Origin of the sequence: Streptomyces sp. NPDC047061, assembly GCF_040643955.1 — a bacterium.
Classification (GTDB): Bacteria; Actinomycetota; Actinomycetes; order Streptomycetales; family Streptomycetaceae; genus Streptomyces.
On sequence record NZ_JBEYVI010000018.1, the window covers coordinates 1 to 57,671 of the forward strand.

Annotated in this window: 51 protein-coding genes and 1 rRNA gene (1 of these 52 running past the window's edge); 38 read left to right on the plus strand and 14 right to left on the minus strand. The window is 72.3% G+C overall.

Features of this window, described 5'->3' with window-relative positions; translation table 11 throughout:
* Both rrf and ABZ887_RS24820 read left to right on the plus strand, forming a co-directional pair.
* Positions 1–93 (plus strand): 5S ribosomal RNA (gene rrf / locus ABZ887_RS24815); the annotation flags it as partial.
* Positions 94–1,547: 1,454 nt separating this feature from the next.
* Positions 1,548–2,396 (plus strand): tetratricopeptide repeat protein, encoded by an 849-nt coding sequence (locus ABZ887_RS24820; RefSeq protein ID WP_361293293.1) that lies wholly within the window; start codon positions 1,548–1,550, stop codon positions 2,394–2,396.
* A 67-nt stretch (positions 2,397–2,463) separates the two neighbouring features.
* Here the strand turns inward: ABZ887_RS24820 and ABZ887_RS24825 are convergent, their stop codons facing one another.
* The gene (locus ABZ887_RS24825; protein WP_361292992.1) at positions 2,464–3,747 is read right to left on the minus strand and encodes a DUF1015 domain-containing protein; all 1,284 of its coding nucleotides are present in this window, start codon (positions 3,745–3,747) and stop codon (positions 2,464–2,466) included.
* An 84-nt stretch (positions 3,748–3,831) separates the two neighbouring features.
* On the opposite strand from ABZ887_RS24825, the gene ABZ887_RS24830 reads away from it, so the two are divergent.
* From ABZ887_RS24830 to ABZ887_RS24845, 4 genes are all read left to right on the plus strand, one after another.
* Positions 3,832–4,860: an HAD hydrolase-like protein gene (locus ABZ887_RS24830; RefSeq protein WP_361292994.1), complete on the plus strand. Its 1,029-nt coding sequence runs from the start codon at positions 3,832–3,834 to the stop codon at positions 4,858–4,860.
* Positions 4,861–4,923: 63 nt separating this feature from the next.
* The gene (locus tag ABZ887_RS24835) at positions 4,924–5,967 is read left to right on the plus strand and encodes an iron chelate uptake ABC transporter family permease subunit (RefSeq protein WP_361292996.1); all 1,044 of its coding nucleotides are present in this window, start codon (positions 4,924–4,926) and stop codon (positions 5,965–5,967) included.
* 68 nt (positions 5,968–6,035) lie between these two features.
* Positions 6,036–7,073, plus strand: a complete 1,038-nt coding sequence (locus tag ABZ887_RS24840; RefSeq protein ID WP_361292998.1) for an iron chelate uptake ABC transporter family permease subunit — start codon at positions 6,036–6,038, stop codon at positions 7,071–7,073.
* Positions 7,070–7,918 (plus strand): ABC transporter ATP-binding protein, encoded by an 849-nt coding sequence (locus tag ABZ887_RS24845; protein ID WP_361293000.1) that lies wholly within the window; start codon positions 7,070–7,072, stop codon positions 7,916–7,918. The genes ABZ887_RS24840 and ABZ887_RS24845 overlap by 4 nt, the downstream gene beginning before the upstream one ends.
* On the opposite strand, the gene ABZ887_RS24850 is transcribed toward ABZ887_RS24845, so the two are convergent.
* Positions 7,902–8,249 (minus strand): sterol-binding protein, encoded by a 348-nt coding sequence (locus ABZ887_RS24850; protein ID WP_361293002.1) that lies wholly within the window; start codon positions 8,247–8,249, stop codon positions 7,902–7,904. The two genes, ABZ887_RS24845 and ABZ887_RS24850, sit on opposite strands and share 17 nt — an antisense overlap.
* Positions 8,250–8,291: 42 nt before the next feature.
* Between ABZ887_RS24850 and ABZ887_RS24855 the strand changes: the two genes are divergently transcribed.
* The 5 genes from ABZ887_RS24855 (at position 8,292) to ABZ887_RS24875 (ending at position 13,862) form a co-directional block, all read left to right on the plus strand.
* On the plus strand, positions 8,292–8,642 hold the full coding sequence (locus ABZ887_RS24855) for a hypothetical protein (RefSeq protein ID WP_361293004.1): 351 nt from the start codon (positions 8,292–8,294) through the stop codon (positions 8,640–8,642).
* Positions 8,643–8,649: 7 nt separating this feature from the next.
* Positions 8,650–9,465, plus strand: coding sequence for a TlyA family RNA methyltransferase (locus tag ABZ887_RS24860; protein ID WP_361293006.1), 816 nt, complete (start codon positions 8,650–8,652; stop codon positions 9,463–9,465).
* Complete coding sequence (locus ABZ887_RS24865) at positions 9,462–10,367, plus strand: NAD kinase (RefSeq protein ID WP_189269084.1); 906 nt, start codon at positions 9,462–9,464, stop codon at positions 10,365–10,367. The genes ABZ887_RS24860 and ABZ887_RS24865 overlap by 4 nt, the downstream gene beginning before the upstream one ends.
* 191 nt (positions 10,368–10,558) lie before the next feature.
* Positions 10,559–12,286 carry a DNA repair protein RecN gene (gene recN, locus ABZ887_RS24870; protein ID WP_361293295.1) on the plus strand — a complete coding sequence of 576 codons (1,728 nt, stop codon included), beginning with the start codon at positions 10,559–10,561 and terminating at the stop codon, positions 12,284–12,286.
* Between the two features lie 439 nt (positions 12,287–12,725).
* Positions 12,726–13,862 carry a glycosyltransferase family 4 protein gene (locus ABZ887_RS24875; RefSeq protein ID WP_361293008.1) on the plus strand — a complete coding sequence of 379 codons (1,137 nt, stop codon included), beginning with the start codon at positions 12,726–12,728 and terminating at the stop codon, positions 13,860–13,862.
* Positions 13,863–13,906: 44 nt separating this feature from the next.
* Here the strand turns inward: ABZ887_RS24875 and ABZ887_RS24880 are convergent, their stop codons facing one another.
* From ABZ887_RS24880 to ABZ887_RS24890, 3 genes are all read right to left on the minus strand, one after another.
* The gene (locus tag ABZ887_RS24880) at positions 13,907–15,559 is read right to left on the minus strand and encodes a PucR family transcriptional regulator (protein ID WP_361293010.1); all 1,653 of its coding nucleotides are present in this window, start codon (positions 15,557–15,559) and stop codon (positions 13,907–13,909) included.
* 181 nt (positions 15,560–15,740) lie between these two features.
* On the minus strand, positions 15,741–17,045 hold the full coding sequence (locus ABZ887_RS24885) for an FAD-binding oxidoreductase (protein ID WP_361293012.1): 1,305 nt from the start codon (positions 17,043–17,045) through the stop codon (positions 15,741–15,743).
* 89 nt (positions 17,046–17,134) lie between these two features.
* Positions 17,135–18,937, minus strand: coding sequence for a glycoside hydrolase family 15 protein (locus ABZ887_RS24890; protein ID WP_361293297.1), 1,803 nt, complete (start codon positions 18,935–18,937; stop codon positions 17,135–17,137).
* A 523-nt stretch (positions 18,938–19,460) separates the two neighbouring features.
* Between ABZ887_RS24890 and ABZ887_RS24895 the strand changes: the two genes are divergently transcribed.
* From ABZ887_RS24895 to ABZ887_RS24945, 11 genes are all read left to right on the plus strand, one after another.
* On the plus strand, positions 19,461–21,149 hold the full coding sequence (locus tag ABZ887_RS24895) for a CTP synthase (RefSeq protein ID WP_361293014.1): 1,689 nt from the start codon (positions 19,461–19,463) through the stop codon (positions 21,147–21,149).
* Between the two features lie 83 nt (positions 21,150–21,232).
* Entirely contained in the window at positions 21,233–21,859 is a 627-nt protein-coding gene (locus ABZ887_RS24900) for an NUDIX hydrolase (RefSeq protein WP_361293016.1), read from the plus strand.
* A 194-nt stretch (positions 21,860–22,053) separates the two neighbouring features.
* A complete protein-coding gene (locus ABZ887_RS24905; protein WP_361293018.1) occupies positions 22,054–24,129 on the plus strand; it encodes a tetratricopeptide repeat protein in 2,076 nt (691 codons plus the stop codon).
* A gap of 135 nt (positions 24,130–24,264) precedes the next feature.
* Positions 24,265–25,389, plus strand: coding sequence for an alanine dehydrogenase (gene ald, locus ABZ887_RS24910; protein WP_361293020.1), 1,125 nt, complete (start codon positions 24,265–24,267; stop codon positions 25,387–25,389).
* A 405-nt stretch (positions 25,390–25,794) separates the two neighbouring features.
* A complete protein-coding gene (locus ABZ887_RS24915; RefSeq protein WP_361293022.1) occupies positions 25,795–26,922 on the plus strand; it encodes a ParA family protein in 1,128 nt (375 codons plus the stop codon).
* Positions 26,907–27,521: a hypothetical protein gene (locus ABZ887_RS24920; protein WP_361293024.1), complete on the plus strand. Its 615-nt coding sequence runs from the start codon at positions 26,907–26,909 to the stop codon at positions 27,519–27,521. The genes ABZ887_RS24915 and ABZ887_RS24920 overlap by 16 nt, the downstream gene beginning before the upstream one ends.
* Positions 27,522–27,539: 18 nt before the next feature.
* Complete coding sequence (locus ABZ887_RS24925; protein ID WP_361293026.1) at positions 27,540–28,610, plus strand: segregation/condensation protein A; 1,071 nt, start codon at positions 27,540–27,542, stop codon at positions 28,608–28,610.
* Entirely contained in the window at positions 28,607–29,257 is a 651-nt protein-coding gene (gene scpB, locus ABZ887_RS24930) for an SMC-Scp complex subunit ScpB (protein ID WP_361293028.1), read from the plus strand. Before ABZ887_RS24925 ends, scpB begins: the two co-directional genes overlap by 4 nt.
* A gap of 11 nt (positions 29,258–29,268) precedes the next feature.
* On the plus strand, positions 29,269–30,393 hold the full coding sequence (locus ABZ887_RS24935; protein ID WP_361293030.1) for a pseudouridine synthase: 1,125 nt from the start codon (positions 29,269–29,271) through the stop codon (positions 30,391–30,393).
* Between the two features lie 186 nt (positions 30,394–30,579).
* Positions 30,580–31,299, plus strand: coding sequence for an NUDIX domain-containing protein (locus tag ABZ887_RS24940; RefSeq protein WP_361293032.1), 720 nt, complete (start codon positions 30,580–30,582; stop codon positions 31,297–31,299).
* Positions 31,296–32,318, plus strand: a complete 1,023-nt coding sequence (locus ABZ887_RS24945) for an ADP-ribosylglycohydrolase family protein (RefSeq protein ID WP_361293034.1) — start codon at positions 31,296–31,298, stop codon at positions 32,316–32,318. Before ABZ887_RS24940 ends, ABZ887_RS24945 begins: the two co-directional genes overlap by 4 nt.
* Before the next feature lie 35 nt (positions 32,319–32,353).
* On the opposite strand, the gene ABZ887_RS24950 is transcribed toward ABZ887_RS24945, so the two are convergent.
* The 4 genes from ABZ887_RS24950 to ABZ887_RS24965 are packed head-to-tail and all read right to left on the minus strand — an operon-like array spanning position 32,354 to position 34,833.
* Complete coding sequence (locus ABZ887_RS24950; protein ID WP_361293036.1) at positions 32,354–33,085, minus strand: nucleotidyltransferase domain-containing protein; 732 nt, start codon at positions 33,083–33,085, stop codon at positions 32,354–32,356.
* A 22-nt stretch (positions 33,086–33,107) separates the two neighbouring features.
* Positions 33,108–33,545, minus strand: a complete 438-nt coding sequence (locus ABZ887_RS24955; protein WP_361293038.1) for a Rieske (2Fe-2S) protein — start codon at positions 33,543–33,545, stop codon at positions 33,108–33,110.
* Positions 33,542–34,126: a DUF6529 family protein gene (locus ABZ887_RS24960; protein WP_361293040.1), complete on the minus strand. Its 585-nt coding sequence runs from the start codon at positions 34,124–34,126 to the stop codon at positions 33,542–33,544. The genes ABZ887_RS24955 and ABZ887_RS24960 overlap by 4 nt, the downstream gene beginning before the upstream one ends.
* A 35-nt stretch (positions 34,127–34,161) precedes the next feature.
* The gene (locus ABZ887_RS24965) at positions 34,162–34,833 is read right to left on the minus strand and encodes a hypothetical protein (protein WP_361293042.1); all 672 of its coding nucleotides are present in this window, start codon (positions 34,831–34,833) and stop codon (positions 34,162–34,164) included.
* A 234-nt stretch (positions 34,834–35,067) separates the two neighbouring features.
* Between ABZ887_RS24965 and aroH the strand changes: the two genes are divergently transcribed.
* The 5 genes from aroH to der all read left to right on the plus strand — a co-directional run bounded on the left by aroH (position 35,068) and on the right by der (position 39,499).
* Positions 35,068–35,430, plus strand: a complete 363-nt coding sequence (aroH, locus tag ABZ887_RS24970; RefSeq protein ID WP_361293044.1) for a chorismate mutase — start codon at positions 35,068–35,070, stop codon at positions 35,428–35,430.
* Entirely contained in the window at positions 35,427–36,512 is a 1,086-nt protein-coding gene (locus tag ABZ887_RS24975) for a prephenate dehydrogenase (protein WP_361293046.1), read from the plus strand. Before aroH ends, ABZ887_RS24975 begins: the two co-directional genes overlap by 4 nt.
* A gap of 96 nt (positions 36,513–36,608) precedes the next feature.
* Positions 36,609–37,295 (plus strand): (d)CMP kinase, encoded by a 687-nt coding sequence (cmk, locus tag ABZ887_RS24980; protein ID WP_361293048.1) that lies wholly within the window; start codon positions 36,609–36,611, stop codon positions 37,293–37,295.
* Positions 37,296–37,348: 53 nt separating this feature from the next.
* Entirely contained in the window at positions 37,349–37,936 is a 588-nt protein-coding gene (locus tag ABZ887_RS24985; RefSeq protein WP_361293299.1) for a lysophospholipid acyltransferase family protein, read from the plus strand.
* Positions 37,937–38,014: 78 nt separating this feature from the next.
* Positions 38,015–39,499 carry a ribosome biogenesis GTPase Der gene (der, locus tag ABZ887_RS24990; protein ID WP_361293050.1) on the plus strand — a complete coding sequence of 495 codons (1,485 nt, stop codon included), beginning with the start codon at positions 38,015–38,017 and terminating at the stop codon, positions 39,497–39,499.
* A gap of 53 nt (positions 39,500–39,552) precedes the next feature.
* Here the strand turns inward: der and ABZ887_RS24995 are convergent, their stop codons facing one another.
* Both ABZ887_RS24995 and ABZ887_RS25000 read right to left on the minus strand, forming a co-directional pair.
* On the minus strand, positions 39,553–39,960 hold the full coding sequence (locus ABZ887_RS24995) for a hypothetical protein (RefSeq protein WP_361293052.1): 408 nt from the start codon (positions 39,958–39,960) through the stop codon (positions 39,553–39,555).
* Positions 39,961–40,145: 185 nt separating this feature from the next.
* Positions 40,146–40,931: a hypothetical protein gene (locus tag ABZ887_RS25000; protein WP_361293054.1), complete on the minus strand. Its 786-nt coding sequence runs from the start codon at positions 40,929–40,931 to the stop codon at positions 40,146–40,148.
* A 540-nt stretch (positions 40,932–41,471) separates the two neighbouring features.
* Between ABZ887_RS25000 and ABZ887_RS25005 the strand changes: the two genes are divergently transcribed.
* Positions 41,472–42,185, plus strand: a complete 714-nt coding sequence (locus ABZ887_RS25005) for a transglycosylase family protein (RefSeq protein WP_361293056.1) — start codon at positions 41,472–41,474, stop codon at positions 42,183–42,185.
* Between the two features lie 488 nt (positions 42,186–42,673).
* Entirely contained in the window at positions 42,674–42,889 is a 216-nt protein-coding gene (locus ABZ887_RS25010; RefSeq protein WP_217555714.1) for an I78 family peptidase inhibitor, read from the plus strand.
* A 105-nt stretch (positions 42,890–42,994) separates the two neighbouring features.
* Here ABZ887_RS25010 and ABZ887_RS25015 read toward each other — a convergent pair whose 3' ends face one another.
* On the minus strand, positions 42,995–44,014 hold the full coding sequence (locus ABZ887_RS25015) for a phosphatase PAP2 family protein (RefSeq protein ID WP_361293058.1): 1,020 nt from the start codon (positions 44,012–44,014) through the stop codon (positions 42,995–42,997).
* 238 nt (positions 44,015–44,252) lie between these two features.
* Complete coding sequence (locus ABZ887_RS25020; RefSeq protein ID WP_361293060.1) at positions 44,253–45,554, minus strand: mannosyltransferase family protein; 1,302 nt, start codon at positions 45,552–45,554, stop codon at positions 44,253–44,255.
* Between the two features lie 271 nt (positions 45,555–45,825).
* On the opposite strand from ABZ887_RS25020, the gene ABZ887_RS25025 reads away from it, so the two are divergent.
* Together ABZ887_RS25025 and ABZ887_RS25030 are read left to right on the plus strand one after the other, a co-directional pair.
* Complete coding sequence (locus ABZ887_RS25025; protein ID WP_361293062.1) at positions 45,826–47,439, plus strand: MFS transporter; 1,614 nt, start codon at positions 45,826–45,828, stop codon at positions 47,437–47,439.
* A gap of 387 nt (positions 47,440–47,826) precedes the next feature.
* The gene (locus tag ABZ887_RS25030; RefSeq protein ID WP_361293064.1) at positions 47,827–49,020 is read left to right on the plus strand and encodes an acyl-CoA dehydrogenase family protein; all 1,194 of its coding nucleotides are present in this window, start codon (positions 47,827–47,829) and stop codon (positions 49,018–49,020) included.
* Positions 49,021–49,056: 36 nt separating this feature from the next.
* On the opposite strand, the gene ABZ887_RS25035 is transcribed toward ABZ887_RS25030, so the two are convergent.
* Positions 49,057–49,497: a cell division protein SepF gene (locus ABZ887_RS25035; protein WP_361293066.1), complete on the minus strand. Its 441-nt coding sequence runs from the start codon at positions 49,495–49,497 to the stop codon at positions 49,057–49,059.
* Positions 49,498–50,218: 721 nt separating this feature from the next.
* On the opposite strand from ABZ887_RS25035, the gene ABZ887_RS25040 reads away from it, so the two are divergent.
* The 7 genes from ABZ887_RS25040 to ABZ887_RS25070 form a co-directional block, all read left to right on the plus strand.
* Positions 50,219–52,531 carry a nitrate- and nitrite sensing domain-containing protein gene (locus tag ABZ887_RS25040; RefSeq protein WP_361293068.1) on the plus strand — a complete coding sequence of 771 codons (2,313 nt, stop codon included), beginning with the start codon at positions 50,219–50,221 and terminating at the stop codon, positions 52,529–52,531.
* Complete coding sequence (locus ABZ887_RS25045; protein WP_361293070.1) at positions 52,528–52,956, plus strand: roadblock/LC7 domain-containing protein; 429 nt, start codon at positions 52,528–52,530, stop codon at positions 52,954–52,956. The genes ABZ887_RS25040 and ABZ887_RS25045 overlap by 4 nt, the downstream gene beginning before the upstream one ends.
* A complete protein-coding gene (locus ABZ887_RS25050) occupies positions 52,953–53,312 on the plus strand; it encodes a DUF742 domain-containing protein (RefSeq protein WP_361293072.1) in 360 nt (119 codons plus the stop codon). Before ABZ887_RS25045 ends, ABZ887_RS25050 begins: the two co-directional genes overlap by 4 nt.
* Positions 53,296–53,892, plus strand: a complete 597-nt coding sequence (locus tag ABZ887_RS25055; RefSeq protein ID WP_361293074.1) for an ATP/GTP-binding protein — start codon at positions 53,296–53,298, stop codon at positions 53,890–53,892. Before ABZ887_RS25050 ends, ABZ887_RS25055 begins: the two co-directional genes overlap by 17 nt.
* Before the next feature lie 625 nt (positions 53,893–54,517).
* Complete coding sequence (locus tag ABZ887_RS25060) at positions 54,518–56,290, plus strand: FAD/NAD(P)-binding protein (RefSeq protein ID WP_361293076.1); 1,773 nt, start codon at positions 54,518–54,520, stop codon at positions 56,288–56,290.
* Positions 56,291–56,411: 121 nt separating this feature from the next.
* Positions 56,412–57,227 (plus strand): LLM class flavin-dependent oxidoreductase, encoded by an 816-nt coding sequence (locus ABZ887_RS25065; protein WP_361293078.1) that lies wholly within the window; start codon positions 56,412–56,414, stop codon positions 57,225–57,227.
* Positions 57,228–57,352: 125 nt separating this feature from the next.
* A protein-coding gene (locus tag ABZ887_RS25070; RefSeq protein ID WP_361293080.1) for a DUF1684 domain-containing protein crosses the window boundary here: on the plus strand, positions 57,353–57,671 show its 5' end (the start). The gene runs 461 nt beyond the window's last position; only the first 319 of its 780 coding nucleotides appear in the window; the start codon lies at positions 57,353–57,355; its stop codon lies beyond the right edge, outside the window.

Consider the following 57,671-nt stretch of genomic DNA (forward strand, 5'->3'; position numbering starts at 1 on the left):
ACGCCCGGTTACATTCCGAACCCGGAAGCTAAGCCTTACAGCGCCGATGGTACTGCAGGGGGGACCCTGTGGGAGAGTAGGACACCGCCGAACAATCTTTGGAGGACCCCTGGTCCCAGCGTTCAGCTGGGACCAGGGGTCCTTTTGTTTTTACAATGCTTGCGGTACCGAAGACAGGAGTCACCATGTCCACCAACTCTCCCGACGACCGACCGGAGCGCGACCAGCGGCAACGGGACAGCGGTGACCGCGGCGAGCGTGGCGGACACCGCGGCGACCGCAACGACCGTGGAGATCGCGGCGGTTACGGCCGCCGTGATGACAACCGTGGCGGTGGCGGCGGCGGTTACGGCCGTCGTGACGACAGCCGCGGTGGTGGCGGTGGCGGCGGCTATGGCCGTCGTGACGACCGCCGTGATGACAACCGTGGCGGTGGCGGCGGCGGTTACGGCCGTCGTGACGACAACCGCGGTGGTGGCGGTGGCGGCGGCTATGGCCGTCGTGACGACCGCCGTGATGACAACCGTGGCGGTGGCGGCGGTGGTTACGGCCGTCGTGACGACAACCGCGGTGGTGGCGGAGGTGGTGGCGGTGGCGGCTACGGTCGGCGTGATGACAGCCGTGGTTCTCGTCCGGGGTTCCAGCGTGACGATCGTGGCGGTGACCGCGGTGGCTACGGGCGTCGTGACGACCGCGACCGTGGTCCCCGTCGTGACGACCGTGGGGACCGCCCTGCCTTCCGCCGCGACGACCGCCGCGACGACCGCCGTGACGATCGTGGGGACCGTCCCGCGTTCCGGCGTGATGACCGCCGTGACGACCGTCGCGATGACCGCGGGGAGCGTCCCGCTTTCCGGCGTGACGATCGCGATGACCGTGGTGGTTTCCGCCGTGATGACAACCGTGGTGGTGGCGGTGGCGGCTACGGTCGGCGTGATGACAGCCGTGGTTCTCGTCCGGGGTTCCAGCGTGACGATCGTGGCGGTGACCGCGGTGGCTACGGGCGTCGTGACGACCGCGACCGTGGTCCCCGTCGTGACGACCGTGGGGACCGCCCTGCCTTCCGCCGCGACGACCGCCGCGACGACCGCCGCGACGACCGCCGCGACGACCGCCGTGACGATCGTGGGGACCGTCCCGCGTTCCGGCGTGACGACCGCCGCGACGACCGCCGCGACGACCGTCGCGATGACCGCGGCGATCGCCCGGCTTTCCGTCGCGACGACCGTGGGGACCGTCCCGCTTTCCGGCGTGACGATCGCGATGACCGTGGTGGTTTCCGTCGTGATGACAGCCGCGGTGGTGGCGGTGGCGGCTACGGCCGGCGCGACGACAGCCGGGGCGGCGGCTACCGGGGTCGCGACGACCGCCGTGACGACCGTGGTCCCCGGCGTGACGACAGCCGCGGAGGCGGCGGGTACGGTCGCCGGGACGACAACCGGGGCGGTGGATACCGTGGCCGCGACGACCGCCGTGACGACCGCCGTGGCGGCGACCGCTTCCGTGACGAGCGGGAGCGTGACCGGGACCGTGAGCCGATCAAGCGGCTGCCGATCCCGGAGGACGTCACCGGCGACGAGATCGACAAGGACGTACGGCAGGAGCTGCAGAGCCTGCCCAAGACGCTCGCGGAGGACGTCGCCAAGAACCTGGTGATGGTCGCCCGGCTCATCGACGAGGACCCCGAGGGCGCCTACGGCTACTCCAGGGTGGCCCTGCGGCTGGCGTCCCGTGTCGCCGCCGTCCGGGAGGCGGCCGGGTTCGCCGCGTACGCGAACCAGAAGTACTCCGAGGCCCTCGCCGAGTTCCGGGCCGCGCGGCGCATGACCGGCACCGTCGACCTGTGGCCGGTGATGGCCGACTGCGAGCGTGGGCTCGGGCGTCCGGAGAAGGCGCTGGACATGGCCGGCGCCCCCGAGGTGCACAAGCTCGACAAGGCCGGCCAGGTCGAGATGCGGCTCGTCGCCGCCGGCGCCCGGCGTGACATGGGGCAGCTGGACGCGGCGATCGTGACGCTGCAGAGCCCCGAGCTGGCCTCCAACTCTGTACAGCCGTGGACCGCGCGGCTGCGGTACGCCTACGCCGACGCCCTGCTCGCCGCCGAGCGTGTCGACGAGGCTCGGGAGTGGTTCGCCAAGGCCGTCGAGGCCGACCGGGACGGCAGCACGGACGCTTCCGACCGGCTGGCCGAGCTGGACGGGGTCGCGTTCGTCGACGCCCTGGACGAGGAGGAGTCCGACGAGACGCCTCGGGAGACCGAGGCCGCCGCCGAGACCGGTTCCAAGGCCGACGCCGAGTCTGTGACCGACGACGAGGCCGAGTCTGTGACCGAGGACGATGACAAGGCCGAGTCCGTGACCGAGGACGAGGACGACGACGAGGCCGAGCAGGACTGAGCTCGGTGACTGCGTGACCGCGTGACTGACAGAGGGCAGACCCCGGCCGGGGTCTGCCCTTTCGTCGTCAGACGTCGAGTGCCCGCAGCACCAGCCCGGACGCCGGCTTCGGGCCGAAGGACGTCGACTTGCGGGGCATGGTCACGCCCTGGCGGGCCAGGTCGCGGACGACCTCCTCGCGGACCGGGTGCATGAGGACGGCCGTACCGCCGCCGCGTTCGGCCTTGGCGACGGTCGCCGCCGTGTCGTGGATGTACGCGATGTGCGCGGGCGAGTCCTCGGGGATACGCCAGACGTGGTCGAGGAGCGTGGCGTGCAGGACGGTCGCGTCCAGGGTGCGCCAGGCGTCCGGGCGGTCGTCCGGGATCGTACGGGCCAGGAGGTCCGGGTCCGGGCGGTCGATGAGATGGAACGCACCGTCGCCGGCCAGCAGGAACGCGTTGCCGCCGCAGGCCGCGTCCGCCAGCGCCTCCTGGGCCGCGGGCAGCGGGACGTCGAGCCGTCGTACCCGGAACAGGCCCTTGATGTGCTCCAGGGCCTCCGCCACCGGCAGGCCGTGCAGCAGGCGGTGGATGGCGCGGACGCGCAGCGGGTAGCGGGCGGTGTCGACGAGGAGGACCAGGCCGTAGTCCCAGGGGCTGGGCGAAGGGTGCTCCGCGCGTAGACGCAAGTAGGTGGCCCAGCGGTGGTGTCCGTCGGCGATCAGGGCCTGGCGGTGGGCCAGGTCGGACTGGACGAGGGCCACCTCGGCAGGGTCGGTGATCGACCACAGCCGGTGGTGGAAGCCGTCCTCCGTGGTGGTGGCGAGGAGCGGGGGTCGGGCGGCGACGGTCTCGACGATCTCGGCGGCCGCGCCGTTGCCCCGGTAGGTGAGCAGGAGGGGCTCGAGGTTCGCGGAGGTGGCGCGCATCAGGGCCGCGCGGTCGGCGACGACCGGGGGCATGACCTCCTCGTGCGGCAGCACCACGCCCTCGGACGGCTCCGAGACCCGCAGGGCGCCGATGACTCCGCGCTGGAGCATGCCGTTGCCGTCGTGCTGCTCGTAGACGTACAGGCCCGGCTCGGGATCCGTGGCCAGGATGCCCTCGGTCTGCCAGCGGTGCAGGGTGTCGGCCGCCTGTTCGGTACCGGCGCTGGGGGAACCGGCCTGCGGAAGGATGAGGCGGACGATGTTGTGCGGGTCGGCGGACTGGAGGTGGTGTACGCCGTCGGGGCGTACGACGACGTCGTACGGCGGGGAAGTGACGGCGGCGAGGCTGCCGACCCGGTCGGGGTCGTAGCGAAGGCCTCGGAACGGGGTGAGTTCCAGGCCTCGGGGCTCCGTTGCTTCCGAGTGACCTGCAGTGTTCATCCCGGCATCGTACGTGTGTCAGTGGCGTGCGGGATGATCGACGGTGAAAGGCAGGTCAACGTGGAGTGGCGAGGAGCGATGGGGATGAGCCAGGGCGTCAGGACTGGTCCCGAGGGCAGCGGACAGGCCCTGAGCACGGCGTACGACACGGCGCTGCTCGATCTGGACGGGGTGGTGTACGCGGGCGGCAGCGCGATCGTGCACGCCGTGGAGTCGCTGGAGGTCGCCCGCGCGGGCGGCATGCGTCTGGCGTACGTCACCAACAACGCGCTGCGGACACCGGACGCGGTGGCCGGGCATCTCACCGAGTTGGGGATCCCGACGGGGGCCGACGACGTCATCACCTCGGCGCAGGCGGTCGCGCGGCTGATCAGCGAGCAGGTGCCGACGGGGGCGCGGGTGCTGGTGATCGGCGGGGAGGGGCTGCGGGTCGCGCTGCGGGAGCGGGGCCTCGAGCCGGTCGACTCCGCCGACGACGATCCGGCGGCCGTGGTGCAGGGATTCGGCGGTCCCGATCTGCCGTGGGGACGGTTCGCCGAGGCGTCGTACGCCGTCGCGCGCGGGGTGCCGTGGTTCGCGTCCAACACCGATCTGACGATCCCGAGCGGGCGCGGGATCGCCCCGGGCAACGGCGCGGCGGTGGAGGTGGTCCGGATCGCGACGGGCGCGGAGCCGCAGGTGGCGGGCAAGCCGCTGCCGCCGATGCACCGGGAGACGATCCTGCGGACCGGTGCGGAGCGGCCGTTGGTGGTCGGGGACCGGCTGGACACCGACATCGAGGGGGCGTTCAACGGCGGGGTGGACTCGCTGCTCGTGCTGACCGGTGTCACCGACGGGCGTCAGCTGCTCGCCGCGCCGCCGCAGCACCGGCCGACCTATGTCGACGCCGATCTGCGCGGACTGCTCACCGGGCAGCCGGAGGTCACGGCGGACGGCGACGGCTTCCGGTGCGGGGGCTGGACGGCGACGGCCGGCGCCGACCGGTTGGAGCTGGAGGGGGACGGCGAGGTGCTCGACGGGCTGCGGGCGCTGTGCGCGGCGGCCTGGACGGCTGCCGGGGCGGGCTCGTGCGAGCTGGACGGAGGCAAGGCACTGGCGCGGCTGGGGCTCTGAGAGCCCGCATCCGACGGGGGCACGGCATCGAGGTCATATGCGAGGGTAGGCTAACCTAACCTCGTGTTGGTCGACAGTCCTCCCGAACAGCGCGCGGAGACCGCCCCCGCGCCCCCGACCCGTCGGGCGATGCGGGCCCTCGGGCTCCTCGTCTCCCTCGTGATCCTGTTGCTCGTCGCCTTGGCGAGCATCGCGATCGGGGCGAAAGAGCTGCCGTTGGACCAGGTCTGGCACGGCCTGTTCCACGACAGGGGGACGTACGGCGACGTCGTCGTCGACGCACGGCTGTCGCGGACCGTCCTCGGCCTGCTGGCCGGCGCCGCCCTCGGCCTGTCCGGGGCGGTGCTCCAGGCGCTCACCCGTAACCCGCTCGCCGACCCCGGCCTGCTCGGCATCAACGCGGGCGCGTCGGCCGCGGTGGTCACCGCCATCACCTACTTCGGTGTCAGCACCCTGAACGGCTACGTGTGGTTCGCGTTCCTCGGGGCTGCCGCGGTGGGCGCGCTGGTGTGGTTCCTGGGCGGCAGCCGGGGCGCCACCCCGGTGCGGCTCGCGCTGGCCGGTACGGCGATCAGCGCCGCGCTCTACGGCTACGTCCAGGCCGTGATGATCACGGACGACGCGGCGCTCAACAAGTTGCGTTTCTGGACCGTGGGTTCGCTGGCCTCGGCCTCCGACTCGACGATCCTGCAGGTGCTGCCGTTCCTCGTGGCCGGCACCCTGCTCGCCCTGGGCCTCGCCCGGCCGCTGAACGCGGTGGCGATGGGCGACGACACCGCCCGCGCCCTCGGCGCGAACCTGGGCCGCACCCGGGCCCTGGCCATGCTCGCCGCCACCGTGCTGTGCGGCGCGGCCACCGCGGCCTGCGGCCCGATCGCCTTCGTCGGCCTGATGGTCCCGCACGTCGTGCGCTCGTTCACCGGCCCCGACCTGCGCTGGATCCTGCCGTACGCGACGGTCCTGTCGCCCGTGCTGCTGCTCGGCGCCGATGTCGTCGGCCGGGTCGTGGCCCGCCCCGCGGAGCTCCAGGTCGGCATCGTCACCGCGATCATCGGCGGGCCGGTCTTCATTCTTCTCGTACGACGGCGGAGGACGGCTCAGCTGTGAGGACCGTTGTGAAAACCGCTGCGAAGACCGCCGCAAAGAACCCCGCGAAGACCGCCGCAAAGACCCCTGTGAAGACCACGCGTACTCTCCGCGCCCCCGGCGGGATCTCCCTGCGGGCCGACGTGCGGGCGCTGGTGGTGGTCGGCGCGCTGCTGCTGGCCGCGGCCGCCGCGGGTGTCGTGCTGATCGGCACCGGGGACTTCCCGATCTCCTTCGGCGACGTGCTGAAGACCCTGGCCGGGAACGGTACCGCCGGGCAGGACTTCATCGTCAACGACCTGCGGCTGCCGCGGGTCCTGGTAGGCCTGCTGGTCGGCGCCTCCCTCGGGCTCGGCGGCGCGCTGTTCCAGTCGATCTCCCGCAACCCGCTGGGCAGCCCGGACGTCCTCGGCCTCTCCCAGGGCGCCACCTCCGGCGCGCTCGTCGTCATCGTGCTGCTGTCCGGGACCGCCGCCCAGGTCACCGTCGGCGCGCTGGTCGGCGGCCTGGTGACCGGCCTCGCCATCTACCTCCTCGCCTGGAAGCAGGGCGTGCACGGCTACCGGCTGGTCCTGGTCGGCATCGGTGTCTCCGCGGTCGTCACCGCGGTCAACGGCTATCTGCTCACCAAGGCCGACCTGGTCGACGCGACCCGCGCGGTCGTCTGGATGACCGGCTCCCTCGACGGCCGTGACTGGAGCCAGGTCTGGCCGCTGCTCGCGCTGTGCGCGGTCGTCGTCCCGCTGGTCCTCGCCAACGCGCGGGGCCTCAGGATGATGGAGATGGGCGACGACGTGTCGAACGCCCTGGGCGTGCGCGTGGAGCGGGTGCGGCTGCTGCTGATGGTGGCCGCCGTCCTGCTGACCGCGGCCGCCACCGCCGCCGCGGGCCCGGTCAGCTTCGTGGCCCTCACCGCCCCCCAGCTCGCCCGCCGCCTCACGCGCTCGCCCGGCCCCAACCTGGTGCCGTCCCTCTGCATGGGCGCCACCCTCCTGGTCACCGCCGACTGGGCCTCGCAGCGTGCCTTCGGCGCCGACCAGCTGCCCGTCGGCGTGGTCACCGGCGTCCTCGGCGGGGTCTACCTGCTGTGGCTGCTCGTCACCGAGCGGAAGGCGGGCCGGATATGAGCGTGATCCCCACCGGCGAGACGAACAACCCTAGGAGCACCGTGAACCGCCTGTCCGCCGAGAACGTCACCCTCGCCTATGACCAGCGCGTCATCGCCGAGCAGCTGTCGGTGGAGATCCCCGACAACTCCTTCACGGTGATCGTCGGCCCCAACGCGTGCGGCAAGTCGACGCTGCTGCGCGCGCTGTCCCGGATGCTCAGGCCCAGCCAGGGCCGGGTGCTGCTCGACGGCCAGGTCATCCAGTCGATGCCGGCGAAGAAGGTGGCCCGCACGCTGGGCCTGCTCCCGCAGTCGTCCATCGCGCCCGACGGCATCACCGTCGCCGACCTCGTCGGCCGCGGCCGCTACCCGCACCAGGGCATCCTGCGTCAGTGGTCCGCCGAGGACGAGCGGGTCGTCCAGGAGTCGATGGAGCAGACCGGCGTCGACGAACTCGCCGACCGGTACGTCGACGAACTCTCCGGCGGCCAGCGGCAGCGCGTCTGGATCGCCATGGCCCTCGCCCAGCAGACCCCGCTGCTGCTCCTCGACGAGCCGACCACCTACCTGGACATCCAGCACCAGATCGACGTCCTCGACCTGTGCGCCGAACTCCACGAGGAGCAGGGCCGCACCCTGGTCGCCGTGCTGCACGACCTCAACCACGCGGCCCGCTACGCCACCCACCTGATCGCGCTCAAGGGCGGCCGGGTCGTCGCCGAGGGCGCCCCGAACGACATCGTCACCGCCGAGCTGGTGGAAGAGGTCTTCGGGCTGCGCTGCCAGATCATCGACGACCCGGAGACGGGGACCCCGCTGGTGGTGCCGGCGGCCCGGAAGGCCAGGGTCACAACAGCTTCCTGAGCCGGAACAGGTCCAGCAGGTTCGCCTCCAGCCGCACCCGGCCCGACCCCCAGGCCCCGGCGAAGTTCAGCTCGCCCTCGACCAGGTCCACCAGGTCGTCGCCCGCCATGGCGAGTCCGATCTGCGCCTTCTCCCGCGGCGGCCCGGGGAACGTCTCCTCGACCTCGATCCGGCCGCCGGTGAGCCGGCCCGCGAAGGTGACGTCCAGGTCGGTGATGTGGCAGCTGACCGAGCGGTCCATGGCGGCGGCCGCCCGGACGTCGCCCTCGGCGCCACCCATGTTGTGCGAGAGCTTGTCGAGTGCGGCGCGGCACTCCTCGATCGTGGCCATCGCGATCGACGGTACCCCAGCGGTTCGAGGTAGCGTCGGGGCATGACCGACTCTGCGCCCGAAGGCCTGGTGGCGGCCCCGGCGACGGAAGCCGGGGAAGCGGCCGCCGTCGAACCCGAGTACGACCCCGCCGCGCCCGCCCCGCTGAACGTTCCTCGCATCCCCACCGGCAACGCCGAGGTCGACGCACAGCTCGACCGGCTGGCCGACGCCGACCACCTCGCCACGGACGGGCATCTGGAGGTGTACGAGGATGTACACGGGGGGCTGCGCGACGCGCTGACCGAGCTCGACGCCCGCCCGGGACCGCCGGGGCCTTCTGGCCCCCCGGCGCCCGCCCCGCCGGGCGCCAACCGGGCGCCCGCACCGTCGTACCACCAGAGCAGGAGCTGAACCCACCGTGGCAGGAGTCGCACGTCGCCGTCTGGACGCGGAGCTGGTCCGCCGGAAGCTGGCGCGCTCGCGCGAGCACGCCAGCCAGCTGATCGCCGCCGGGCGGGTCACCGTCGGCAAGGCCGTCGCGACCAAGCCGGCGACCCAGGTGGAGACCGCCGCCGCCATCGTCGTGCAGTCCGACGACAGCGATCCCGAGTACGTGTCGCGGGGCGGTCACAAGCTCGCCGGCGCGCTGGCGGTGTTCGTCCCGGAGGGCCTGCCGGTCGAGGGGCGGCGGGCGCTGGACGCCGGTGCGTCGACCGGCGGCTTCACCGATGTGCTGCTGCGCGCGGGGGCCGCGCAGGTCGTCGCCGTCGACGTCGGGTACGGCCAACTCGCGTGGTCTCTGCAGAGCGATGAACGCGTCACCGTCAAGGACCGTACGAACGTACGCGAGTTGACGCTTGAAGCGATTGATGGGGAGCCTGTGGATCTTGTCGTGGGTGATCTGTCCTTCATCCCGCTCGGGCTGGTGCTGCCGGCCCTGGCGCGGTGCGTGAAGCCGGACGCCGACCTGGTGATGATGGTCAAGCCGCAGTTCGAGGTGGGCAAGGAGAGGCTGGGCAGCGGGGGAGTCGTACGGAGTCCGCAGCTGCGGGCGGAGGCTGTGCGGGGGGTTGCCGAGAAGGCGTGGGAGCTGGGGCTCGGGGTGAAGGGTGTCACCGCCAGTCCGCTGCCCGGGCCGTCCGGCAACGTCGAGTACTTTCTGTGGCTGCGGGCCGGCGCACCCCAGTTGGATCCGGCCGATGTTGACCGTGCAGTGGCGGAGGGGCCGCGTTGACACAGAACCGAGCTCGTACTGTTTTCCTCCTCGCCCACACCGGGCGGCCCGCGGCGATCCGCAGCGCCGAGCTCGTGGTGAAGGGGTTGCTGGCGGCGGGAGTCGGCGTCCGGGTCCTGGATTTCGAGGCCGCGGACCTGCCGCTGCCCGACGAGGTCGAACTCGTCGAGGAGGCCTCGCCGCACAGCCTCGACGGCTGCGAGCTGCTGATCGTCCTCGGTGGTGACGGGACGCTGTTGCGCGGCGCCGAGTTCGCCCGCGCGTCCGGGGTGCCGATGCTCGGCGTCAACCTCGGCAGCGTCGGGTTCCTCGCGGAGGCCGAGCGGGACGACCTGGACAAGGTCGTGGACCGGGTGGTGAGCCGGGCGTACGAGGTCGAGGAGCGGATGACCGTCGACGTCGTCGTGCACCGCAACGGGGACATCGTGCACACCGACTGGGCGCTGAACGAGGCGGCCGTGCAGAAGGCGGGCGCCGAGAAGCTGCTGGAAGTCGTGCTGGAGATCGACGGGCGGCCGGTGACGGGGTTCGGGTGCGACGGGATCGTCCTGTCGACGCCGACCGGGTCGACGGCGTACGCGTTCTCCGCGGGCGGGCCGGTGGTGTGGCCGGAGGTGGAGGCGCTGCTGATGGTGCCGATCTCCGCGCACGCGCTGTTCGCGAAGCCGCTGGTGACCTCGCCGGACTCGGTGCTCGCGGTGGAGGTGCTGCCGCACATCCAGCCGGGGGTGCTGTGGTGCGACGGGCGGCGGACGGTGGAGCTGCCGCCGGGGGCGCGGGTCGAGGTGCGCCGAGGGGCGGTGCCGGTGCGGCTGGCCCGGCTGCATCACGCGTCGTTCACGGACCGGTTGGTGGCGAAGTTCGCGCTGCCGGTCTCCGGATGGCGGGGGGCGCCGCACTAGCGGTTCGAAGGGGGGGCGGGGAGCCTCGGCGGGTGCGGGTGCTTCGTGGCTTGTCGCGCAGTTCCCCGCGCCCCTATGGGGCGCTTCCGCCCCCGGCGACCGGCCCTCGCGGTTTCTCCACTCGCCCGGGTGACAGGGGGCCTCGCACTTCGTCGGCTCGACCTCGTAAGGTCTTCCCCGTGCTGGAAGAAATGCGGATACGGTCACTCGGGGTCATCGACGACGCTGTCGTCGAGTTGTCGCCGGGGTTCACCGCCGTCACCGGTGAGACCGGTGCGGGCAAGACCATGGTGGTCACCAGCCTGGGGCTGCTACTGGGTGGGCGGGCCGATCCCGCGCTCGTGCGGATCGGGTCCGAGAAGGCGGTCGTCGAGGGGCGGGTCACCGTGCCCGCCGGAGCCTCGGCGGCGGTACGGGCCGAGGAGGCCGGCGCCGAGCTGGACGACGGGGCGCTGCTGATCAGCCGTACCGTTTCCGCCGAGGGGCGCTCGCGGGCGCACCTGGGCGGGCGGAGCGTGCCCGTGGGGCTGCTCGCCGAGCTCGCCGACGACCTGGTGGCCGTGCACGGGCAGACCGACCAGCAGGGGCTGCTGAAGCTGAACCGGCAGCGGCAGGCCCTCGACCGGTACGCCGGTGACGGGGTCGCCGTACCGCTGGCCAAGTACGGCGAGGCCTACCGGCGGCTGCGGGCCGTGGCGGTCGAACTGGACGAGATCGTCACGCGCGCGCGTGAGCGGGCCCAGGAAGCCGACATGCTGCGCTACGGGCTGGACGAGATCGCGGGCGTGGAGCCGAGGGCCGGCGAGGACGTGGAGCTGGCCGAGGAGGCCGAGCGGCTCGGGCACGCCGAGGCGCTGTCGTCCGCCGCGACCGCCGCGCACTCCGCGCTCGCGGGCAACCCCGAGGACCCCGAGGGCATCGACGCGGCGACCTTGGTCGCGGGTGCGCACCGGGCCCTGGAGGCCGTACGGTCGCACGACCCGGCGCTGGCCGCGCTCGCCGACCGGATCGGCGAGGTCGGGATCCTGCTGGGCGACGTGGCGGGGGAACTCGCCGGGTACGCCGACGACCTGGACGCCGATCCGCTGCGGCTCGCGGCCGTGGAGGAGCGGCGCGCCGCACTCACCGCGCTCACCCGCAAGTACGGCCAGTACGGCGACGGCATCGACGCGGTGCTGGCCTGGGCGGAACAGGGCGCGGCCCGGCTCACCGAACTCGACGGCGACGACGAGCGGATCGACGAACTGACCGCCGAGCGGGATGCCCTCCGCGCGGAACTGGGCGGGCTCGCGCAGGCGCTGACCGACGCGCGCACGGAAGCGGCCGAGCGGTTCGCGGCCGCCGTCACCGCCGAGCTGGGCTCCCTCGCGATGCCGCACGCGCGCGTGTCCTTCGCCATCCGGCAGACCGAGGACCCGGAGGGCGTGGAGGTCGGCGGACGGGCGGTGGCCTACGGCCCCTCGGGCGCCGACGAGGTCGAGCTGCTCCTCGCCCCGCACCCCGGCGCCCCGCCCCGCCCCATCGCCAAGGGCGCGTCCGGCGGTGAGCTGTCGCGCGTGATGCTCGCGGTGGAGGTCGTCTTCGCGGGCACCGACCCGGTCCCGACGTACCTCTTCGACGAGGTCGACGCGGGCGTGGGCGGCAAGGCGGCCGTGGAGATCGGGCGGCGCCTGGCCAAGCTAGCCAGGTCCGCGCAGGTCGTCGTCGTCACCCACCTTCCCCAGGTCGCCGCCTTCGCCGACCGGCAGTTGCTGGTCGAGAAGACCAACGACGGCACGGTCACCCGGTCCGGCGTGAAGGTCCTGGAGGGCGAGGAACGGGTCCGGGAGCTGTCCCGCATGCTGGCCGGCCAGGAGGACTCGGAGACGGCACGGGCGCACGCGGAGGAACTGCTGGAGACGGCCCGGGCGGACCGCTGACGGTCCGCTGACGGACGGCCGGAGACGGGAGCGGCGCACCGGAGTGGAGGGGCGTCAGCCGTCGTGCCGCTCCGGCCGCCGTTCCCTCCGGCGGTGAACGGCTGCTGCAGGTCGAAGGCTGCCGTCGGTGAAAGGCCACCGACGGTGCCGAGTCGACCCCTTCGGCGATGTCCCGGCACGGGAGCGCATCGTGGCTGGTGGCGCCCATCGCGGTCCTCCTCGGTGGCGTTTTCGTCACCCTCCCGGGTGACACGCTCCGGCGCATTGCCCCGGCCCGCCTCGGTATGTGCCTTCTCGGAGTACCCGGAACACCCTTGTGTGCTGGCATCCTTGAGGGGGACGCGGCGTCCGGGGGAGGCACGCGGTGACCCCCTCGGCCCCGATACCTTCTGTACGTTCCCTCGTGACCGCCCCACGCCGAACCAGGAGCCCCGGCCGCGTGAGCCCCGTGAGCAGCAACGCACCGCACGGTCAGTCGCCACTGCGCACCGTGCAGGTGCTGGGCGGCGGCAACGCCGCCAGCAGCGCGCACGTGCGGTCGCTGACCGCCGGCCTGGTCGAGCGGGGCGTGCGGGTCACGGTGTGCGCCCCCGCCGAGGCGGATCGCGCCTACGGCTTCTCGGACGTCGGCGCCGACCACGTGCACGTGCCGCGCAGCAGCGACCCGGGCTCGGTCGCGGCGCTCCGCGCCGCCTGCACGGACGCCGACCTGGTGCACGCCCACGGCCTGCACGCCTCCTTCCGCGCGGTGCTGGCGCTGAGCGGCCGCAGCACCCCGCTGATCGTCACCTGGCACAACCGGGCGCATGCCGAGGGCGCCCGGGCGCATCTGCTGCGGATGCTGGAGCGCCGGGTGGTGCGGACGGCCGCCGTGGTGCTCGGGACCACCTCCGACCTGGTGGACCGGGCCCGCCGTACCGGTGCCCGGGACGCCCGGCTCGCCGCCGTGGCGCTGCCCGGCCTGCGGCGGTCCGCGGACGAGGACGAGGCGGAGCGGCTGAGCCCCAAGGTCCGGGCCGAACTCGGCGCCATGGGGCGGCCGTTGCTCATCGCCGTCGGCTCCCTCGACCGGCATCGCGGCTACGACGTCCTGCTGGACGCGGCGCGCGCCTGGTGCCGGCTCGACCCGGTGCCGCTCCTCGTCATCGCCGGGGAGGGGCCGCTGCGTGCGGCGTTGCAGCGGCGGATCGAGGACGAGGAGCTGCCCGTACGGCTGATCGGGCGCCGTGACGACGTCGCCGAGCTGCTCGCCGCCGCCGACCTGGCGCTGTTGTCGAGCAGTTGGGAGTCCCGTTCGGTTCTCGCCCAGGAGGCCCTGCACGCGCGCGTGCCGCTCGTCGCGACCGCCGTCGGCGGCATCCCCGACCTCGTCGGGGACGCGGCCGAGCTGGTCGCGTACGGCGACGCACCGGCCCTCGCCGCCACCGTCGTACGCCTCCTCGGCGACCCCGGGCGCTGCGCGGAGCTGCGTGAGCGGGGTGCCCGGCAGGCGGCGAGCTGGCCCACGGAGGACGAGACCGTGGCGCAAGTGCTCAGCGTGTACGACGAGTTGACGCAGCCCCGGCCGCTGCCGTGAGGCCCGGAGGCTGTCAGGCCCTGCGGCCGTGACGTCGCGATTCCCTAGGGGACGTGCCGGCGTGCCCGCAGGGCCAGGCTCAACGCCAGCACCGCCTGCGGGTCGTCGAGGTCCGTGCCCAGCAACTCCCCGATGCGGGCGAGGCGGTTGTAGAGGGTCTGCCGGTTGAGGTGGAGTTCGCGGGCCGTCTCCGCCTTGCGGCCGGCGTGTGCCAGGTAGGTCTCCAGGGTGGGCAGCAGCGGCGGCTTGGAGCGGTTGTCGTGGTCGCGGAGCGGGCCGATCGCGCGGTCGACGAAGGCCGCGAGGTCGGGGTGGTCGCGCAGCCGCCACAGGAGGAGGTCGATGTCGAGGCGGCGGGCGTCGTACCAGGGCCGGTCGGAGAGGCCCTGGGCCGCCGTCGCCGTCTCGGCCGCGTGCCGCAGGCCCGCCGACGCGGCCGCCCAGCCGCCGGCCACGCCGACCACCACGACCGGGGGAGCGGCCCCGGGGCGCTGCATCCCGGCGCGCTCCACCCCCGCCCGCAGCGCCGCCGCGACCCGGTCCGCGACCGTCGTCCGCTCCGCCTCCGAGCGCAGGCCCAGGAGCAGCGGCACGCGGCCCTCGACCGGTCGTACGCCCAGCAGGACGGGCACGCCCACGGCCGCCAGCTCCTCGCCGACCGCGCGGGCCAGCACCGCCCAGCCCCTGCCCGGGGAGTCCGGGGACAGGGAGTCGCCGACCCGCATGACCACCGGCAGCAGCGGGCCGCCGCCGGGCTTGAAGCCGAGGACGCGGGCCTGCGCCGGGGCGTCCTCCGCGGTGATCCGGCCCTCCGCGAGGTCGGTCAGGAAGTCGCCGCGCCCGCGCGCCGCCAGCTCCTCCTCCTGACGGGCCTGCATCAGCACGACGGCCAGGATGCCCGCGGCCCGCTCGGCGGCGATGCGATGGACCGGGGTGAGGGGGCCGCGTACCGGGAGCAGGACCAGGCGGGCGCGCACCGACCCGGTCCCCGGACCGCCGCCCGGCACGTCCACCAGGACCACCCCGGTCGGCGGCGGCGCGTCCTTGTGCTGGCCGCGCAGCCCCTCCCACACCTGGAGCGGGTCGGCCCCCTCGGGCCCCGACCCGGCCGCGTACAGCAGCTGACCGTCGCTGGTCTCCAGGAAGACCGGGTTCCCGCTGAAGTCGGCCAGGATGGCGAGCACCTGGGGCACCCCGCCGCCGCCCAGCAGGGCCTCGGTGCAGCGGCGGTGCACCTCCTCGGCACGCTGGAGGAGGGCGTAGTGGTGGTTGACGATCTCGGTGTGGATCTCCTCCGTCACCGTCACGAACGGCACCTCGCGGTGCAGCGCGACCAGCGGCAGCCCGGTCGCGCGGGCGGTGTCGACGAGGGTGGCGGGCAGCCGGGAGAACCGCGCGCCCAGCTCCACGACCAGGGCGGCGATGCCCCGCTCGGCGAGGGTGCGGACGAACGCCCGCTGCTCGGTCGGCCGGGTGCCCAGGCCGTAGCCGGTGGTGAGCAGCAGCTCGCCGCCCTTCAGCAGCGAGGCGATGTTCGGCACCTCGCCCGCGTGCACCCAGCGCACGGTGCGGCCCAGCCGGTCGGCGCCCGCCAGGATCTCCGGGAGCCCGCTGCGCAGCCCGGGCAGCTCCAGCGCCCGCTGCACGGTGATCCCGGCGCCCTGCGTGTCGAATCCGCTGCCCGTACCGCTGTCCATGGAGCGGACGCTACCTGGGTGGACGCCGCCATGGCATCTTCCGCGGAGTGCTCCGCCGGAAGTGCCGCGATAACGCCGTCTGTTGACTGCGGCGCCGTTGTGGCTGGTCGCGCCCACGCGGCGGAGCCGCAGATTGATACAGCCCCGCGCCCCTTCAGGGCGCGGATCTCGCCGGACCTGCTCAGAGCGGTCTGATGTTGTGGTTGAAGCGGAAGACGTTGTCCGGGTCCCAACGTCGCTTCACCTTGCCGAGCCGCAGCGCGTTCCCCACGCCCAGGCCTGCCCGCACCCGCTCCGGGCCCTCGTCACCGATGAGGTTCAGGGGGACGGCACCGGTGGCCCACGGCTGGATCCCGGCACGGACGCCCCGCACCCAGCCGATCACCCGCTCGTCGTCCGCCGGGTCCGCCCAGATCCCACAGGGGTGCACCACCCAGGCCGCGTTCAGCGGGAACAACAGATGCCGCGAGCCGCTCGGCACCGGCATGCCCTCCGCAGCTCCGCACCAGGCGTCCACCGCCTCGTCGGGCAGGTCGGCCAGGCACTCGGCCGACCAGTGGTTCCGCAGCCCGGACGGAACGTCGAGCAGGCACTGCAGCTCGCCGTACGGCATGGGGCCGACGACCTCCGCCTCGTGCGGCAGCGCGAGCAGCGGTCCGGCGACCTTGCGCAGCCCTGCCTCGCCGCCCACGAAGGTCACGAGGGCGGCGCACACCGGCTCGCCGTCGGCTGCCAGGTACACCACCGCCCCGCCCGCCTCGTCGGGGCCGGTGCGGATCACCTCGCGGAAGGCGCGGACCACCTCCGGGCCGGACTCCGGCGGATACCGCAGCAGCGCGACCGAGAACACCGGCAGCTCGTGCAGGGCGAGGGTGAGCGCGGTGGCGACACCGAAGTTCCCGCCGCCGCCGTGCAGGGCCCGGAACAGCTCCGGGTTCTCGTCCGCGTTGGCGTGCACACGCTCGCCGTCGGCGGTGACCAGTTCGACGCCGATCAGGTCGTCGACGGCCGCCCCGAAGACCCGGTCCAGCCACCCCGACCCGCCACCGAGCACGAACCCGCCGACCCCGATGCCGGGCGCCCGCCCACCGGTGGCGGCGAGACCGTAGGCCCGGGTCGCCCGGTCCAGACGGCTCATGGTCACCCCGCCCTGCACCCGGACGGCCTCCGCCACCGGATCGACGGTCACCTCGTCCATCCGGCGCAGATCCACCACGAGCGCGCCGTCGGCGACCGCCGAGCCCGCCACGGAGTGGCCGCCGCCGCGCACCGCGATGTGCAGGTCCAGCTCCCGCCCGAACCGCACGGCACGGACCACGTCGGCGTCGCCCGCACACTGGGCGATCACGGCCGGGCGCCGGTCGACCATGCCGTTGAAGACGGCCCGCGCCGCGTCGTACCCCAGGTCTCCGGGCGCGAACACATCACCGCCCAGATCCTCACGGAGCACGACGAGAGCCGTGTGCGCCTTCGAGAAGGCACCCATGATGACCAGCCTAGACAGCAGCGCCCCGCAAGGGGCGCGGGGAACTGCGCGACCAGCCCCCACGCACCCGCACCCGACCGACGGCGCCGCTACCCCCCGTACGCCCCGGACGCCGTAAGCCGCAGCGCCGTGTCGATCAGCGGCACATGACTGAACGCCTGCGGGAAGTTCCCCACCTGCCGCTTCAGCCGCGGATCCCACTCCTCCGCCAGCAGCCCGAGGTCGTTCCGCAGTGCGAGAAGCTTCTCGAACAGCTTGCGGGCCTCGTCGACGCGCCCGATCATCGCGAGGTCGTCGGCCATCCAGAACGAGCACGCCAGGAACGCGCCCTCGTCGCCGGGGAGGCCGTCCACGCCCTCGTCGCCGCCCGAGGTCGGGTAACGCAGGATGAAGCCGTCGGACGTGGACAGCTCCCGCTGGATCGCCTCGATGGTGCCGATGACCCGCTTGTCGTCCGGCGGCAGGAAGCCCATCTGGGGGATCAGCAGCAGCGAGGCGTCCAGCTCCTGGGAGCCGTACGACTGGGTGAAGGTGTTGCGCTCCTTGTCGTAGCCCCGCTCGCAGACGTCCCGGTGGATGTCGTCGCGCAGCTCCTTCCAGCGCTCCAGCGGGCCGTCCGCGTCCCCGGACTCGATCAGCTTGATGGTGCGGTCCACCGCGACCCAGGCCATCACCTTGGAGTGCACGAAGTGCCGGCGCGGCCCGCGCACCTCCCAGATGCCCTCGTCCGGCTCGTCCCAGTGGTCCTCCAGGTAGCGGATCAGCTTCAGCTGGAGGAGGGAGGCGTAGTCGTTGCGCGCCAGGCCGGTCATGTGGGCCAGGTGCAGGGCCTCGGTGACCTCGCCGTAGACGTCCAGCTGGAGCTGGTGGGCCGCGCCGTTGCCGACCCGGACCGGCGCCGAGTTCTCGTAGCCCGGCAGCCAGTCCAGCTCGGCCTCGCCCAGCTCGCGCTCGCCCGCGATGCCGTACATGATCTGCAGGTTCTCGGGGTCGCCGGCGACCGCCCGCAGGAGCCACTCGCGCCAGGCGCGGGCCTCCTCGCGGTAGCCGGTGCGCAGGAGGGAGGACAGGGTGATCGCCGCGTCGCGCAGCCAGGTGTAGCGGTAGTCCCAGTTGCGGACGCCGCCGATGTCCTCCGGGAGGGAGGTCGTCGGCGCGGCGACGATGCCGCCGGTGGGGGCGTACGTCAGGGCCTTCAGCGTGATCAGCGAGCGGACCACGGCCTCGCGGTACGGGCCGTGGTACGTGCAGTGCTCGACCCACTCCCGCCAGAAGTCCTCGGTCGCCTCAAGGGACTGCTCCGGCTCCGGCAGCGGCGGCGGCTCCTTGTGCGAGGGCTGCCACGAGATGGTGAAGGCGATCCGGTCGCCGGGGGCGACGGTGAAGTCGGCGTAGGTCGTCAGCGACTTGCCGTAGGTCTCCGCCGAGGTGTCGAACCACACCGAGTCGGGGCCCGCGACGGCGACCGTACGGCCGTCGTGCTTGTGCACCCAGGGGACCACCCGGCCGTAGGAGAACCGCATCCGCAGCACCGAGCGCATCGGCACCCGGCCGGTGACGCCCTCGACGATGCGGATCAGCTGGGGCGCGCCGTCACGCGGGGGCATGAAGTCGATGACCCGGACCGTGCCGCGCGGGGTGTCCCACTCCGACTCCAGGATCAGCGAGTCGCCCCGGTAGGTGCGGCGGGCCGCGGTCGGGGGCGGGGAGTCGGCCGCGTGGGCCGGGCCGAGGCGCCAGAAGCCGTGTTCCTCGGTGCCGAGCAGACCGGCGAAGATGGCATGCGAGTCGAAGCGGGGCAGGCACAGCCAGTCCACTGTGCCGTCCCGGCAGACCAGCGCAGCGGTCTGCATGTCTCCGATGAGTGCGTAGTCTTCGATGCGCCCGGCCACGTGCAACTCCAGTCGAACGGCCACGTCACCCCCCAGGCAGAAGGGGGCTGTCGCTAGTGCGGTCAAGGGGGGTTGTTGTTGTGCGTCATTAGGTCGTCAAGCGGTGAAGCAAAGCAGCCCGCCGCGCCCTGAGGCAAAACGACAGTCATAGCTCAACGAACTGCCAAGCTCTCGTTGTTCCGGGGTGACGGGCGGGGGTGTGCCGTCTTTTCCGGCCGGGCTCGGCAGCGAGTGTCCGAGCAGGATACGACGCACGTAGATGATCTGCGTGCCGCTCCGGGCAACCCGTGTGGGCCGAACGGGTGAGCCCTGGGTGAAATGCGGGTGAGGCAGGCCCCACGTCCGTGCCGACGTGTGTACGGAGCGTGGCCGGAAGCCATCTCTCCGAGGCGCTGATACCCTGGTAGCCCGTGGACCGGTGGGCACGAAACCCCCGAACCGCAGCGACGGCACCACCCCGGAAACTCCAGGACGGCAGCCGTACCGCACGACAGACCGCGACCACGGGAGCCCCCTCTTGGCCATGCCGCCGCATGCTTTCAAAAACAGCGCAGCCACGACGACCAAGCACATCTTCGTCACCGGGGGTGTCGCCTCCTCGCTCGGCAAGGGCCTGACGGCCTCCAGCCTGGGCATGCTGCTCAAGGCCCGGGGCCTGCGCGTCGTGATGCAGAAGCTCGACCCGTACCTGAACGTCGACCCGGGCACGATGAACCCCTTCCAGCACGGTGAGGTGTTCGTCACCAACGACGGCGCCGAGACCGACCTGGACATCGGCCACTACGAGCGTTTCCTCGACCGCGACCTGGACGGCTCCGCCAACGTCACCACGGGTCAGGTCTACTCGACGGTGATCGCCAAGGAGCGGCGTGGCGAGTACCTGGGCGACACGGTCCAGGTCATCCCGCACATCACCAACGAGATCAAGCACCGCATCCGGCGCATGGCGACCGACGAGGTCGACGTGGTCATCACCGAGGTCGGCGGCACGGTCGGCGACATCGAGTCGCTGCCGTTCCTGGAGACCGTCCGCCAGGTCCGGCACGAGGTCGGCCGGGACAACGTCTTCGTGGTCCATATCTCGCTCCTGCCCTACATCGGCCCGTCCGGCGAGCTGAAGACCAAGCCCACCCAGCACTCCGTGGCCGCGCTGCGGAACATCGGTATCCAGCCGGACGCGATCGTGCTGCGCTGCGACCGCGAGGTGCCGACCGCCATCAAGCGCAAGATCTCGCTGATGTGCGACGTCGACGAGGCCGCGGTCGTGGCCTGCCCGGACGCCCGGTCGATCTACGACATCCCGAAGACCGTGCACGGCGAGGGCCTGGACGCCTACGTCGTCCGCAAGCTGGACCTGCCGTTCCGCGACGTGGACTGGCGGACCTGGGACGACCTGCTCGACCGCGTCCACAACCCCGACCACGAGATCACCCTCGCGCTGGTCGGCAAGTACATCGACCTGCCCGACGCCTACCTCTCGGTCACCGAGGCGCTGCGTGCCGGCGGCTTCGCCAACAAGGCCCGCGTGAAGATCAAGTGGGTGACGTCGGACGACTGCAAGACCCCGGCGGGCGCCGCCGCGCAGCTCGGTGACGTCGACGGCATCTGCATCCCGGGCGGCTTCGGCGACCGCGGTGTGCTCGGCAAGGTCGGCGCCATCCGCTTCGCCCGCGAGAACCGGATCCCGCTGCTCGGTCTCTGCCTGGGCCTGCAGTGCATCGTGATCGAGGCCGCGCGCAACCTGGCCGACATCCCGGACGCCAACTCCACCGAGTTCGACTCCGCCACCGGCCACCCGGTCATCTCCACCATGGCCGAGCAGCTGGACATCGTGGCCGGCGAGGGCGACATGGGCGGCACCATGCGCCTGGGCATGTACCCGGCCAAGCTGGCCGAGGGCTCCATCGCGCGCGAGGTCTACGACGGCAAGGAGTACGTCGAGGAGCGGCACCGCCACCGCTACGAGGTGAACAACGCCTACCGCGCGGAGCTGGAGAAGAAGGCCGGCATCCAGTTCTCCGGCACCTCCCCGGACGGCAAGCTCGTCGAGTACGTCGAGTACCCGCGCGACGTCCACCCCTACCTGGTCGCCACCCAGGCCCACCCGGAGCTGCGCTCCCGCCCGACCCGCCCGCACCCGCTCTTCGCGGGCCTGGTGAAGGCCGCGGTCGCCCGTCAGCAGGGCGCCGTCGAGCAGGAGAATTCGAAGTAACACACCGGTTGTACGGTGGCCGGGGTGCATACCTTCAAAGGTGCGCACCCCGGTTTTTTCACGTACGTCTGGAAGGGTTCGGCATGACGATCAAGGACACCCCCGAGGAGTGGGAGATCCGGGCGACGGAGACCCCCTTCGTGGGCAACAAGACCTCGGTCCGCACCGACGAGGTGGTCATGCCCGACGGCTCGGTGGTCCGCCGCGACTACCAGGTCCACCCCGGCTCGGTCGCCGTCCTCGCCCTGGACGAGGAGGACCGCGTGCTGCTCATCCGCCAGTACCGGCACCCGGTCCGGCAGAAGCTGTGGGAGATCCCGGCCGGCCTGCTCGACATCCCCGGCGAGAACCCGCTGCACGCCGCCCAGCGCGAGCTGTACGAGGAGGCCCACGTCAAGGCCGAGGACTGGCGGGTGCTGACCGACCTGTACACCACCCCCGGCGGCTGCGACGAGGCGGTGCGGATCTTCCTCGCCCGTGGTCTCTCCGAGGCCGAGGGGGAGCGCTTCGAGACGGAGCACGAGGAGATCGACCTGGAGTACGCGCGCGTACCGGTCGACGAGCTGGTGCGCCTGGTGCTCGCCGGCGACCTCCACAACAACTGCCTCGTGACCGGCGTCCTCTCCCTGGTCGCCGCCCGCACCGGTGACGGCCTCGACGCGCTGCGCCCGGCCGACGCGCCCTGGCCGGCCCGCCCCTTCGAGTCCTGAGCCCCACCCCCGGGGCCCGGATCCGCCCTTCGAGCACGCCGGTGTGACCATCGCCTGATCCGATCGGGCGATAGGTCAGCCGCGCTCTGCCCGGAACGTCCTCGCACGTGAACTAGGCTCGACGCGATTGAGCCGAAACGCCCGAACCGGAGCCCCGGCGGGCCTGCGTGTGCGGTGGGACGGGAGTGTGGCCCGTGACGGATCAGGCGGTGGACACAGGCGGCGCACGGCGGTCGGCGCCCGCGGCCACGGACGACCGGTTCCTGGGCCGTACAAGGGAGTTGAAGGAACTGCGCGCCGACATCGAGCGCGCGGGCCTGGACACCATCGCCGGCCGCAAGGCCCCCCGCGCCCGGGTGCTGCTGATCGCGGGCAGGCCCGGCTCCGGCCGCACCGCCCTCGCCGAGGAGCTCGTCCGGCAGGTCGCCCCCGGCTACCCCGACGGAGTGCTGCGCGCCCGCCTCACCGAGCCCGACGGCACCCCGGTCCCGGTCGAGCGCACCGCCCGCGACCTCCTCACCGCGCTGCGGCTGCCCACCCCGGCCGGCGCCGCCGCGGACGACCTCACCCACGCCCTGCGCACCGCCCTCGCGGGGCGCCGGATGCTGCTCCTGCTCGACGACGCGCCCGGCGCCGAAGAGGTCGACGTACTGCTCCCGGACACCCCGGACTGCCTGGCCGTCGCCGTCTCCGGCGGCCCGCTCACCGGGATCTCGAACGTCCGCCCGTGCACCCTGGGCGGTCTCGACACCAAGTCGGCCGTGGAACTGCTCAGCCGGCACACCGGCTCGGTCCGCATCACCGTCGACCCCCGTTCCGCCGAGTCGCTGGTCGAGGTGTGCCAGGCGCAGCCCGCCACGCTCGCCCTGGCCGGCGGCTGGCTCGCCGCCCGCCCTCAAGCGGCCGTCTCCGACCTCGCCAAACGCCTGCACGCGGAGGCGGACGACGGCGCGGCGCTGGCCCGCGTCCTGCGGTTCGCGCACGGCCAGCTGCCGGGCCGGTCCGCGCGGATACTGCGCCTCCTCAGCCTGGCCCCGGCCGGCCTGGTCGACCCGCACACCGCCTCGTCCCTGGCCGGCTGCTCGGTCGACACCGCCCGCACCACCCTGGACGAGCTGGTCCGCCTCGGCCTGCTGCACCCGGTGGCCTCCCCGCTGCCCCAGTACGTGGTCCCCGGCTGCCTGCACCCGCTGCTCCGGGTGCTGGCCGAGAGCCAGGAGCGGGCCGGGGAGCTCCAGCTGGCCCGCGCCCGGATGCTGGAGCGCACGGTACGGCTGCTGCAGTCCTGCCGGGCGATCACCGAGACCGACAACCCGCAGGCCCGCGAGAAGCTCCAGGCCCTGCCCCGGGAGCTGCGCTTCCCGACCCCCCGGGCCGCCGCCGACTGGCTGCGCATCCGGCGCCCGGCGCTGCTGGCCGCAGCCCGCGCGGCGGTCGCCGACGGCGAGCTCGACACGCTGGCCCGCCGCCTGATGGCGCAGCTGGTCAAGGCCATGGTGGCGCACCTCGGCACCCAGGCCGCGGCCCCCGACCTGTACGGCATCCACCGGCTCGTCCTCGATGTCGCCGAGCGCCGCGACCTGCCCCGGGAGCAGGCCGCCGCACTGCTGAACCTCGGCGACCTGGACGCGCAGACCGGGCGAACGGCGGACGCTCTGGTGCGATATCGGTCGGCTCTGGAGGCCGGGCGCAGAGCAAATGACCCGTACGCGACCGGTCGCGCAATGGAATCCGTAGGTGGCGCGTACCAGGAGCTGGGGGACTACGACCGGGCCGCCGACTGGTTCGGCCGCGCCCTCGCCGAGCGCCTGGCCCGCGACGAGCGTGCCGAGGCGGCCCGGCTCTACGGCCGCATCGCCGGCGCGCACACCTACGCGGGCCGCTACGGGGAGGCGCTGCGGGCCTGGCGGGCGGCCGTTTCCGGCCACCGCAAGAACGGTGATGTGGCCGCGCAGGCAAGGGCGTTGAGCGAGCTGGCCCGGGTCCAGGAGTACGCCGGCCGGCCCGAGGAGTCGCTGAGCACCTGCCAGGAGGCGGTGGAGTGGGCGCGCCGTGCCGAGGACACCCGGCTCCAGGCGGCGCTCCAGTTGCGGCTCGCCGACACGCTGGAGCGGCTCGGCGACTCCATCGCCGCGAGCCTGCACCGCTCGGCCGCCGAGCGCATGCTGAGTGAGGAGCTCCGGGACTCCATGGACCCCTCGGACCCGGACTCCGACCCGGAACACGGCGCTAACGCCTACGAAATCCGTAGTGCTTCCGGCCAAGATTGATGCAATGAAAGGCTAGACAGTCGGAACGCCTTCATTAAACTGGCTCTGCCGCCGGTTCTTCCGCGGTGTCTCCTGGTATGCCGCCGCATGCCGGGTATGCGTGTCTATGCCCCCACACCCTCTGAGCCAAGGACCGTGATCGACGTGAAGGTCGGCATCCCCCGCGAGGTCAAGAACAACGAGTTCCGGGTGGCCATCACCCCGGCCGGCGTGCACGAGCTGGTGCGGCACGGTCACCAGGTCGTCATCGAGCGCGGCGCCGGTGTCGGCTCGTCGATCCCGGACGACGAGTACACCGCCGCCGGGGCCACGATCCTGGACACCGCGGACGAGGTGTGGGCCACCGCGGACCTGCTGCTGAAGGTCAAGGAGCCGATCGCGGAGGAGTACCACCGCCTCCGCAAGGACCAGACCCTCTTCACCTACCTGCACCTGGCCGCCTCCAAGGAGTGCACCGACGCCCTCCTGGAGTCCGGCACCACGGCGATCGCCTACGAGACCGTCGAGCTGCCGAACCGCGCGCTGCCGCTGCTCGCGCCCATGTCCGAGGTCGCGGGCCGGCTCGCCCCGCAGGTCGGCGCCTACCACCTGATGCGCGCCGCCGGCGGCCGTGGCGTCCTGCCCGGTGGTGTCCCGGGTGTGCTGCCCGCCAAGGCCGTCGTCATCGGCGGCGGTGTCTCCGGCTGGAACGCCGTGCAGATCGCCATCGGCATGGGCTTCGACGTGACCCTGCTCGACCGCGACATCAACAAGCTGCGCGAGGCCGACCGGATCTTCGGCACCAAGGTCAAGGCCGTCATGTCCAACTCCTTCGAGCTGGAGAAGGCGTGCCTGGAGGCCGACCTGGTGGTCGGCGCGGTGCTCATCCCGGGCGCCAAGGCCCCGAAGCTCGTCACCAACGAGCTGGTCTCCCGCATGAAGCCGGGAAGTGTCCTTGTCGACATCGCGATCGATCAGGGCGGCTGCTTCGAGGACTCCCGCCCCACCACGCACGCCGAGCCGACCTTCAAGGTCCACGAGTCGGTCTTCTACTGCGTCGCCAACATGCCCGGTGCGGTGCCCAACACCTCCACCTATGCGCTCACCAACGCCACGCTCCCGTACATCGTGTCGCTCGCGGACAACGGCTGGGCGGAGGCGCTGCGCCGGGACGCCGCACTCGCCAAGGGCCTCAACACGCATGACGGCAAGGTCGTTTACAAGGAGGTCGCCGAGGCGCACGGCCTGGAGCACGTCGACCTCGACACGCTCATCGGCTGAGCAGGACCCGGCGGGCAAGTCACCTTTTCGTAAAGGCGATACGTCAACAAGCCGCGTCAATCGCGCACTTCCGGCCGGACCTTGCCCGACAAGGTCCGGCCGGATGTGTGTATGGTCACTTTGCGACTTGCGGTCAACTCGCCTCGAACGTAACCCTTCGACCGATTCGCACACCGGTGAAACCTGCTGTGCGACGGCCGTACGCCCTTGACAGAGGGATGTTTCATTGCCGACACATCCTGCCGGGTCCGGCGGATTGTGTTGCTGCGAACGCCCGACACGCCATAGAGTCGCCAACCGTCGGCATAGTGCCACGCTGACCTGTCTAGAAGTTTCCTGGTCACCAAGGAGGTAAGACGACTTGTGAATGAGTCGACATTTTCTCCCGGGGGTGGTCAACCAGGAATGCCGGTACGGGACCAGGGTCCCGCGGGGTTCGAGGCTGTCGGCTCCGTCGCGGTGCGTACCTTCGCAGCAGCCCGGAGTCCGCTGACCACGCGGACAGCACACCAGAGCATGGATGGCCATCACGTGAACGCCATGGCCGGCGACGGAAGTGGCGCGCCCCACAGCCAATTCGCCGACTACGACGAACTGCCCGACGGGCACTTCTACGACCCCGACGCCGAGTACGAGCCCGATCCGGAGTACGCGGCCACGCTCGCGCCCGACGCGGCGCGTCAGCGCCGCGAGCGCGTCGGCCCGACCGGGCGCCCGCTGCCGTACTTCCCGATCCCGGGCCCGGTGACCAGTCACGGCCCCGCGACGATCATCGCGATGTGCAACCAGAAGGGCGGCGTCGGCAAGACCACGTCGACCATCAACCTGGGTGCCGCGCTCGCGGAGTACGGCCGGCGGGTGCTGCTCGTGGACTTCGACCCGCAGGGCGCGCTGTCGGTCGGTCTCGGCGTCAACCCGATGGAGCTCGACCTCACCGTCTACAACCTGCTCATGGAGCGGGGCATGGCGGCCGACGAGGTCCTCCTGAAGACCGCGGTCCCCAACATGGACCTGCTGCCCTCCAACATCGACCTGTCGGCCGCCGAGGTCCAGCTGGTCTCCGAGGTCGCCCGCGAGTCGACGCTGCAGCGCGCCCTGAAGCCGCTGCTGCCCGACTACGACTACATCGTGATCGACTGTCAGCCCTCGCTCGGCCTGCTCACGGTCAACGCGCTGACGGCCGCCCACAAGGTGATCGTGCCGCTGGAGTGCGAGTTCTTCGCGCTGCGTGGTGTCGCCCTGCTGACCGAGACCATCGAGAAGGTCCAGGAGCGGCTCAACCCGGAGCTGGAGCTCGACGGCATCCTCGCCACGATGTACGACTCGCGCACGGTGCACAGCCGCGAGGTGCTGGCCCGTGTCGTCGAGGCGTTCGACGACCACGTCTACCACACGGTCATCGGCCGCACGGTCCGCTTCCCGGAGACCACGGTCGCCGGTGAGCCGATCACCACGTACGCCTCCAACTCCGTCGGTGCCGCCGCCTATCGCCAGCTCGCCAGGGAGGTGCTCGCCCGGTGTCACGCCGAGTGAGTCTGCCCGGGGCCGACGAACTGTTCCGTACGACCGGGGGGATGGCGCTGCAGCCGTCCACGCCCAGGCGCCCGGTCAACGGCGAGGCCCGGGTGCCGGCTCCCGCGGGGGAGAGCGACGAGACGGCGGCCGCGGCCGCCGAGGACGTGCCCCAGTCGGTGCCCGTGCAGGGCGGCGACGGCGAGGGTGCGGAGCATGTGGCGGCGGAGGCCGAGCCGGCCGACGCCGGGGAGTCCCGCAACCACGCCGCGCAGTCGGTCACGGTCGCGCCGTCGGCGGAGCGGTCCGCGCGGCAGCAGGCGGTGCAGGAAGGTTCTGCCGGGTCCGCCGCGCAGGGGCAGCCCCGCAAGCAGCGGGGCGGCGGCCGGGCGCCCGCCCGGCGGCCCAGCGGGCGCGAGCGGCACGACGAGAAGATCACCGTGTACGTCTCCGCCGAGGAGCTGATGGATCTGGAGCACGCCCGGCTGGTGCTCCGGGGCGAGCACGGGCTGGCGGTGGACCGGGGCCGGATCGTCCGCGAGGCGGTCGCCGTGGTCCTGGCCGACCTGGAGTCCCGCGGGGACGCGAGCATCCTCGTACGACGGCTTCGCGGGCGGTAGGGGTAGCCTGCGGGGGCTATGACCTCGACCGATTCTCCTGCTTCTGTCCCCGGTCCCGGCCGCAGGCGTGCGCTGGGGCGGGGGCCGGGTGCTCCTGTGGCGGAGGTCGAGGGGCCTGCTGAGGCCGGTGGGCCGTTGTGCCCACCCGTTCCTCCCCCAGTGCCTGAAGGGCCTGGGGGGACCCCCAGCGGAACGCCTGCCCACAACGGCGGCGTGTCAGAAGAGGAGCCCGGCGCTGTCGAACCCCAGCCCTCCGGCGCCGAGGAGCCCCAAGACGTCCCCGACGGCGTCTTCAAGGTCCGGCTTGCCAACTTCGAGGGGCCCTTCGATCTTCTGCTTCAGCTGATCTCCAAGCACAAGCTTGACGTCACCGAGGTCGCGCTGTCCAAGGTGACCGACGAGTTCATGGGGCACATCCGGGCCATGGGGCCGGACTGGGACCTCGACCAGACCACCGAGTTCCTCGTCGTCGCCGCCACCCTGCTGGACCTCAAGGCCGCCCGGCTGCTGCCCGCCGCCGAGGTCGAGGACGAGGCCGACCTCGCGTTGCTGGAGGCCCGGGACCTGCTTTTCGCGCGGCTGCTGCAGTACCGCGCGTACAAGCAGATCGCCGACATCTTCAACCGGCGCCTGGACGACGAGGCCCGCCGCTGGCCCCGTACCGTCGGCCTCGAACCGCACCTCGCCGAGCTGCTGCCCGAGGTCGTCATCAGCATCGGGGCGGAGGGGTTCGCCAAGCTCGCGGTCAAGGCGATGCAGCCCAGGCCCAAGCCGCAGGTGTACGTCGACCACATCCATGCCCCGCTGGTCAGCGTGCAGGAGCAGGCCGGGATCGTGGTCGCGCGGCTGCGGGAGCTGGGGGAGGCCAGCTTCCGGGTGCTCGTCGAGGACACCGACAACACGCTCACCGTCGTGGCCCGTTTCCTCGCGCTCCTGGAGCTGTACCGGGAGAAGGCCGTCGCCCTCGACCAGGAGACCGCCCTCGGGGACCTGATCGTGCGCTGGACCGGCGGGGACGCCGGGGCCCGGCTGATGGTCACCGACGAATTCGACCGGCCGCCCGAGCCGCCCAAGGAGGAGAAGCCGTGAGCGAGGAGACCGCGGAGCTGCCGGCGGGGCTGCGGCCCGTCGCCGACCTCGAGCTCAAGCCGGCCCTGGAAGCCGTCCTGATGGTCGTGGACGAGCCCGCCACCGTCGAGCACCTGTCCAAGCTCCTGGAGCGGCCGAAGCAGACGGTCACCAAGGCGCTGCGGGCGCTGGCGGACGAGTACACCGCGCAGGGCCGCGGCTTCGAGCTGCGGTTCGTCGCGGGCGGCTGGCGTTACTACACGCGCGGCGAGTACGCGCCCGCCGTCGAGCGGCTGGTCCTGGAGGGCCAGACCGCCCGGCTCACCCAGGCCGCGCTGGAGACACTCGCGGTCGTCGCGTACCGCCAGCCGGTGAGCCGCAGCCGCGTCTCGGTCGTCCGCGGGGTCAACTGCGACGGTGTGATGCGCACCCTGCTGCAGCGCGGTCTGGTCGAGGAGGCGGGCACGGAACCCGAAACAGGTGCGATCCTGTACAGGACGACGAACTACTTCCTGGAGCGGATGGGCCTGCGCGGCCTGGACGAGCTCCCGGAGCTCGCGCCCTTCCTCCCGGAGGCGGAGGCGATCGAGGCCGAGACCCAGGAGGGCGTACCGTCGTTCGATCCGGACGCACCCGATGCGCCGGGTGCAGACGACGCAGACGACTAGACGGAACTTTGATGCGAAGCAGCAGCGGCAGGAACAGCAGCGGAAACAACGGCGGGAGCCGTGGTGGCAACAGCGGCGGCCGCGGCGGGAGCAGCGGTGGCCGCGGTGACTACCGCGGCGCCGGGAACGCCCGCGACGACAAGCAGGGCGCAGGCCGGCCGAAGAAGCCGCGTCCGGAGGAGCGGCGCTACGACGTAGGCCCGGGCGCCACCCAGGACGGCCCGAAGTCGGGCCGCGGCGCCTCGGCGCGCGGCGGCGCCAAGGGCGGCCCCCGGCAGAGCCAGGACACCGGGCGCGGCCGTTGGGCCCCGGCGAGCTCCCGCGAGTACGACGCCCGCGCCGAGGAGCGCAACCGGGAGCGGTACGCCGGCAAGAAGGACGTGAAGCTCCCCAAGACCTTCCCGGGCGCCGAGCAGGAGGGCGAGCGGCTGCAGAAGGTCCTCGCCCGCGCGGGCTACGGCTCCCGGCGCGCCTGCGAGGAGCTGATCGAGCAGGCCAGGGTCGAGGTCAACGGCGAGATCGTCCTGGAGCAGGGCAAGCGGGTCGACCCGGAGAAGGACGAGGTCCGCGTCGACGGGCTGACCGTCGCCACGCAGTCGTACCAGTTCTTCTCGCTGAACAAGCCGGCCGGCGTGGTCTCCACCATGGAGGACCCGGACGGGCGGCAGTGCCTCGGCGACTACGTCACCAACCGGGAGACCCGGCTCTTCCACGTCGGGCGCCTGGACACCGAGACCGAGGGCGTCATCCTGCTCACCAACCACGGCGAGCTGGCGCACCGGCTGACCCACCCCAAGTACGGCGTGAAGAAGACCTACCTGGCGCACATCGTGGGCCCGATCCCGCGCGACCTGGGCAAGAAGCTCAAGGACGGCATCCAGCTGGAGGACGGCTACGCGCGCGCCGACCACTTCCGGGTCGTCGAGCAGACCGGCAAGAACTACCTGGTCGAGGTCACCCTGCACGAGGGCCGCAAGCACATCGTGCGGCGCATGCTGGCGGAGGCCGGGTTCCCGGTCGACAAGCTGGTGCGGGTCGCCTTCGGGCCGATCACCCTCGGCGACCAGAAGTCGGGCTGGCTGCGCCGCCTGTCCAACACCGAGGTCGGGATGCTCATGAAGGAAGTCGACCTCTAGACCACCGGCCCCGCAGAGGGGCGTGTACGGCTTTCTGACGGCCGGTTCCGGATAGTCCGGGACCGGCCGTCGTCGTACCCGCGAACGGGGCGCCAGCGGCCGCTGAGGCCTTGCGTGACCCCCGTCGACTCTTTATAGTCGTAAAGACCATTAGTTGCGTCGATCACCGAGGGGGTGGACGGGCCCATGCAGGGCTACGACAAGTACGCCTTCGAACCCTTCGCCGTCACCGTCGACCTCGCCGTCCTCACCCTCCGCGCCGGAGCCCTGCACGTGCTGCTCGTCGAGCGCGGGCAGGAGCCGTACGCCGGACAGTGGGCGCTGCCCGGCGGCTTCGTGCTGCCGCGGGAGTCGGCCGAGACGGCGGCCCGGCGGGAACTCGCCGAGGAGACCGGCCTGTCGGACGTGTCCGGACTGCACCTGGAGCAGCTGCGCACCTACAGCGAGCCCGAGCGCGACCCGAGGATGCGGGTCGTCTCCGTCGCCTTCACCGCGCTGCTGCCCGACGCCCCCGAGCCGCACGGCGGCGGGGACGCGGCCCAGGCGCGCTGGCAGCCGTACGACCCGGCCCGGCCGCTCGCCTTCGACCACGTCCGGATCCTGGCCGACGCCCATGAACGGGTCGGCGCGCAGCTGGAGTACAGCTGTCTCGCCACCGCCTTCTGCCCGCCCGAGTTCACGCTCGGCGAACTGCAGAACGTCTACGAGACGGTGTGGGGCGTCCCGCTGGACCGCCCCAACTTCCGCCGCAAGGTGCTCGCGACGCCCGGTTTCGTCGAACCCGCCCCCGGCGCCGCCCGGTTGACCGGCGGCCGCGGCAAACCGGCCGCCCTCTACCGCGCGGGCACCGCCACCGTGCTCCACCCGCCCCTGCTCCGCCCGTCCCGGGAAGGACGCCCCGCATGACCACGAACATCGGCGACAAGCGTGCCGCCACCGGCTCCCTGATCGGTCTCGCCCTCGGGGACGCGCTCGGCTTCCCCACCGAGTTCAACGACGTGCCGTCCATCCTCGCCAAGTTCGGGCCGTGGCGGGAGATGGAGCTGCCGCAGCGGGCCTTCGTCTCGGACGACACCCAGATGACCCTCGCCGTGGGGCACGCGATGCGCACCGCGATGGACCGGGGGGTGCTCGCGCCCAAGCGGCTGGAGCGGCCGCTGCGCGAGGAGTTCGTGAACTGGTACCAGTCGCCCGAGAACAACCGGGCGCCCGGCCGGACCTGCCTGCGGGCCTGCAACCTCCTGAAGGAGGAGGGACGCGCCTGGCAGGACGCCAGCCAGATCGACTCCAAGGGCTGCGGCGCCAACATGCGGGTCGCGCCCGTCGGTCTCGCCCCCGGGCTGAGCGACGAACAGCGCGCAGGCGCCGCCCAGTTGCAGGCCGGACTCACCCACGGCCACCCCACCGCGCTGGCCGCCTCCGACCTCACCGCGCGCGCCGTACGGCTGCTCGCGCAGGGGACCGAACCGGACCGGCTCGTCGACCGGCTGCGGTCGTACGCCCACGAGAACCGCACCCGCTACCACCGCACCTGGCTCGGCGACCTGTGGACGCGCAGCCAGGACGCGAGCCCCGAGGCGTTCATCGCGCGCGGCTGGGACGAGTGCCTGGAGATCCTCGACCGGCTCCAGGAGGCCGTGCGCACCGCCTCGCCGGAGGCCGACCCGTGCCTGGCCACCGGTGCCGGCTGGATCGCCGAAGAGGCCCTGGCGACCGGTCTGCTCTGCTTCCTGCTCTTCCCCGGCGAACCGGTGCTCGCCCTGCGCCGGGCCGCCTGCTCCTCCGGCGACTCGGACTCGATCGCCTGCCTCACCGGCGCCTTCGCCGGGGCCTGGCTCGGCGAGGACGCCTGGCCGACCGAGTGGGCCGACCGGATCGAGTACCAGGGCGACCTGATGACCCTGGGCGCGCTCTGGGACGCCTGAGCCGAACCCGGCGCCGCCCCGGCTCTGAGCCGAACTCAGCGCCGCCCGGCGCGCACGGTGCCCTGCCCGGCCTGGTCCGCGTGGGTCCGGAGGGCCGAGGCCCGGCGGGTCCGGAACAGGAAGTCGGCCACGCGCGCGTGGTCCGGCTCCGCCGGGAGCGGGGTGCCGTGCAGCGCCCGCTCGGTCTCCTCGGCCAGCCGGGCCATCCGGGACTCGGCCTCCGCCCAGGAGACCTCGCCCCGCTTCACCGCCAGGAACTCCGCGCGCCGGTCGCCGACGCCGATCGTCAGCTCGCCGGTGCGCAGCAGGTCGCGGGCGCTCGTCAGCAGCCGCAGCAGGTGCATCGCGTGCTTCCAGCGCGGGGCGCCGTGCACACGGACGTCGGCGTCGAGCTTCCGGCGCTGGGCGAGGGCGTAACCGGTGAAGGAGTCGTAGGCGCGCCGGGAGAGGAAGGCTCCGCGCAGCGCGAGCAGTTCGCGGCCCGTGTCGTCGAGGCGTTCGACCAGGGGGGAGTGCAGGCACTCCAGGATGTTCGGGTTGGCCCGTAGCGCCAGCTCGCAGAACCGTTCCAGCTCCCAGGAGAACTGCTCCTCGCCCGGCCCCTCGACATGTGTCGGCGGCTTCGCCAGGCCCCAGAACAGGGGAGTGGGGGCGAGGAACACACCCCGGCGGTCGGTGTCGCTGTCCTCCGTGGCCAGACCGAAGGCCCGCGACCCCATGACACAGGCGTAGATCGTGTGGTCGCGCACCAGGTCCTCGGGCTCCATGCTCAGGAGCGTATGTGGCCGGTCACCCCAGGGTGATGGAATTTCCGCTCACCGTGATCGTCTCGGCCGGCAGCGGCTTGGTCGCCGGGCCGTGGGCGACCGAGCCGTCGGCGATGTGGAACTTGCTGCCGTGGCAGGGGCAGTCGATGGTGCCGTCCACCACCTGGTTCACGGTGCAGCCCTGATGCGTGCAGATCGCCGAGAAGGCCTTGAACTCGCCCTTCGTCGGCTGGGTCACCACGACCTTCTGGTCCTTGAAGATCGTGCCGCCGCCCTCCGGGATCTCGCTCGTCTGCGCCAGCACCTCCCCGGAGGCCGCGCTCCCCGCCCCGGACGAGGCGGGCGACCCGGACGAGCTGGAGGAGCCGTTGTCGTTGTAGTTGCTGCATCCCACGCAGGTCGCGGCGAGCGCCGCGGTACCCGTCGTGAGCACGCTGCGCCGAGTGGAGCCGTCGGTCATGTCGTCACCCCGAACGTACGGAAGAACCAGAAGGCTGACGTCAGCCAGACGAGCGTGAGCACGGCGAACACCAGCCCACCGACGATCGGCAGCAGCCAGCCGGGGAGTCGCTCCGAGCGGAGCAGCAGCATCTTGGCACTGAAAACACCGAAGAAGAAGCAACCCAGGATGGAGTGCCACAAAACGCGCGTTTCGTACGTCTGATAGCCCAACGCATACAGGCAGTGGACGGCCACGGGGACGGCGACCAGGAACGCGATCCGCCCCGACCAGCGGTGCAGCGCGGGCGCCCAGCGCGGTCCCGGCAGCTTGCCGTACATCATCAGCGCCGAGGCCAGCTGGACGAGCGCGAAGAAGAACGCCGTCGAGGCGAGCCAGGACTTCACCGCGCGCGTGCTGCTGAAACCGGCGAGGTTGAAGGCCGTCCCGGTCGGCTGGTGGACCCTGCCGTACACGCCGAGGGCGACCGCGACCGCGGCGGCCACCAGGACGGGGACGAGATAGCGGGCGGGGTGCGGGCGGCGGTGGTGCGGCTCGGGCGACGGCCAGCTCTGGGTGGCGGCGTTCGGGTCGACGGACATGGTCGGCTCCCTCGGATCACGGTCACGGCCGGGTGTCAGGGGACGACTGGGCTCGCCGTCAGCTGCTGTCCGTCGACCGTCACGGCGCCGGTCTCCGGGTCGATGCGGGGTGCCGCCGAGGGCTTGCCGTCACGGTCGACGATGCCGACCTGGCGGCCGTCGGCGAGCACGATCCAGCCGCCGTCCACCTTCGCGCCGCGCACCGTCGCCGTGGCCCGGTACAGGCCCGACCCCTTGACGGCCCGCTGGGCGGTGAAGGCGTAGTGGCCGCCGTCCAGGTCGACGCTCCCGCGGATGCGCCGGTTGTCCTGGAGCGTGCCGTTCAGGACGGCGCCGTGACTGCCGGTGAGCTTCATGCTCCCGTCGGGCTGCACCGGGCCCTTGAGCCAGGACTCCTTGCTGTGGCCGTCGCAGAAGTACGCGATCGCCCTGCCGTCGCGGACCGAGACGGCCACGGAGGACGAGTCGTCGTCGGTGCGGCCGGCGTAGGAGGCGTCGGCGATCTTCGCCGGGCTCGGCGACGGGCTCGGCGACGGGGACACCGTGGCCGTCGGGGACGCCGTGGTCCTCGTCGGCGCCGGACTCGGTGACTTCTCCTGGTACGACGACGAAGCGGTCTTCGTCCCCGTCGTCGCGTTGAGCGTCAGCATGAACAGGCCGAACAGCAGACCCGCGAGCAGGGTCAGCAAGGGACCGGGACGTTTCATGGCGGGCCTCCCCCGAGGCGGGTCTGCCTGCCATCAGAGCGGATCGGCGGGCCCGGCGTAAAGAGGCGCACAGGGGTGTTTCGTCCCAAGTAGCGGAATGGGGTACCACACGTGACATTGGGGCCATGGCAGGCGACGGCCCCGTCTCAGCGGGCGGGCAGGGCGCACGGGCCCGGCGGCGGTCTGACTAGGCTGGTCGGACCAAGACGCCGACGTCAGAACAGGAGCAGCGCCGTGGCGGTACGAGCGGTCCGGGGGGCCGTCCAGCTGGAGCGGGACGACGCCGGTCACATGGACGAACAGGTCGGAGCGCTGCTCACGGCCGTCCTGGAGCGGAACGGGCTGACCGCCGACGACCTGATCAGCATCTGGTTCACGGCCACCCCCGACCTGCACAGCGACTTCCCGGCGGCCGCCGCGCGCAAGCTCGGCATCGTCGACGTACCGCTGATCTGCGCCCAGGAGCTGGACATCGCGGGCGCCATGCCCCGGGTCGTCCGGATACTGGCGCACATCGAGTCCGACCTGCCGCGCGCCGACATCAGTCACGTCTACCTCGGTGCCGCGGCCGCCCTGCGCAAGGACATCGCCCAGTGAGGACCGCGCTCGTCATCGGCACCGGTCTCATCGGCACGTCCGCCGCGCTCGCCCTCGCCCAGCGGGGCGTCGTCGTCCACCTCGCCGACCACGACCCCGAGCAGGCCCGTACCGCGGCCGCGCTCGGCGCCGGCACCGACGAGGCCCCCGACGGGCCGGTGGACCTGGCGCTCGTCGCCGCCCCGCCCGCCCACGTGGCCGCCGTCCTCGCGGACGCGATGAGCAGGGGCCTGGCGCGCGGCTACGCCGACGTGGCCAGCGTCAAGGGCGGCCCGCGCCGGGAGCTGGAGGAGCGCGGCCTGGACCTGTCGTCGTACATCGGCACGCACCCCATGTCCGGCCGGGAGAAGTCCGGGCCGCTGGCCGCCACCGCCGACCTCTTCGAGGGCCGGCCCTGGGTGCTCACCCCCACCCGGGACACCGACACCGAGGTGCTGAACCTCGCCCTGGAGCTGGTCTCGCACTGCCGGGCCCTGCCGGTCGTCATGGACGCCGACGCCCACGACCGCGCGGTGGCCCTGGTCTCCCACATGCCCCACCTGGTCTCCAGCATGGTCGCGGCCCGCCTGGAGCACGCCGACGAGTCGGCCGTACGGCTGTGCGGCCAGGGCATCCGGGACGTGACCCGGATCGCCGCCTCCGACCCCGGGATGTGGATCGACATCCTCTCCGCGAACCCCGGCCCGGTCGCCGACCTGCTCGCCGACGTCTCCGCCGACCTCGACGAGACGGTCCGCGCCCTGCGCGCCCTGGAGTCCTCCGACGAGGACAAGCGGCGCGCGGGCGGGGCCGGGATCGAGGACGTGCTGCGCCGCGGCAACGCCGGTCAGGTCCGGGTGCCCGGCAAGCACGGGTCGGCGCCGCGGGCGTACGAGGTCGTGGCGGTGCTCATCAGCGACCAGCCCGGCCAGCTGGCCCGGATCTTCGCGGACGCCGGGGCGGCCGGGGTCAACATCGAGGACGTGCGGATCGAGCACGCCACCGGTCAGCAGGCCGGCCACGTCCAGCTCTGGGTGGAGCCGAAGGCCGTGCCCGTGCTCACGTCGGCGCTGCGGGACCGGGGCTGGGCGCTGCGCCAGTAGCGCTGAGAACGGCGGTCCCGGGGGCCGGTAACCTTGTGCGGGGCGCACCGCCGCCCGCACACCACCCACCACCCTGCACCCGGAAGGTGTCCCCCCGTGGAAAACGGCGCCGTAAAGCCCGTGATTGTCGCGATCGACGGCCCCTCGGGCACCGGCAAGTCGAGCACGTCCAAGGCCGTGGCCGAGCAGCTCGGCCTGAGCTACCTGGACACCGGCGCCCAGTACCGGGCCATCACCTGGTGGATGGTGAACAGCGGTATCGACCTCACCGACCCGACCGCGATCGCCGCGGTGGCCGGCAAGCCGGAGATCGTCTCGGGGACCGACCCGGTCAAGCCGACGATCACCGTCGACGGCGTGGACGTCGCCGGCCCGATCCGCACCGAGGAGGTCACCTCCAAGGTCAGCGCGGTCAGCGCGGTGCCCGAGGTGCGCACCCGGATCAGCGAGCTGCAGCGGTCGCTGGCCCGCGCCGCCGCGCACGGCATCGTCGTCGAGGGCCGCGACATCGGCACCACCGTGCTGCCCGACGCCGACCTGAAGGTCTTCCTCACCGCCTCCCCGGAGGCCCGCGCGGCGCGCCGCAGCGGCGAGCTGAAGGGCGCCGACGTCAACGCCACCCGCGAGGCCCTGGTCAAGCGGGACGCGGCCGACTCCTCCCGCAAGACCTCGCCGCTCGCCAAGGCCGGTGACGCGGTCGAGGTGGACACCACCGAGCTGACGCTGGCCCAGGTCATCGAGTGCGTCGTCACCCTCGTCGAGGAGAAGCGGGCCGGGAAGTGAGCGTTCCGTCGCAGCGGGGCGCCGAGACCGGGCGCCGCATCGGGGTCGGCCTGATGTACGGGCTGTGGAAGCCGCGTGTGCTCGGCGCCTGGAAGGTGCCCGCGCAGGGCCCGGCGATCCTCGCCGTGAACCACTCCCACAACATCGACGGCCCGATGGTCATGGGCGTGGCGCCCCGGCCGACGCACTTCCTCATCAAGAAGGAGGCGTTCGTCGGGCCGCTCGACCCGTTCCTGACCCGGATCGGGCAGCTGAAGGTGGACCGCCAGTCCACCGACCGCACGGCGATCACCCGGGCGCTCGGTGTCCTGGAGGCCGGGGGAGTGCTCGGCATATTCCCCGAGGGCAGCCGCGGCGACGGCGACTTCGCCGCCCTCCGCGCGGGCCTCGCCTACTTCGCGGTGCGCTCCGGGGCGCCGATCGTCCCGGTGGCCGTGCTGGGAAGCTCCGAGCGGCGCGGACGGTTGATAAAGGGGCTGCCCCCGCTGCGCTCCCGCGTCGACGTCGTCTTCGGCGACCCCTTCGAGGCGGGCGACGGCAGCGGCCGACGCACCCGAAAGGCCCTGGACGAGGCCACCGAGCGCATCCAGAAACAGCTCGCGGGCCACCTGGAAAACGCCAGGCGTCTGACCGGACGCTAAGCGACACTTAGTAGTGGATCAGCCCCATTTCGCGGCCGGTCCACCGATCACCACGATGAACGACGAGGTACGCACTTCATGAACGACCACATCCAGCCCGGCGACTCGGCTGAGCACGAGTACGACCACGGGGCGCTCGGTGACACCGAGTACGCGGAGTTCATGGAGCTCGCCGCCGAAGAGGGCTTCGACATCGAGGACGTCGAGGGCGCCATCGAGGCGGCCGGCCACGGCCCGCTGCCCGTCCTCGCCGTCGTCGGCCGCCCGAACGTCGGCAAGTCGACTCTGGTGAACCGCATCATCGGTCGCCGCGAGGCCGTCGTCGAGGACAAGCCCGGTGTCACCCGCGACCGCGTAACCTACGAGGCGGAGTGGGCCGGCCGCCGCTTCAAGGTCGTCGACACCGGCGGCTGGGAGCAGGACGTCCTCGGCATCGACGCCTCCGTGGCGGCCCAGGCCGAGTACGCGATCGAGGCGGCCGACGCGGTCGTCTTCGTCGTCGACGCCAAGGTCGGCGCGACCGACACCGACGAGGCGGTCGTACGCCTGCTGCGCAAGGCCGGCAAGCCCGTCGTGCTGGCCGCCAACAAGGTCGACGGACCCAGCGGCGAGGCCGACGCTTCCTACCTCTGGTCCCTGGGCCTCGGCGAGCCGCACCCGGTCTCCGCCCTGCACGGCCGCGGCACCGGCGACATGCTGGACGCCGTCCTGGAGGCACTGCCCGAGGCGCCCGAGCAGACCTTCGGCGGCCCCGGCGTCGGCGGCCCCCGCCGGATCGCCCTCATCGGCCGCCCGAACGTCGGCAAGTCCTCCCTCCTCAACAAGGTGGCCGGCGAGGAGCGCGTCGTCGTCAACGAGATCGCCGGTACCACCCGCGACCCGGTCGACGAGCTGATCGAACTCGGCGGCATCACCTGGAAGTTCGTCGACACCGCCGGCATCCGCAAGCGCGTCCACCTCCAGCAGGGCGCCGACTACTACGCCTCGCTGCGCACCGCGGCCGCCGTCGAGAAGGCCGAGCTCGCGGTCATCCTGCTCGACGCCTCCGAGAACATCTCCGTGCAGGACCAGCGGATCGTCACCATGGCCGTCGAGGCGGGCCGTGCGGTCGTCCTCGCCTTCAACAAGTGGGACACCCTCGACGAGGAGCGCCGCTACTACCTGGAACGCGAGATCGAGACCGAGCTCGGCCAGGTCGCCTGGGCGCCCCGCGTCAACGTCTCGGCCCGCACCGGCCGCCACATGGAGAAGCTGGTCCCCGCGATCGAGACCGCGCTGGCCGGCTGGGAGACCCGCGTCCCCACCGGCCGCCTCAACGCCTTCCTCGGCGAGCTGGTCGCGGCCCACCCGCACCCGGTCCGGGGCGGCAAGCAGCCCCGCATCCTGTTCGGCACCCAGGCCGGCACCAAGCCGCCGCGGTTCGTCCTGTTCGCCTCCGGCTTCATCGAGGCGGGCTACCGCCGCTTCATCGAGCGCCGGCTGCGCGAGGAGTTCGGCTTCGAGGGCACGCCGATCCACATCTCCGTGCGGGTGCGCGAGAAGCGCGGCACGAAGAAGAAGTAGCCGCATGCGTGAGGGGCGGCCACCGTCAGCGGTGGCCGCCCCTCACGCATGTGTCACAGCCCCCGGCGCGGTGCCGGCGGAAGCGCAGCCGGGACCGGCGTCATCCCGGTCTCCTCGGTCCGCCCGAGCGTCCCGACCCGCTGCCACTGCGGCGGCTGCGGCTGGCCGCCGCCGTTCCGGGCGCTGTAGGCACCCGCGCTGTACGCGCTGTACGAGCTCCCTCCGTACGACCCCAGACCGTGCGTGCCGGTACTGAACGGGGCGGTCCCGAAGGCGACGAACCCCAGCGACTCCTCACCGCTGCGATCACCCGGCAGCGTACGGAAGCTCTTGACCCACTCCGCATAGAGCGAGTCATAGATCGGCGTGGCCGAGAGCCCGCCCGGGGCCTCCTGAGCCGCCCGGGCAGCGGGAACGGCGGAGAAGGACGGCCGGTGGGGAGGAAGGTCGTATGCGTGCACGTATGTCCAAACGACCGGATTCTTGAAGAGATGCGGCCCGTGGTTTTGCTTTTGGGGGCTGAGGAGCGCCCCGTAAGGGGCGTGGGGCTGTATTGGATCTGCGGCTGCCGCCGCGTGGGCGCGAGCAACCGGACACGACCCGCAGTCGCCGACTCAGCGCAGCCTCCCGCCCCCTGGGGCGCCCCTCAAATCCCCGCAAGCGGCAGGGCCGCCGCCACCAGCTTCCCGTTCGCCGCCGCCTTGTCGATCGCGTCGCGCAGCAGGTCCTCCCGCGGCTGCCGCCCGATCGACCCCACCGGCGCCGCGAACATCAGCACCTGCTGGTGCTTGTTGGCGGCCGCCCGCCACCCGTCGGTCACCTGCAGCGGCTGATGCGCCTGCCACCACGCCACCGGCTGCCCGCCGGTCGGGCCCGGCTGCAGCACCGCGTGCAGCTGACCCACCGCCAGCAGCACCGACCACCCGTGCAGCACCGGCGGCACCGAGGTGAGCTCCGGCACCGGCATGAAGCCCTGCTCGATGAGGAGCGGCAGGAAGTCGTCGCCCACCCCGTCCGTGCCGGGCCGCACGATCGGCGACGTCGGCTCCACGACCAGCGCGGGGTGCAACTCCCCGGCGATCAGCACGAGTCCGCTGGTCACCCCGAGCACCGCCTGCTCGGGCACGGACTTCTGCGGCCCGCCGCCCGGCGCGCTGTCGCCGTTGATGGAGCGGACCGCCCCCTGCAGCTGCTCCTCGGTGACCTGGACGACCTGCGAGGGCAGGCACGTGGCGTGGGCGAAGGCGAGGACGGCGGTCTCGTCGCCGATGAACAGGACGGTGCTGGTGCGCTCCTGTTCGGAGTCGCCCGGGGTGCGGCAGGACGTGCAGTCGTAGCTGCCGGGGGCGTTGTCTCCGGCGAGCAGCCGGTCGGCTTCTTCGTCGCCGATCTCGGCGCGTACCTCGTCGCTGACGTCGAGCATGCGCGGCACGGTGGCTCCCTCGGGATGCGGTGCGTGTAGGCCCGGGTGGCTCCCGGTCCGTGAGCCCCCGGGGTCGCGGGCTCATGAAGAAGACAACGGGTGATCTGTGGTGGGGGTCACGCATCGGGGGGATCGGGATCGAACCATCCGCTGCGCAGGGTCACGCCTCGTGCGGAATCCGGCACTCCCCGTCAACTCTTCGCAAGCCGAAGGAGTTTGACGCGGTGAAGTGAATCACAGATCCGTCGAACCCATGGTCGACAAATACCGAAATCAGGGAATGTAGTGGGTGGCCGAAAATCGCTGCTACCCACGGTAACATTGAACTGGCCTGGCCTGACAGGGAGTTGGTTGATTTCGGACGTTCCCGATCTCTAGATTCCTCCGCCGTGTGCAGCGAGCACCGCTCGGGTACGTCCGCCGGCCACAGCAGGCAGAGCATCACCGCAACACCGGCCGCGGCGGACGGGGCGAGCGCGAGGAACCGCGTCCATCACGCGGGGACCGCGTCCCGCCTGGGGGACCCCGGGTATGTGGAGAGGGAAATACATGTCCGAGTGTGCCGATACCACCCGTGAGACCGTCGCCGCCAAGAACGGCTCCCGCAAGGGCCGTACGACAGCCGCCCTGGCCGGAGCGGCGCTGCTCGCCCCGCTGGGCCTGCTGGCGGCCACCGGCAACGCCGCGGCGGCGGACAACGGAGTGTGGGACCGCATCGCCCAGTGCGAGAGCGGCGGCAACTGGCACATCAACACCGGCAACGGCTACTACGGCGGACTCCAGTTCTCCGCCTCCACCTGGCGCGCGTACGGCGGCTCCGCCTACGCGGCGACGGCCGACCGGGCCTCCAGGGAAGCGCAGATCGCCGTCGCCACCAAGGTCCAGCACGCCCAGGGCTGGAACGCGTGGCCGGTCTGCTCGGCGCGGGCCGGGGCGACCGGTTCGGCGCCCGAGAGGGCCTCGGTGACCACGAAGAGCACCACGGAGTCGGCGACGAAGCCGTCGCAGTCGTCGCAGTCCTCCAGGTCGGCGACCACGTCGACCACCCGGAAGTCGACCCCTGCGGCGAAGACCCCGCAGCGCTCGGCGGACCGTACCGGCCGCACCTCGTCCGGCGGCGACTACACCGTCCGCAAGGGCGACACCCTGAGCGAGATCGCCGAGCGGCACGGCACCACCTGGCAGCGCCTCTACGCCGCCAACAAGGCCGTCATCGGCGACGACCCGAACCTGATCGTGCCCGGGCAGCGCCTCGCGCTCTGACGCGAACCCCCGCACCGCCCTGCCCCGCCCGGCCCGACCGGGCGGGGCCCGGTGCGTTTTGGGGGCATGTACATGCTTTGAATGAGGCGCGGGCGTGCTGATGTGAGGCTGATTCATGTGCGGACGGCACACTTCGAGTTCACGCTGCCGCAACCTCGTCCCCACCCGCGAGGTACGGGGGTTCTGTGCCGGAGCGGTGAATCTCTTATGCGGTGTCAGCTTCGGCGCGGACCGGCGGAATCGGAATGGAATGCAGGCGCCGGAGCGCCCCGGATCCCCGCTCCCGGTTCTTTCCGGCGGCTTTTCGGAAGACCGTACCGGCATCGGGGAATTGCGCTCGAATGCGCCAGGAAGGCGCATGGAACCGCTCGAACGTGTGACGGAGTTCGACCGAAACGCGTGTCGTGATTCTGTGACAGAAGTGTGACCGGGGACAGACGTGCGACTTCCGCTTCCGTCTCCGCCGGAAGCGGCCTAGCGTGGGCCGCATGGCACCGGACACCGCTCCGCCGACGGAGCCCCAGGACAGCCCGCAAGGGTACGTAGGCCTCGACGCGGGCGACGCGGAACGCTTCGCCCGGCAACGGGGGTGGACGACGGTGCGCTCGCTGCCGCCGGGAGCGATCATCACCATGGAGTACCGGACGGGGCGGCTCAACTTCGAGGTACGCGACGGCGTCGTGGCGCGCGCCTGGAAGGGCTGACCGCACGACGGCGAAGGCCCCGGTTCCCGCAGTGGGGAACCGGGGCCTTCGCCGTGCGGGGGCGGTGGTGCGTACCAGGACCCCGCTGTCGCGTCCGTACGGCCGTCAGCCGCCCGTCACCGGGCGGGCCGCCTGGGCGGCGGTGCCGCGCGGCTGCCGCTCGGGGTGCGGCGGGCGGCGGCTGCCCGCCGGGGTGACCGGGGTGCGCTCCGAGCGGGGGGTGTGCGGGCCGGGTGCCAGATGGATCGGGGCCCTGGGCGCGCGGGCCAGGGAGACCGGCTCGCGTTCCGGCGCCGTCTGCTCGACGGGCGCCGGGCGCGGCTTGAGGACCACGGGCACCGGGACCGGGGCGGGCACCGTGCTGCCGCGGCGGGCGCGCCAGCGGTCGCGCAGGTCGAAGAGCGAGGTCTCGGCGCGGGCGATGAAGGGCTCGCACCAGGGCAGCGCCAGCAGGATCAGCAGCCCCGCGGCCCAGCCCAGCAACACGTCGCTCAGCCAGTGCGTACCGAGGTAGACGGTGGACATGCCGACGCCGAGGGAGGTGACCGCCGAGGCGGCGGAGAGCCAGCGGCGGGCTCTAGGGGTGGAGGCCAGATATGCCAGAATTCCCCAGGTCACCACCGCGTTGGCGGTGTGTCCGCTGGGGAATATATCGCCGCCCAGGCCCATCTCGTTCGAGCCGATGACGGTCGCGTAGTGCGGTCCGAGGCGTCCCATGCCGAGCTTGGCGGCACCGACCGTGATGTTGAGCAGCAGCAGGGAGGCGCCGAGCGTCAGCAGCGGGCGCAGGGTGTGCTGCCGCCACGAGCGCCAGCCCAGCCAGGCGGCGACCATCACGGCGGTCGGGCCGCGCTGGCCGAGGACCACGTAGTAGTCGACGAACCAGTGGATTCCCGACCACTGCTGGTACGGCCGGAAGAACATGACCTGCCAGTCGAGCCGGACCAGCCACGACGTGATCACGACGGCCCACACGATCGCCAGGTAGAAGGCGAGGGTCGCGGTGAACAACACGACCCGGTGCCGGCTCATCTTCGGCACATCAATGTGGGCCGGCCGTTCCGGCTCACGGTCCAGCCTGGCGAACACCCGGTCCAGACGGGTGAGGTTTCGTTCGGTACGCACCCAATCGACGTTACAGCGAGTGAGCTCTGTTCCCGGTCGAAACTGCGGCTTTGTGATGACGATGTGATGTGGGAAACCTCTCAGGAGGCCTCCGAATTCTAAGGATTCCGTAATCCTCGGCGGGTCCGTCCTTCAATTCCTTTGATCATGCCGGGTCGCCGTTTTATGGCACTTATGAATTCGTTAACCAAAGCATGGGGTGGAATTCTCCGGCTGCTCATCGGAGCCACCGGAATGATCATGGAGGTCCGGAGCCGTTCAGCCAGAACGCGCCATAGATCGCCGAGGCCACCGCCACACCTGCCGTGACCAGCGCCGATCTGCCGGTGCGTAGCCGGGCGAGGGCCTGGGCGAGCGGCAGCAGCAGCGGGAAGGCCGGCAGCAGCAGCCGCGGCTTGGACCCGAAGTAGCTCGACGCGCACAGCGCGAGCGCGAGGACGACACCCGTGTAGACCAGCAGGGGGAGCGGTTGTCGCCGGCGGACGCCGATCACGTAGAGCCACAGCAGGAGGCCGACACCGAGGATCAAACCCGCTCCGGCGAGAGCGGACGGAAATGACGTGAACTTGTCGGCCGCGAAGCGTGCGAACGCATAGCCGCCGTCGAAGCCGTTACGCCAGCCCGCCTGGACGTCCAGGTAGCCCAGCGGGCCCCTGCCGGTGCGGTGGCCGACCCACAGGACATAGGCGGCGGTGCCGAGCGGGGCGAGGAGCATGCCGAGCGCGCGGCGCCAGGGCGGGGCCCCGGTGATGGTGACGTGGGGGGCGCGTGGCGCGTGTGGTGCGCCGGTTGCCTGCGGGACGCGCCGGGCGCGGGCGGCGCTGGACACCTCGGGGGCGCGTTCGTCATCCCGCGCGCCGCCCGGCCGATCCGCACCACCGTCCCGTGCGCCGCTGCTGCGATCCCGCACGAACGAGACCACCCCCGCCGTCCACACCGCCGCCACCACGGCGAGCCCCACCGGCCGGGTCAGCCCCGCCAGCGCGGCCAGCACCCCGGCGGTCACCCAGCGGCCGGTCAGCACGGCGTACAGCGACCAGGCCGCCAGCGCGGTGAACAGCGACTCGCTGTACGCCATCGACTGCACGATCCCCACGGGCAGTACGGCCCACAGCAGCACCGCGCAGACCCCCACCCGTGGGCCGTACACGACGTCCGTGACCGCGAAGATCCCCCAGGCCGCCGCCAGCGAGGCGAGCAGGCTCACCGCGAAGCCGGCGTCGGCGTACGACAGGGGCGCGAGCGCGTGCAGCAGGCGCTCCAGCCAGGGCAGCAGCGGGAAGAAGGCCAGGTTGGAGTGGACGTCGCCGTTCGGCAGCCGTACCTCGTAGCCGTAGCCCAGTTCGGCGACCCGCGTGTACCACAGCGAGTCCCAGCGCGCCGTCAACAAGGTGTAGCCGCTCTTGCCGCGCGCCGCGCTCCATCCGGCCAGCACGGCCAGGCCGAGGGCGCGTACGGCCGCGTACCCGAGCAGGGCCGGCGCCGCCCGGCGCAGGGCCGGGGCGCGCGGTACCGCCATGGGTGTCTCAAGATCGGTCACGGGCTCGATTATCGACGGGACGCGGAACCGCCGGGTTCGCGCGGGCGTGATGCGGAGCGGGGACCGTGACCGGGCCGTGGCGTACGCCACATGAGTTCTCCCGAGAGTGTGAGAGGTCCGCCACGTGCCCCCGGAACGAACTCGCGTACGCTGACGTGTCACTCGCGTTCGTATACGCGGGCCGGAGACCCCGCTCCTCTCCGGCCGTACGACGGGGCGTCCCCACCCCGCCCGTCCGCCGCACGCGAGGGACCATCTGGGAGGTACGTACATGTCCGGGACGACCACGGCCGCCGTACGTCCGCGCCGCCGTGCGGTGTCCGGGACCGGTGCCGGTGCCAACCGCTGGGTCGTCCTCGTCGTCCTCTGCGTCAGCCTGCTGCTGGTCGCCCTCGACGCGACCGTGCTGCACGTCGCGGTGCCCGCCGTCACCGAGGACCTCAAGCCCGGCGCGATGGAGCTGCTCTGGATCGTCGACGTCTACCCGCTGGTCTGCGCCTCGCTGCTGATCCTGTTCGGCACGCTCGGCGACCGGGTGGGCCGGCGCCGCGTCCTGCTCCTCGGCTACGCCCTGTTCGGCGTCGCCTCCGCGGCGGCCGCCCTCGCGCCGAGCGCGGCGGCACTGATCGGAGCCCGGGCGCTGCTCGGCGTGGGCGGCGCGATGATCATGCCGGCCACCCTCTCCATCCTCCGGCAGGTCTTCCCCGACCGCCGTGAACGGGCCCTCGCCATCGGCATCTGGAGCGCGGTGGCGGCGGTCGGCGCGGCCGTCGGCCCCCTCCTCGGCGGCTTCCTCCTCGAACACTTCTGGTGGGGCTCCGTCTTCCTGGTCAACATCCCGCTGATGCTGGTCAGCCTCCCGGTGGGACGCCTCTTCCTCCCCGAGTCGCGCGGTGACCGCGACGGCCCCTGGGACGTGGTCGGCGCGCTGATGGCGGCGGCCGGCCTGTTCGGCGTGGTGTTCGCCGTGAAGCGTCTCGGCGGCGGCGAACCGGCGGGCAGCGCGCTGACGGTGGCGCCGCTGCTGCTGGGCGCGCTGCTCCTGGTCCTCTTCGTACGACGGCAACGGCGGCGGGCGTTCCCGCTGGTGGACCTGAGGATGTTCGCGCGGCCGGCGTTCAGCACGGCGGTCGGCTGCATCGTGCTCGCGATGCTCGCGCTGGTGGGCCTCGAACTCATCGCCGCGCAGTACCTGCAACTGGTGCTGGGCCTGTCCCCGTTGCAGACCGGGCTACGACTGCTGCCGCTGACGTTCGCCGCGATGGCGGCGGGGCTGGCCGGGGCGCGGATGCTGCGGCGTTTCGGGCCGCGCCGGATGGTGTGCTTCGGCTTCTGCCTGACCGCGGCGGCGGTGCTCACGCTGACGGCGATGGGCGGGGCGGACAACGCGGGCCTGCTGCTCTTCGGTTTCCTGCTCCTCGGCTTCGGCCTGGAGACCACGCTCTTCGGGGCGTACGAGTCGATGCTGAGCGAGGCGCCGGCGGCGCAGGCCGGCGGGGCGGCGGCGATCGGCGAGACGTCGTACCAGCTGGGGGCAGGGATCGGGATCGCGTTCCTCGGTAGCGTGATGAACGCGGCGTACGCGCCGGGGCTGGCCGACGTGCCGGGCGTACCGGCGTCGGCATCCGCGTCGGCGGGGCATTCACTGGGTGAGGCGTACGAGGTCGCCGGCCGGCTGGGCGGGTCGGCCGGGTCGGCGTTGCGCCGGGCGGCGCGGGACTCCTACGTGCACGGTCTGCATGTGACGTTGCTGGTCAGCGCGGGGTTGTTGCTGCTGGGGGCGGTGATGGCGCTGCGGTTGCCGCGCATCATGCAGTGCGAGGAGACGGCCCCGGTGGAGGTCCCGGCCCCTCGCGAACCACAGAGGTCCCGCGTCTCGGCGTAGCCCTGCGGGGTGGGGTGGGCCGACCTGTGAAGGTACTTCGCCGTTGGCGGGTGCGGGTCGGAACCTTCTCCCACCCACGCACCGCCCGTGCGGGTGGGGGGAGGGGTGGGCCGACCTGTGGGGGTGGTTCGTCGTTGGCGGGTGTGGGTTCCTGCCACCCGCTTGCGCGCTGCCCGTGCGGGTGGGGGATGTTCGTCGTGGGGGACTGACTGTGCGAACTGCGGGCTCGACGCATCTGCGTCCGGCCGTCTGCCGCCGACGGCGCTGCGCCACCGCAGGTCGGCTCACTTCTGGTCCGACTCGCACGGGTGGTGCGTGGGTGGGAAGGCAGGGCAGACTGCGCGTAACCTGTTGTAACTAGCGGTGCTAGTTTTTGGGAGGGTTCTGATGTCCGCGTCCGTGAAGTTGCCTCCGTTCGATGCCGGTGACCCGCTCGGTATCGACGATCTCCTGGAGCCGGAGGATCTCGCCGTACGGGAGACCGTGCGGAGCTGGGCGGCGGACCGGGTGCTGCCGTTCGTCGCCGAGTGGTACGAGAGCGGGGAGCTGCCCGGCATCAGGGAGCTCGCCAAGGAGCTCGGGTCGATCGGGGCGCTCGGGATGTCGCTCGACGGGTACGGGTGCGCCGGGGCGTCAGCGGTGCAGTACGGGCTCGCCTGTCTGGAGCTGGAGGCCGCCGACTCGGGTATCCGGTCGCTCGTGTCCGTGCAGGGGTCGCTCGCCATGTACGCGATCCACCGGTTCGGGAGCGAGGAACAGAAGTCGCGGTGGCTGCCGGGCATGGCCGCCGGTGATGTGATCGGCTGCTTCGGGCTGACCGAGCCTGATCACGGCTCCGACCCCGCCGCCATGCGGACCCACGCCCGGCGCGACGCCGGCGGCGACTGGGTGCTGAGCGGGCGGAAGATGTGGATCACCAACGGTTCGGTGGCGGGCGTCGCCGTCGTGTGGGCGCAGACGGAGAACGGGATTCGCGGGTTCGTCGTGCCCACCGACACCCCCGGGTTCTCGGCGCCGGAGATCAAGCACAAGTGGTCGCTGCGCGCCAGCGTCACCAGTGAGCTGGTGCTGGACGACGTACGGCTGCCGGCCGATGCCGTGCTGCCGGAGGTCACCGGGCTCAAGGGGCCGCTCAGCTGTCTGTCGCACGCCCGGTACGGGATCGTGTGGGGTGCCATGGGTGCCGCGCGTACCTGCTTCGAAGCCGCCGTCGACTACGCGAAGTCGCGGGAGCAGTTCGGTCGGCCCATCGGCGGCTTCCAGCTCACCCAGGCCAAACTCGCCGACATGGCGGTCGAACTGCACAAGGGGATCCTGCTCGCCCATCACCTGGGGCGGCGGATGGATGCCGGTCGCCTGCGTCCCGAGCAGGTCAGCTTCGGCAAGCTCAACAACGTACGCGAGGCCATCGAGATCTGCCGTACCGCGCGGACGATCCTCGGGGCGAACGGGATCTCGCTGGAGTACCCCGTGATGCGGCACGCGACGAACCTGGAGTCGGTGCTCACCTACGAGGGCACCGTCGAGATGCACCAGCTGGTGCTGGGCAAGGCACTCACCGGGCTCGACGCCTTCCGGTGAACCCCGCGCGGGGCAGGGCCGGTGAGCGGCCCTGCCTCAGCTCTGGTTGAAGAAGCCGTCCTCCCGGCGCCTGGCCGGCTCACCGCTGACGATCTCGGTGTTCGCGGGGGTCAGCAGGAAGACCCGGTTGGCGACCCGCTCGATGGTGCCGCGCAGACCGAAGGTCAGCCCGGCCGCGAAGTCGACGACGCGCTTGGCGTCGCCCGACTCCATGGCCGTGAGGTTCACGATGACCGGCACACCCTCGCGGAACAGCTCGCCGATCGCGCGGGCGTCCCGGAAGCTGTCCGGGGTGACCGTGCCGATCCGGCGGCCCTTCTCCTCGGCGGTGTCCGTGGCCACCTTGACCCGGGGGTCGGTGACCCAGGCGTCCCCGGGCTGCTCGGTCCCTTCGGAGTAGTCGTCGTCGTAGTAGCGCTCGTCATCGTTGTCGTCGACGAGGCCAAGCCAGGCACTCGCCTTGCGTACCGATCCCATGGACGCCTCCTCTCACAGCGGTCCTTCTTGCTTCCGCATCCCTATGCTCGTCCATGATGCGGATGGTGCGCCAAGTGGATAGACGCCGCACGGGGGGTTTGTGACGGTACTGGTGCAGAGCCCGTACGTCGAGAGCCCAGATGTGCCAAGGGCCCTGACTCACAGGTCTGCTGACTGAGAGTGAAATATGATTGTTTCCGGCGGGCGGGTGATGAACCGTGCGTCCGGGTGAACAGGGCGAGGCGGTTCGGGGTGTCTCCGAGACGTCGTCGGGGCGTCGTCGTGGTGGTCGGGTCGTGCGGGCGTTCGGTGCGGTGGTGGGGAGAAGGGCCTGGTGGGCGGCGTACTTGCGCGGCCGGGGACGCGGTCGGGGTGCGGTCGGCCGGGGCCGGGCCGGGCTCGCCGGGGTGATCGCGGGCGGCCCCGGGCGGGGTGTCGTGGCCACCACAGGCTCCGGCGAGCGGCTCTGACAGTGACTCAGGGGTCGAGGTGCGCCCGGGGGTGACCGATGGCGTCAACCGGCGTGCGGGTCCGTCACCGTATACGGAATCGGGGTGCCGGGGCGGTCGCCTCGGGATTCGCCCTGATCCTGTTTCCGCGACGTAAAACAAAAACATGATCGGGTGACCGCTGCCCGGAGAGGTTCGTTGGCCGGAGCGCAGAACCATTTCTGCCCCGGTTCTGCGCATCCATCAACTCGCCTCATGATTAAGGCACTTCCGTGCAAGCAGCCACCATTCGCACCAGGCTCCTGAGGATTCTGGTCCTGGCCCTCGCCGTCCTGCTGACGCTGCTGGGCGTCGCGGCCGCCGGGCAGATCTCCGCCTATCGCAACGCCTCCGCCACCGCGGACAGCGCCCGGCTGGAGATCACGCTTCAGGGCCTGATCCACGAACTCCAGAAGGAACGCGGTCTCACCACCGGTTACGTCGGCGGTGTCAAGGAGTTCGCGGGCAAGCTGCCCGCGCAGCGCAAGGCCACCGACACCGCCCGCGACCGGCTCGGCCAGGCGCTCCGGGGCCGTTCCGACGCGGCCGCCGGCTCGGTGCGCGAGTCCCTCGGACGGCTCGACGGACTCACCGGGATCCGCAGGCACGCGGACGACCACACCGGCGTGGTGAAGGACACCTTCGACTACTTCACCACCACCATCACCGTCCTCGACCGGCTCGACCTGGGCCTCAGCGACGTCCACGACGCCACCCTGCGCGACGCCTACCAGGCGCTGCAGATCCTCGGCAACGCCAAGGAGTTCACCGGCGAGGAGCGCGCCATCGTGCTCGGCTCGGTGCGCGCCGGACAGTTCCAGGACGACGACTACAGCCGGTTCATGGAGATCCGGGCCGGCCGCCTCGCCGCCCTCGACGCCTTCCCGCGCTCGGCCACCGACGCCCAGCAGCGCCGCCTCGACGCGGCCATGACCACCCCGGACGCCGAGCGCGCACTGGCGTACGAGGACACCGCGGTCAAGGGCGGCGGGAAGCTGAAGTGGAACGACATCCCGCCCATGCAGTGGTGGGACGCGATGACCGCCACCATCAACGGGCTGCGGGACGTCCAGGTCTCGCTCGGCACCGACGTCGAGAACCGGGCCTCCGCCCTGGAGGGCACCGCCCAGCGCGGTCTGCTGCTCTTCCTGCTGCTCGCGCTCGGCACCGTCGCCGCGCTCGGCGCGCTCGCCCTCGACTGTGTACGGTCCGTCTCCGCGCCGCTCGCCGAACTCGCCCAGCAGGCCCGCGAGGTCGCCGGGGAACGGCTGCCGAAGGCCGTCTCCGCCGTCCAGGACGGCTCCTCGGGCGAGCATCCCGAACCGCCGGCCCCGCTCGCCGTCTCCGGCCGGGCCGGTGCCGAGGTCAAGGAGGTCGCCGAGGCCTTCGACCGGGTGCAGCAGGCCGCCTACGACCTCGCCACCGAGCAGGCCGTGCTGCGCCGCAACACCACCGACTCGCTGGTCAGCCTCGGCCGCCGCAACCAGAACCTGGTGCGCCGGCAGATCAGCTTCATCAACAAACTGGAGCACGAGGACGCCGACCCCGCGACCCTCGCCAACCTCTTCGAACTGGACCACCTCGCCACCCGGATGCGCCGCAACGCCGAGAGCCTGCTCGTCCTCGCCGGGGAGTCCAGCCCCCGGCCCTGGTCCACCCCGCTGTCCATCACGGACGTGCTGCGCGCCTCCCTCGCGGAGGTCGAGGAGTACCGCCGGGTCACCCTGCGCCGGGTCGAGCCCGCCCACCTGACCGGCTCGGTCGTCGCCGAGATCGCCCACCTCCTCGCCGAGCTGATCGAGAACGCGCTGAGCTTCTCGCCGCCGGACTCGGACGTGGAGATCGAGGGCCGCCGCACCAACGCCGGCTATCTGGTCGCCATCGTCGACCACGGCCTCGGCATGAACGCCCAGGCGATCGCCGAGGCCAACGTACGGCTCTCCGGCACCGCCAGCTTCATGGCCGAACCCACCCGGTTCCTCGGCCACTTCGTGGTCGGCGCGCTCGCCCGCAAGTGCGGGATCGAGGTACGGCTGGGGGAGGCGCCCGCCGCCGGCGTGGTCGCCCGGGTGCTGGTCCCGGTCAACCTGCTCACGGAGGCGACGGCGACCCCGAAGCAGGCGGCTGCCGCTGAACCGGTCACGGCTGTACCGGCCGTCGTACCGGCCCCGCGCAAGGAGCCCGACGAGACGCAGCTCGTCTCCGTCGCCGCCGAGGCCAGGCCCGAGCAGCCGCAGCCGCAGCCGCAGCCCCAGAAGAAGGGCGCCTCGGCCGCCCGGACCCGCAACGGGCTCGTGAAGCGGCCCCAGCGCAGCGCGATCTCGGAGGCCGTCAGCGAGACGGACCGGCCCAGCCGCCCGGCGCCCGCCGAACGCACCCCCGACCGCAGCCCCGAGGAGGTCTCCGGGATGCTCGCCACCCTGCGCAGCGCCCACATGCGGGGCGGGATCAGCGTGGAGAAGGAGAAGGAGAAGGAGAAGCAGAAGGGGAATGAGCAGGCGCAGGAGCAGGCGGGCGAGGCGCGTACCGAGGAGGACGGCGAGTGACCACCGTAGACACCCCCAGCGACTCGCGCACCTTCAACTGGCTGCTCGCGAACTTCGTCAGGTCCACCGACGGGGTCCGGGACGCGGTCGCCGTCTCCTCCGACGGGCTGCTGATCGCCGTCTCGGACGGGCTCGGGCGCACCGAGGCCGACCATCTCGCGGCGATCGTCTCGGGGCTCTCGTCGCTCGCGCGCAGCGCGTCCAAGCGGTACAGCTTCGACGGGGTCAAGCTCATCATGATCGAGATGGGGCGCGGCTTCCTGCTGGTCTCCGCGATCCGGGACGGCAGCTGCCTCGGCGTCCTCGCCGACTCCAGCGGCGAACTGGGTCTCGTCGGCTACGAGATGGCGGTGCTCGCGGAGCGGGCCGGTGACCTGCTGACACCGATGCTCATCGCCGATCTGCGGCAGGCGTTGCCACGATGAGTGCGCGGGAGCCTACCGAGTCCGCCGAGCCCGTCGACGACACCTCCTTCGTACGGCCGTTCATCATCACCGGCGGGCGGGCCGAGCCGCTGCAGACCGATCTGCGACTGGAGACGCTGGTGGTGGCCGTGGGCGAGCCGGACGAGTCGATCACGTTCGAACGCCGGCACATCGTGGCGGTGTGCGCACAGCCGACGACGGTCGCCGAGGTGGCGCACCGGGTCGGCGTACCCCTCGGAGTCGCCAAGGTGCTGATCTCCGATCTCGTCGTCGCCGGGCAGCTCGCCTGCCGGCAACCCGCGGAGCTGCCGCTCCAACTGCTCGAAAGGATCAGGGACCATGTCCGGGCGCTCTGACAGGGTCGTGCCGCTCGCCGTGAAGATCGTGGTGAGCGGGGGACTCGGGGTCGGCAAGACGACGTTCATCGGGGCGATCTCGGAGATCGAGCCGCTGGACACGGAGGCGGCGATCACCCAGGTGTCGGTCGGCGTCGACTCGCTCGCCGGCGTCGAGTCCAAGACCACGACGACCGTGGCGCTCGACTTCGGCAGGATCACGCTGGATCCGTCCATCGCGCTGTACCTGTTCGGGACGCCCGGGCAGGACCGGTTCTCGTTCCTGTGGGACGACCTGGTGGAGGGAGCGCTGGGCACGGTGGTCCTCGCGGACACCCGCCGGATCGAGGACTGCTTTCCCGCCGTCGACTACTTCGAGGCCCACGGGGCGCCCTTCGTCCTCGCCGTGAACCGCTTCGACGGCGCCGAGCGGTTCGAACTGGAGGAGGTCCGGGAGGCGTTGGGGCTGGGGGCCGAGGTGCCGGTGCTGGAGTGCGATGCGCGGGAGCGGGGGTCGGTGCGGGATGTGCTGGGCGCGCTGATGGACCGGGTGATCGGGGTGAGGTCCGTACCCAGGAGGAGGGCGATGTCTGTGCGCTAGTCGCCGTGGGGGCGCGGGTTGTGTGGCGCGTGCGGGTTGTGGGTGGTTGCTCGCGCCCACGCGGCGGAGCCGCAAATCTACACAGCCCCGCGCCCCTTACGGGGCGCGTGAATCCGGCGTCGGCTTTCAAGTACGGAGCACGAGGGGAGGGGGTGCGTGTGAAGGCGGAGGGAGAACGCGAGGAGTCCCCGCCGACCGCGGGGCGCAGGGGGTCAGCTCAACAGGAACAGGACCACACGCGACCGAGGTCGATGTGGGAGCGCTTGACCAGCCACTGCTGTGGATGCATGGGCCAAGTGGAACAGGTCTCCGGTTTTCCGTCAACTGAGCTGAGACGCGCTGCCCACACTCTGGACGCCCTTGACAACGAGGGGAAACGGCCCCGTAGAGTCGACGGACGGCCCTGCTGAGGGGCTCGGCCGTAAGAGCGCCGCAGCGCGGCGCTCCGTGTGAAGGCACCCGCACCACCGTGTGCGTGTCCACCGTGTTCGCTTGATCCGCCACGGAGCCTTCGCATGTCTTCCGAGACCCTCGTCAGAACCCCCACCCCTACTCCCACCTTCACTGCTCCCGCCTTCGGCATACCCGGACCCGCGGCCGACCGCCTCACCTCCGGGGCCGCCCGATGAGGCCACAGCTGGTGATCGTGGGGGCCGGGCCGCGGGGGACCGGTCTCCTGGAGCGGATCGCCGCCAACGCGCCCGAGCTGTACGCCGGTTCGGGCCTCGACATCCATCTGGTCGACCCGCATCCGCCGGGCGCCGGACGCATCTGGCGGGCCGCCCAGTCGCCGCTGCTGTGGATGAACTCGCACGCCGAGGACGTCACCATGTTCACGGACGAGTCGGTGCGGATGGCCGGGCCGGTGCGGGAGGGTCCCACCCTGCACGAGTGGGCGGGCCTGGACGGCCGTACCTTCGCCGACCGGCAGATCCAGGGCCGCTATCTGCGGCACGTCCACGACCGGGCCGTCGCCGAACTCCCGGACGGCGTCACCGTCCACCACCACCCGCGCCGTGCGCTGCGGGTGAGCGGGCCGCGTGAGGGGCGCCAGCAGGTCTGGCTGGAGGGCCGGCCGCGTCCGCTCCTCGCCGACCTCGTCGTCCTCGCCCTCGGTCACCTGGACGCCGAACTCGACCCGGAACAGGCCGCGTTGGCGGCGTACGCCGACGCGCACGGCCTGCTCCACCTGCCGCCCGACTTCACCGCCGACAGCGACCTGTCCGCACTGCGGCCCGGCGAACCGGTGCTCGTGCGCGGGTTCGGGCTCGCCTTCGTCGACCTGATGGTGCTGCTCACCGAGGGGCGGGGCGGACGCCACGACGGCGACACCTACGTGCCGTCCGGGCAGGAGCCGGTGCTCTACGTCGGGTCGCGGCGCGGAGTGCCGTACCACTCGAAGATCGGGTACGACTGGACCGGCGAACGTCCGCCGCTGCCCCGGTTCCTCGGGCCCGCCGAGATCGACGGACTGCTCGCCCGGCCCGGCGGCTACGACTTCCGGCGGGACGTGTGGCCGCTGGTGGCGAAGGAGCTGGGCTTCGCCCACTACCACCGGCTGTTCACCGTCCATCCCGAGCGGACTGCCGTCGCCTGGCCGGACTTCGAGGAGAAGTACGCCGCGGCCGAGGGCGACGCCGAGGTGCGGGCGCTGGTGGCGGCCGCCGTACCGGATCCAGCCGACCGGCTCGATCTCGCGGCGCTGGACCAGCCGCTGGACGGGGTGCGGTACGGATCGCACGAGGAGTTCCAGGACGGGCTGCGCGGCTACATCGAGGCGGACCTGGACCGCCGGCACGATCCCGCGTACAGCGCCGACCTGGCGGTGTTCCTCGGACTGCTCTCCGTCTACGGGCAGTTGGTGCGGCTCGGCGACATCGGGCCCTGGTGGCACGGGTTCTTCAGCTATCTCGCCTCCGGGCCGCCCGGCCCCCGGCTGCGGCAGATGCTCGCGCTGTCCCGGGCCGGTCTGCTGCGGTTCGTCGGCGCCGGGATGACGGTGACGGCGGCGGACGGGGTGTTCCGGGCCGCCGCGGACACCGTGCCCGGGTTCTCCGTCGAGGCGCGGGCCCTTGTCGAGGCGCGGCTGCCCGAACCGACCGTGGGGCGCGCCCGGGACCCGCTGCTGCGCGAGCTGCACGCCGGCGAGGCCGCCGAGACACCCGACGGGCTGCTCAGGGTGGACCCCGCCGACGGGCGGATCCTCGACGGGGGCGGGCGGCCGCACCCTCGGCGGTTCGCGCTCGGGCCGTTCACGAACGGCCGTACGCCCGGGGCGTTCACCCGGCCGCGCACCGGAGGACCCGCGTTCCGCCAGAACGACGCCACGGCACGCGCGGCACTGGCCTTCCTGGCCGACCTCGCGGGCGGGGCCGCCGCGGAGCCCGGTCATGGCTGAGTGCCGGTGCGGCGAGCCGGGCGGCCACCGCCTCGGAAGGTGTTCCAGCGCTGTGGAGAAGGGATTGCGGCGGCTTGTGTGAAACGGGTGTCTTACAGGGAGCACAGGGAGGTTCGTGGTGATGAGCGGCTCGTACGGCCGGGGGCTGCTGCATCTGGCCGCCGCCGTGGACCAGGCCGGGGTGTTCGAGGCGGAGCGCTACGTCGAGTTGGTGCGGCTCGCCGAGAGCGGGGGACTGGACTTCGTGACGCTCGACGGCCGGTTCGGGTGGCCGGAGACCGACGCGCTCACCGTGCTGGCGCAGGTGGCCCCGGCCACCCGGCGGATCGGGCTGGTGCCGATGACGACCGCCCCCGAGGCCGCCGTCGCCCACCTCGACCGGGTCAGCCGGGGCCGGGCCGGCCGGTGGAGCGAGGACCCGGGGCCCGCGCCGGAGCAGCCGGTCCGGGTGGCCGACGCCACCGAGCCCGCCGCCCGGCGGGCCGCCGCCCGGTACGCCGATGTCGCCCTGGTGCGGGCCGCGAGCTCCGCGCAGGCAGCCGCCGTACGGGAGGAACTGCGGGCGCACGCACGGGAGTCCGGGCGGGATCCGGAGGCACTGCGGGTGCTGGTGAGCCTGGTGGTGGACCTGGGCGACGGGGAGCGCGCGGCCGAGCCGGGGCACGGTGGCGGCGGGCCCCGGCAGACCGTGCAGGGGCCGCTGTACCGGGGTGGCCCGGTGGATCTGGCGGAGCTGGTCGCGGGCTGGCACGGTGAGGGTGCCACCGACGGCTTCCACCTGGTCCCGGCCGAACCGCGCCGCGACCTGGAACGGCTGGTCAACGGCACCGTCGCGCTCCTCCAGCACCGCGGCCTGTTCCGCACCTTCTACCCGGGCAGCACCCTGCGCGAGCACCTGGGCCTCGCCCGGCCGGCCGGGCAACTCGCGGCGCCCTGAAATACCCCGCGCTCTCCGGCCGTTGGGAACGGACCGAGCGCATGTGAGAGAGCCATGACGTGAGCCGTCGCGCGAGTCGTCGCGGGCCATGACGTCATGACGAAAGCCACGGAAGGACTGATCGTATGAACGCGGACGCGTCCGGGGACTGGAAGCGCTGGCACGAACACCGCGAGGAGACGGTGTCGGCGCCGTACGGTCCGCTCGCGCTGGTCGGCAGCCACTGGATCGAGGACCATCCGGACGGCCGGCTCCCGGCCCTCCCCGGAATCTGGGCCGTCGACGGGGACGGCGTCCGGCTCACCGCGACGGCGGCCGACGGCCTGGCCCTGGACGGCGAGCCCTTCGCCGGCGAGGTCCGGCTCGCCGCCGACCGGGAACCGTCGGCCCGGGTCACGCTCGGCGAACGCCGGCTGGTCGTGCTGGTCCGCGAGGGTGTCTGGG

Coding starts and splice junctions, on each gene's coding strand:
- ABZ887_RS24825 (WP_361292992.1), bottom strand. CDS start 3,747: ATGAACACTGCAGGTCACTCGGAAGCAACGGAGCCCCGAGGCCTGGAA.
- ABZ887_RS24830 (WP_361292994.1), top strand. CDS start 3,832: ATGAGCCAGGGCGTCAGGACTGGTCCCGAGGGCAGCGGACAGGCCCTG.
- ABZ887_RS24845 (WP_361293000.1), top strand. CDS start 7,070: ATGAGCGTGATCCCCACCGGCGAGACGAACAACCCTAGGAGCACCGTG.
- ABZ887_RS24850 (WP_361293002.1), bottom strand. CDS start 8,249: ATGGCCACGATCGAGGAGTGCCGCGCCGCACTCGACAAGCTCTCGCAC.
- ABZ887_RS24855 (WP_361293004.1), top strand. CDS start 8,292: ATGACCGACTCTGCGCCCGAAGGCCTGGTGGCGGCCCCGGCGACGGAA.
- recN (WP_361293295.1), top strand. CDS start 10,559: ATGCGGATACGGTCACTCGGGGTCATCGACGACGCTGTCGTCGAGTTG.
- ABZ887_RS24880 (WP_361293010.1), bottom strand. CDS start 15,559: ATGGACAGCGGTACGGGCAGCGGATTCGACACGCAGGGCGCCGGGATC.
- ABZ887_RS24885 (WP_361293012.1), bottom strand. CDS start 17,045: ATGGGTGCCTTCTCGAAGGCGCACACGGCTCTCGTCGTGCTCCGTGAG.
- ABZ887_RS24895 (WP_361293014.1), top strand. CDS start 19,461: ATGCCGCCGCATGCTTTCAAAAACAGCGCAGCCACGACGACCAAGCAC.
- ABZ887_RS24900 (WP_361293016.1), top strand. CDS start 21,233: ATGACGATCAAGGACACCCCCGAGGAGTGGGAGATCCGGGCGACGGAG.
- ABZ887_RS24915 (WP_361293022.1), top strand. CDS start 25,795: ATGCCGGTACGGGACCAGGGTCCCGCGGGGTTCGAGGCTGTCGGCTCC.
- ABZ887_RS24925 (WP_361293026.1), top strand. CDS start 27,540: ATGACCTCGACCGATTCTCCTGCTTCTGTCCCCGGTCCCGGCCGCAGG.
- ABZ887_RS24935 (WP_361293030.1), top strand. CDS start 29,269: ATGCGAAGCAGCAGCGGCAGGAACAGCAGCGGAAACAACGGCGGGAGC.
- ABZ887_RS24940 (WP_361293032.1), top strand. CDS start 30,580: ATGCAGGGCTACGACAAGTACGCCTTCGAACCCTTCGCCGTCACCGTC.
- ABZ887_RS24945 (WP_361293034.1), top strand. CDS start 31,296: ATGACCACGAACATCGGCGACAAGCGTGCCGCCACCGGCTCCCTGATC.
- ABZ887_RS24950 (WP_361293036.1), bottom strand. CDS start 33,085: ATGGAGCCCGAGGACCTGGTGCGCGACCACACGATCTACGCCTGTGTC.
- ABZ887_RS24955 (WP_361293038.1), bottom strand. CDS start 33,545: ATGACCGACGGCTCCACTCGGCGCAGCGTGCTCACGACGGGTACCGCG.
- ABZ887_RS24960 (WP_361293040.1), bottom strand. CDS start 34,126: ATGTCCGTCGACCCGAACGCCGCCACCCAGAGCTGGCCGTCGCCCGAG.
- ABZ887_RS24965 (WP_361293042.1), bottom strand. CDS start 34,833: ATGAAACGTCCCGGTCCCTTGCTGACCCTGCTCGCGGGTCTGCTGTTC.
- ABZ887_RS24985 (WP_361293299.1), top strand. CDS start 37,349: ATGTACGGGCTGTGGAAGCCGCGTGTGCTCGGCGCCTGGAAGGTGCCC.
- der (WP_361293050.1), top strand. CDS start 38,015: ATGAACGACCACATCCAGCCCGGCGACTCGGCTGAGCACGAGTACGAC.
- ABZ887_RS25005 (WP_361293056.1), top strand. CDS start 41,472: ATGTCCGAGTGTGCCGATACCACCCGTGAGACCGTCGCCGCCAAGAAC.
- ABZ887_RS25010 (WP_217555714.1), top strand. CDS start 42,674: ATGGCACCGGACACCGCTCCGCCGACGGAGCCCCAGGACAGCCCGCAA.
- ABZ887_RS25025 (WP_361293062.1), top strand. CDS start 45,826: ATGTCCGGGACGACCACGGCCGCCGTACGTCCGCGCCGCCGTGCGGTG.
- ABZ887_RS25030 (WP_361293064.1), top strand. CDS start 47,827: ATGTCCGCGTCCGTGAAGTTGCCTCCGTTCGATGCCGGTGACCCGCTC.
- ABZ887_RS25035 (WP_361293066.1), bottom strand. CDS start 49,497: ATGGGATCGGTACGCAAGGCGAGTGCCTGGCTTGGCCTCGTCGACGAC.
- ABZ887_RS25050 (WP_361293072.1), top strand. CDS start 52,953: ATGAGTGCGCGGGAGCCTACCGAGTCCGCCGAGCCCGTCGACGACACC.
- ABZ887_RS25055 (WP_361293074.1), top strand. CDS start 53,296: ATGTCCGGGCGCTCTGACAGGGTCGTGCCGCTCGCCGTGAAGATCGTG.
- ABZ887_RS25060 (WP_361293076.1), top strand. CDS start 54,518: ATGAGGCCACAGCTGGTGATCGTGGGGGCCGGGCCGCGGGGGACCGGT.
- ABZ887_RS25065 (WP_361293078.1), top strand. CDS start 56,412: ATGAGCGGCTCGTACGGCCGGGGGCTGCTGCATCTGGCCGCCGCCGTG.